We start from the raw sequence: 57,671 nt of genomic DNA on the forward strand, positions 1-57,671 counted from the left end.
TTTTTACAGTAAGGTTCATTCGTTTCGATCCTTTTTTCCCGCCGTACCTCGTCCCGCCCAAGTACCAAGGTATTGAACAAGCGCGTAACAGCTTTTTGCTTTGATTCCAACCTGCTTCGCAGGTGCGAGATGACTTTTTGGTTCCGCTGTGTTTCATCGGACACACTCACGTGGCAGATTTGAATTTAGCATTCTAGCGCCGGCCCATCTGGAAATTGTCGGAAAGTCAGGTCTATTTCTTGGGCCCTGATGACCGCCAATCGCGCCGTGCTTCGTACAGGGATTATGAGTCGACTCTGTTTGACTTGGGGGCGTTATCGCACATCCTGCCTTTCGTTTTATGACAGTCGCGATCCATGGGAATGCGAGGGGCAGTTAGGGAACCCGTGAGCTACGAACCCGACAAGCAAGATTTGTAGATCGGACCTGCCTGCGCAGGCTGACCGCACAAGATGCCGTTCTCGGCAAGCTTCGCCGCCAAATCCGTGCCATCGGACGTGAGGCATTGCACAACGATGGCATCACCAAACTTTGAGGCGACATTGCCGTCGCAAGGCGTCCCCGTGCCGACCGGTTTGCAGGTCAGGGCGAGCCCTTGGTAATCCCGGCGCGCCGCCTCGGTTACCATCGCACGCATAGATCGCGGCTTGGTAAACGCCACGCCGCACAACACAATCTTGCGGCCGCCGACGCGAAGATCATCGACCGCCTGGATGGAAAGCTTGCCATCAAACGGCTCAAGCGCCGCTTGCGGCCTAGGGGGTTGCGAACGAACAGGCGTCCCTTTTTTCACGATGATGGCAAAGAAGCCAATCGCAAACGCCAAGGCAAGGAGTGCCAGCAAGCCTATTTTCTTGAACGACAAAAATTCTCACTCCCGCCGTGGCCAAGCACGCGTCTCTCCGTCAATCGCTCTACCGAGATTCGCCGACCGTGCTGTCGAGATACTGGGTCAGCGCACAGACCAGATGGTAGAAGATGCTTGCCGGTACATCGCTCGCCAGCGAGCGGCCCCGCTCGTCGATGCGGTCTATCCACAGGCCGAGCGGCGCCGGATTGATGTGCCAACGGAACAGGCGACCGACACGTGCTTCGATCTCCGGCTTGAGGTCGGGACCGCCCGAACCGTCCAGTGCAATCGCTGCTTTGATTGCTTCGGCCTGCGGCCAACTGCGCGAGACAAGGTCGAGCGGCAGGCCTTGCCGCGAGACGGCGCCATAGGCGAGGCCGGTGGCGCGATTGAGGCCGTTGGCGATGGCCGAGGCATAGAGCTTTCTGGCAAAGCTGGTTAGTTCGCTCTGGCCGGTGCGCCCTGCGAAGTCGACCAGCAGCGAAGCCCATTCGAAATGGTGGCCGGGTTCCGTCCATCCGCCTTTCTCGCCCTCCGCCGGGCTCCACTCGGCGTCGAAATATTCGCCCAACGTCCAGCTTTCCGGATCGAAGAAATGGCTGCGAAACAGATCGACGATGCGCGCGGCGCGGCGAAGATAGGCGAGATCGCCGGTCGCTTGATGCCAGGCCAGGAAAGCCTCGAGCAGATGCATGTGTGGGTTGGAGCGGCGTTCGCCCGCGCCACTCGACGTTTCGAGAAAGCCGGTCATGCGGTGATCCTCGAGATGCGCGTCGAGAAACGAAAACGTTTCTTCGCCAAGCCGCAATGCATCGGCATTGCCGACCATATGGGCATGCGCCAGCGCAAGGAGCACGCAGGAATGATCGTAGGCATCCTCTGTGGCATCGGCGACCGTGCCATCGACATTAAGCGTGCGCACCCAGCCGCCATTGTCGGTGCGGCCGTTCCTGTTCATGAATTCGATGCCGTGGCTGATCAACCTGTCGGCGGGCCCATCCCAGCCGCGCGCCTTGGCGACAGCGAAGGCGTAGACTTGCCTGGCCATGGTGCGCATGCGCTTAGGCTTCATCAGCGGTGTGGCGTCAAAGCCGAGTGCCTCGTGGAAACCGCCATGGCGCTCGTCGACACCGACCGTGGACCATAGCGGCACCGTCTCTTCAAACAGCCAGTGGTGAACGCGGCGCCGCCAAGCGCCGCTTTCGATCACGCGGTCATCGGCTGGCGTGAACCTGGTTTCCAGCCGACCGCTCTTTTCGAGCTGCTCGACGATCTTCTTGACGTTCTGGCTGCGGCTGACCGGCGCGACGAAGGTGGCATCGGCGGTCGAGACGATGGCAACATCCTTCAGGCCGATGGCCGATAGCAAGCGACTGTCGCTGCGGATGTAGGAGTTCTCGCAGTCGATGGCGACGACATCGCCGACGATGACGTTGCCCTCTTCGTCGGAGGGACCGACATCGAGCAGTGATTGCCAGGAACCGAGATCGTTCCAGCGGAAGCCGGCCGGCACCATGGCGATGTGGCTGGCGCGCTCCATGACCGCATAGTCGATCGACGTCGACGGAATGGCGGCGTAGAGTTCCAGAGGCATATAGAGGCCGGAAAGATCTGACGTCGCCGCCTGGTAGGCGATCTCAGTGGCCTTCCAGATCTCAGGCGCAAAAGCCGTGAAGGCGTCCCGCATGGCGCTGGCGCGAAACAGGAAGATGCCGGTGTTCCAGTAGAAGTTGCCCGCCGCCAGGTAATTCTGCGCGGTCGCGAGGTCCGGTTTCTCTACGAAACGCGAGACATCGCAGATGCCATCGGTCTCGCCAGCGATCTCGATATAGCCGTAACCGGTTTCGGGGTGGCCGGGCTTGATGCCGAACACCACCAGCCGGCCGGCACGCGCAGCGCCGGCGCCGTTTTCCACGCTCCGCCAGAATTGCTGTGCGGTCGTGATCTCATGATCGGACGGCACCACCAGCACCAGGCTGTCGCCATATTCGGACAAGGTGCGCAGGGTCGCCAAAGCAACTGCGGCGGCAGTGTTGCGGCCGGTCGGCTCGAATAAGGGGCCGCCACCCGAAAGGTCGAGGCCGGCGAGGTCGGCATGGACGCGGTCGGCGTGCCGCTCCGAGGCAATCAGGAAAATCGGCGTTTCTCCATCCGGCCGCGCCGTAAGCCGGTGCAAAGTTTTGACCAGCATCGAGCCATCGCCCGAAAAATCGTGGAACTGCTTGGGATTGTCCTCGCGCGACAGCGGCCACAACCGTGAGCCAACGCCGCCACTCATGACAAAACTGACGATCCGCTCGGTCATTGGGCTCTCGCGCTCAAAAGTTCTGGGGCCTCGTAGCACCGCATCGACGCTTTCGAAGCTGTGCCAGCGCTAATCCCCAATACAAGTTCCTGTTTGTCCGATGACGCTAGCTTAAACCTGAGGCGCCGTCCGCAACGATTCCCACACTGTTAACCGTGGTCAATGGGCGACGCTTTTTAAAACGTTCAATCTCAACAATGCAAGGAGTGCTGCGCGTATCTCGCCGGGCCGTTTTATGCGGCCATCTCGTCCGAAGACGAAGCGTGGACGCCGCCCCGATTTCACGGGGGACCGAGGCCGACCGGATCGAGCAGTTGACCCTGGCTATCCGCCGGCATGACACAGGCGGCGAAGCTACACGCTCTTGCAGCAGAAATTTGTTGCCGAGCTGAGACGACCCTCGGCAGGCAGCTTGCTGTCACACAGCGACATCAAACGCGGTGGAGCCAAGGAGTCTGGCTGCTTCCGAAATGCTTGAGATCCAGGTCAGTGAAGGAAAGTGTTGCATTCGCGCAAAGTGAGAAACAGGTCACACGTGAATGCGAGCGAATCAAATGATTACACTGTGCAAGAAGGAGGGCGTCAACCAGTACGTCACGACCTTTGCCGAATGAGCTCCCCGCAACCCCGCCGTCGTAATGGCCGTGAATCGAAGTGCCGTCAACGGAGCGTAGCGCAGGCGAAAATACAACTCGGTCTCCGAACTCGGCGATGTAACGGTCGATAGTACGCTGCTCGTCAGACGCAAGAAAGATGCGTTCCGCTTCACCTGAATGAAGGCAATCTCGCGTCGCGTCAATAAAATGATCGAGGCTGAGAACTCTGCGATTCTCACGACCCGCTGCTGCATCAGTTAGCCGAACATGGACTCCAAGAGTGCGGCCAGGGACGAATTCAGCGTTGACGAAGGTGTCGACCTCAGCTGCGAGTTCCGGCCGTAGTACACAGAAACGTTCAATTGCGCGATGCACAGAAGCGCGAGTGGACAGGCCGTTATACCGATGAAATTCCTGGGCACCGGCCCGGAACGGCAGTGACCAATAAGTCCGTCCAGGGCGGCCGAAAGAAAACCGGCTCTCACGGAAGTAGTATGTCCAAGCGTTCGGTCCGGCGGAAGCGTCAAAGTATAGGGACTTTGGACCCCAAACAACTTCAGCTACAAGATTATGCAACTCCGCGAAGCGGAGGCCATTCAACGCAATGAATAGATCCCCAAAAAAGCCGCACCCTCCTGATTGAATGGCCACGCGCGGGGCGAAAGGCAGGCGCCCAAGAGCCACCAAGCCAGCCCGCTGCAGGGTGTATGCGGTTAGAGAGAGAGACATTTCAGTTGTACCGTCTCAAGGAAGCTCGCACAACAAGGATAAGGCAGGGACATCCTTTCAATACGTTTGCAGCCCCTGTTTGTTTAGGAGGGCTAGAGTCGTTTGGCGCCCTTCGATCACGATAGGAGCATTGATTTCGCCGCATCGAACGGAATGCGTCATTCGTGCATTGTCCTGTTGCCAAGGGTCAATCGCCATTATGACGCACTCGTTTTTGCCGATCACGACTGTGCGTATCAGTGGCTGATGCGCCTTCCATAGGGTTTGGGCAGGCCGGTCGATCAGCAGTCTGCCCCGTGAGATCTTTTCCGAAAGGGCAGAGACTCTCCTCAGCGACCGCACAAATTGAGGAAGTTGTTGATAAGGCAGTTGCATGCCGGTCTTAAGTTGGGGCTCCCAGCCCCAAAGAACGACGCCCTTCGCGCCGCTGAAATAGGGGACTATGGCCATCGCCTCCACCAACCAGGATGGCAGTTCCTTCCCCTCAAGTTTCTCATTGGAGTTATGGAAACGCAGCCAGGTGTAAGCGTAAAGTGGTCTGTCGCCCATGCGCAGGGTGCGGAGGTAGTTCTCCTCGATATTCGCTGCCATGTAGAAGACGGAGTCGGGATTGTCATAGAACACGTAGATGCTGGCAATATAGAAATCGACGTACTGGTCGATATATTTCCACAATCGCCAATCGGACTTGTGCGTGCCGTCGATTTGCTCTGCATTCTTGCCCGCAATGCCCCAGAAGTCCCGTCGGAAGGGCTGCGGGCCATAGAGGCCGACGCGGACGCCCCGATAGCGCTCCTTGGTCCATTGCAATGGTAGCCAGAACCATTCCGCCCATTTCCGAAAATAGGCTTCCTCGAAATCCCCCTGCGACGTAATGCCAGAAGCGCTGCGTACCGCCGGCTTCTGCCATGCGCGCTGTGCGTCCTCCTCGAAGGGGAGTTCGATATCGTGGACGTAGATTCCGTTCGGAGGGGTGAGGTCGATGTTGCGCCTGACGATTCGTTCGAAGAATGGGGGCTTTCCCCACGGATTGTCATAGCCAGCCCCGATGGTGGTGCTGATGTTCTCGCGCTGTCCGCCCGGATAGTCTGCATAGGTGCCTACCAGCGTCACTGGTCCGAAACCCCGTGCCTGGGCATTGCGCGCCGTGTCACCTTTCGAGCCGTCGGCCACGTTCCAGAAGAACCTGAGATCGCCCCCCATGGAAAGGTGGGGAATGTGATTCCAGTCGAGATCCGTAGCCTCCTGCGCCACGCCGCTATCAGAAGCTACCGATATAAAGGCGAGCAGAGACAGGGCCGAGATTAGTCTGTGCATCAATCGGCCCCCGCAACCGACGCGCCGATGTTCGCATCGCTGTTTCCTGGGATGTGCGCAACCGCCAGGGGATCTATACCTGTGCGATCATGGATTGCCTTTGCGACAGGCATGTTCAATTCGCGCGCGCGGTTCTCAATTTCGGATACCTTTGCGTCGACCAGCGTGCGGTACCAGAACCCTTGCAGCACGTGGAAATACCAGCCCGGCAGGCCATCGAGGAAACCAAGGCGAAAGAGATAGCGATAGACGAGATAGAGGAGCGCGCGCAGCCCTCTTGGCACTCGGCCATAGACCTCTTCTTTGAGAAAACGACGGGATGTGGCTTGGGTAGCCAGGTGGCCATCCCAGAGCGCATGCCTAGGCATGAAGTGATGGCGGTCGTTGAGGATTTCAATCGCTTCGCGTGAAGCATACGAATTGTGCTTGGAAGTCCACCAAGTGACCGAATTTAGATTGATGTCGGATATAACAATCCCAGAGTGCTCGACCGTCCCATCGACTTGGACATGCTCATCCATCCAGCGGTCTTCGCAGCGCCCTTTTCCATTTCGCCACAGTCGTAGCTGCCAGTTGGGTTCAATCCCACCCCAGCGAATGCGGCGCCCGAGAAAATAGATCCGTCGCGAGACGACGAACCCGTTCGTGCCTTGGCCTGATCGCGCCGCGTGGTCAGCGAGGGACCGCCGGGGTTCGGGTTCAAGCACTTCGTCGGCGTCGATGCGGAACAACCACCCGCCCCGCGAAACCAGCGCATTTATGCCAAAGTTCACTTGTGCCGCATGCGTTACGAAAGGGTTGACCAGAACCTCAGCCCCAAGCCCCCTCGCGATCTCGACCGTGCGATCAGTCGATCCGCTGTCGATCAACGTGACGCTCGTGCATTGGCCCTGGAGGCTTTGGATACACCGCGCGATGTGCTGTTCCTCGTTGAATGTCAGGATTATGGCATGGACATCGGACATGTCGAGCTACGTCTCGCCTGATTGATTAGCATTCTGGAGACAGCGATCACTAGCCACGTCCACTACCGCTCTCAAACCCAAAGACCCGCTATGCTGGTCTGAGCAAAGAAAGGTGGCAAGCTCTGCGCTATCTGCCAGTACGATAAAAGCGGTGCACAAGGCAATGATTGATCCACTGGAACCACAGCCTGCGTCAGTGCCAGAAACGCTATGGCTCTACTTCCGTCCTCCAACGAAGAAGCTTCGCTGGATTACCTACCATAACGGCCTCCGCATCTACATCCGACATAATCACAGCACGCGCTCCGACAATTGCACGAAGACCGATAGTCACACCTGGTCCAACGAAGGCGTCGGCGCAAACCCAAGAATCCTGTTCAATGACGATGGGCAACTTGATTAATGGCATAGAAGGATCACGGTAGTCGTGCGTCCCAGCGCATAGATGCGCGCCCTGCGAGATCGTGACGCGCTCGGCGATGTTGATAGGCCCGAGACAATAGAGGATCGCACGCGCTCCAATTGCAGATTGTTCACCAACTGTCAGATTCCAAGGGATCGTGACCCGCACGCTTGGATATATATGCACCTCGCGCCCGATACGAGCACCAGACAGACGCAAAAGGAGACGTCGCCAGCCCCATAGTGGCCGTGGGCTGAAGGCAAAGAAGGGGTGCATAAGTGCCCACAGCATACGGCCAGCAAGAGCTTTGCGAGACCATTTCCGGGCCTGGCGGTTGGCCGCAACATCAACCTGCTTCTCGTCAGTCACCAATGTCCCTCAGACCATATGAGACCGGTCTCTACCAATGAAAAATTGTCCGTCGAGAAGGTTCTGGTATTTGAATCCACCTCTTTGGATGCTCTCTTATAGGAGCGACCGAACGAAGGCATATTCTCGGCCGGTGCGGGACGTGTAAAATAGACGGTAGCCAGCGGCGCGGAGAGCATCTACTGCGCCCATGGTTCTTTCCGCTCCGAATCCATCATACATGCCATGGTGAAATTCTATGAGAAGTTGGAGAGGTCGCACCGGTCCGGCCAGGATGTCACTAATCACATCATACTCAAATCCCTCGATGTCCATCTTGAGTATGGTGGGTTCGGGAAGACCAATCTGCGACATAATCGATTCCAGGCGCAAAACCGGAGCCTTTACCGAGGAGCCGTGGCTTCCCTTGCGTTGCGGTGTCACAGAAAAAGAAACATGTCCTTCGACGGGAGGCGGAAAAAATTCAGCTTCACCGTCCTTCGCAGCAATACCTATCGGGTGGAATACAAACTCGTTTGGCAGGTTCTGCATGTCGAGCCATGCTCGACTCTTTGGCGTTGGGTCAAAGCCAAACACACGGCATCCGTATCTTTCGATCACGGCCCGATCAAAACTAATATCCTCGCCAATACCAAACGAATAGATAACGCTACCTTTATCTACGCAGTCACAGAGTAGCGGCCAACCGCCGTATTCATTGCCTAAAAAAATCATCTGGCCACGAAAATCCACTTCATGCATGGGTGGCCATAGAATACTACGCGCGATTCGTTTTACTGCTTTAAACATTATGGCTGCGCTCCAATCGGGACATGATAATCTGAGCTTTTGGAATGCTCATACAGATTGGTGTACACATCAATAAAATGTTCTGCGATGTGCGTCCATCGATAGTTGTGGGAAGCTAGCTGCTGGCCTTTTCTACCCATCGACAGCAAAGCGATATCGTCCAAGGACAAAAAGTGTGAGAGATCTTCCGACATGGCGTCAGGGGCCAAATTCAGACGATGTGCCGCGCCCGCTGCAAACACTTCCGCCAGATTGCATGCATCGGTCATCAAGACTGGCACGCCGAAGGACAACGCCTCAAGTATGGTTACCGGTAGCCCTTCGCTGAGAGAAGGAAGGACAAACGCGCTGGCATTTCGGAACGCGGCCTCCTTAGCCTCAGCGAACAAGGGGCCAAGAAATACAACCTCCCCTTCAAGCCCGAGGTGGGATCGCAAGTTTTGTAGCTCTTGTTCATGTCCTTGTTGGTCCCAACCTGCAATCACGAGCCTCCACTGGCCCCGAGTTTTTCGGGCTCCAACCTTCCACGCCTTCAACAGCGCAGGAAGATTCTTCTTGGGATGTAAGCGCCCTAGAAACAGCATTACCTTTGCAGCCGGGGGAAATTGGCCGCTCCAGGGGGACGGCAAAACTGGGCCGTCATTCGGCATCTCTATGCCGTTCGGAATAATGTGAATCGGATTGCCCAGGCCGAAACTGCGGATCGCGTCCGACTCGGGTTCACACAGAGCGTGGAACGCGGCCGCGCCGTTCAGATGCGCCCGCTCATAAAGAATACCCGCAAGACGTTTCTTCAGGGCAGAATTCCTCACTGCCCAAGGATCGAGCATGCCATGCGGGGATATCAGATAAGGTCTTCTCGTAAGCCGAGCCCATTGCAGCACACTACGGGAAGGGTGCATCCAAATACCGTGAACATGAACAATGTCAGGAGTCCAGTCTATTAGGCTGCGCACCATGTCCGGCGCAAAGCCCAACGGCCGGGGGCCAAAAACACGAAAAGTGGAGAATGGGGCTCCTCTCCAACTATCGTTCTCTCCCGCTAACCAGGCGGCGTCGTCCAGACCGAAAACATGCACGTCCATGCCGTGCCTTTCGACGTTGAACGATAATGCCTCCACTGCTGCCGAGACGCCAGCGCCGTTCCGAGAAAGGCTAGCAGCCACCATGGCCACTTTCATGACGTAACCTGATGGGACGAGTTAGTGAAATGCTTCCCTTCGTTGCGTACTGCTTCCACCATTGCGTAGAAGCGTTCGGACATATCGACCGCGTTGAAGGATTGTGCGGTCGTATCGATAGACGCAGTCGACATTGCATCAAGCCGTGCGGCGTCTGTGAGCAATGAGGCGATGGCCATTCCAAGGGAGTTGACGTCCCTGTCGCGAAAGGTAGTGCCATTTTCATCATTCTTTAGTGCAGCAATCTCCGGCATATGCTCCCGCCAATTGTCGTGGACAATGGCAGGCAGACCATAGGCAAGGCCATGGATTAGACTGAGGCCAACGCCACCCGGGTAGACGAAAGCCTTACAAGAATTCGCAACGTCGGCAATGCGTTTTTCCTCTGTTATGCCACCGTGCCAAACTACACGGTTCGCGATACCCAGCGCAATACAGCGCTGGCGTAGCTGATCTTCACTGTCGCCGGATCCGATCACGTCGAGCTGAATGTTCGCGCACACCGAAAGCGCTAGCGCTTCCAGCAGGAATCCAAGCTCAGCTTTAGGGGTAATACGGCCGATGAACAGAAGGTCGCGTTGGCGCGAGGAAATGGCATACGGCGCACGAAGTCGAACAATTTCTTCCGTTTCAAGGCCATTGTTGATGGCCGAGACAAGCTGGCGGCCAGATGGCTTGGTCGCGAAATATCCTTCGACCTCTTTATCAGTGTAGAAGAGGATCCCGTCTGCCAACTTCATCAAGATCAATCGTATCGATGCGCGCCAAGCGCGGCTGGTCGAGGACCAAAAGTGTCCCCACCAGATCGTTTTCGCCCCCCTCAATCGGGCCTTCAACAGCAAAGCAATATTGGACAGATAGCGGGGGGCGCCCGAGACCACCACAACATCACCCCGCGAAATGGGAATAGACAGCACACCTTGCTGCCATAACAGCCCGGGGAGAAGCTGGCGTGATTTTCCGAGCCGCCTTTCCCACGTGGGAGAAGATGGGCTCTGGCTCAATACGCCCATGTCCCCAATCGAGCCGTAGACGGCAAACTCAGGACCAAACCTTGCCGCGAGACGGCTGAAGAAGCCTACCCGATAAGTCGGAATCGTCGGCTGAACGATAATCGTCTTCAAGTATTTTCTCTATGGTGCTCTATGTTGGCGATGGCCATCGCCAACGGTGCTCAACTCGCTGTTGATCCTGTCGGCGACCGTACCACATGCTGACCACCAGAAATGACGTTATCCAGAAGCCAGAGGCGCCCCAAATCGCGCCGCTTCCGGCAGCACCCACGGCATCCCTGATGAACAGTAAAGCAATAAACACCCCAGCAAACCCCGCTTGTTTTTCACGGAGAAGCCCAATGGCGGCACGCAATGATATCAAGCAGTGCAATGTGAGAGGCACAGTCCCAAGAAGGCCAACTGACATCAACGACTCAAGATAGATATTGTGAGGATAGTACGCCGTTAAAAGTTCGATCGCATACCGACCGAATATGGGATCTGCAAGAAACTGCTCCCATGCTCCCCGAAATGCCATCACACGGCCGGCGGTAGACATGTCTGTATCAGCATCAATTTTGTTAAGTGCCTCCATTACCACTTCGATATATTTTGGATCCGCAAAAGCAACGATCGCGACCGCGATGACTCCCAGACCGACAAATGCCCATACTCTGCGTGTTCCCTTAACTACCAAAACATAGAGGAGGACTGTTAGCCCTGTCGAAATAAGCACTCCTCTTGATCTGGCGAGTGAAACAATTACCAGCATCACAGGCACAAAGAAGATGGCCTGAATTAGTATTTTCTTTGAATATCGAAAAGCAATCATGTAGAATAGTAGAAAGCTACTTGCAACATATGCAAGTGCTATTGGATTGATCTTTTCGAGCTTCATTCTCCACTCGCTCGTTTCAACCAACGCAGCACGGTTCAAAGCCATTCCGAAGATAAACAAAATAGCCAGTACCGAAAGTAGGGCTAACATGTCGTTATCGGATATCTTTCGCTCTGATGACGCGAGCATATAAGCAGGAATGATACTAGACAAAACGAAAATCGATAAAACTAAGAAATTGCCCGGTGAAATCTCCAAGCGAAGAAAAAGCATATTCTCTATTAACCTGGAGCCATATAGGACGATAAAAATTGTCGCTGGGAGAAGAGTAATACTAAATGGCCGTCTCAGCCTTCTGGGAACCGCCAGGAATGCGAAGACGAGAACTGCAAGAGATACTGCTCGGATGACGACGCCTCCCGAGCTTCCCTCGGGCGAAACTACGTTCGCATAGGCGGCAAACGTGTAGTAGCCAATGGTTGGAAACAGAAACAGGAAAGCGGCTGCCGGACTGGTCCAAAGACGGTACATGGAGGCGATCAGGCCACGCTTTCGGCCAGGAGCCGCCACGGTTCCGGACCCACGAATTTCAGTTCCTCGGCGCGGCGTTCGTTCTGTTGAAGAGTAAGACATTCAGATCCTAATCAGTCCAGCGAGGATCCATCCCGCCAAGGACAACGAACTGACGGCTGCGCTTGCTCCCAAAAGCTGCCATCGCAGCCGCCTAACAACTTCCGTGATTCCGAGAGCGTGTGCGTTGCCGAAGAGCACCGTGAGCATGCTCAGAGTAAGTCCAACTATGATTGCAATGACAATCCCATTGGGTACAGCCAGAGGAACTAGCAAAAAAACGCCTAGCAGCACAGAGATCGCAACGACAACATGGCTAGCGAAATTCCAGCGCAATACGCCATATGCTTGCGCAGCGAAATAAAGGGGCACCACAATAATGTTGAGGGTCCACCCGGCAGTCAAAGCCGCATTCATCTGCAGCAATTCCGGCGAAAGTCGCCCGAGGACCAGAAAGCTCATCACCGGCGCCGCAGCAAGGGTGACGATGGCAACGCCGACAGCCGCCCAAGTCGCTACTCGCGTAGATTTCTCCAGCATACTCTGAAATGTTGGACCGTCGGGGTTGGGTCCGGCAGCGAATGCGGGCACAAGAGGAGTCGCGGCAGCGATCACCAACCCCCGAATCTGGAGGACCAGCCGCGATGCCAACTCGTATAGGGCCACGAGTCCGGGGCCGCCGGCATGATTGAAGGCCACTTTTGTCAACGGTTCGAATAGAAGTCCGATGACGCCGATCGTGTTCAGTTTTATGGCATATCCTGTAGTCTCCGCGAACACTTCCCTCTGCCAGCGGTAGGGAAACCATCCCAGGTCTCGGATATGGAAGCGCAACGTTAGCCAACCAATTACAAGCATCGTAGACTGCTGCAGAATGTTGGCCATACCAAAACCTACGACGCCGAAGTAGGGTATGAAGATCCAGTTCGCGCATAGAAATATGAACGCGGAAGTGGCGACGACGATAGCTCGCTGGTCAGCCCGCTGCACACCGTCGATGCCCGACAAAACAGCCGAGGCGAGCGCACTCAGTATCAATGACACGACGACGAAAGGCATCAACATCTGCGCCTCGCCTAGATACTGATGCTGGATGAATAAGGGGAGCGCGCGCGGTGCGCCAACCCACAACATCGCACCAAGAAAGGCGTTGAGGCCAAGGGTAGTTAACATTACGGTATGCACCGTATTGCGAGTGCTTTGCGCCTTGCCGGTGCGTGAACTCGTGGCGACAAACCGCGCCAAGGCACCGCCGCCGCTTATATCGCCGATCCGCGCAACCGCAGCACCAGCCAGAAGCAATGACCAGACTCCAAGCCGTTCGAGGCCAACGTGCGAGATCGCAATCCGATAGGCCAGGAACACACAGAGAGTTACGACGAGGCTCTGGCCGGCAGCGAAAAGCCCGTTACGAAATAGTCGCCTTGTCACAAGTCGACGGAAGAAGGCGTAGAACGCTGCGATTCTGACCTCAGTCGGCCGGCATCCTCGAAGCATGTTCGAGATCATGTGAATAACGGATGCACGGAACGCAACGCCGCGATCGGCGGTCATGGCCTGAAACAGGTGATGTCAACTTGCCCTAGCCTATGGGTTTTGGGACTCCTATACGCCGTAGAGATGTCCCAAACTTCGAAACCAGAATTGAGCAAAAGCAATAGGATATCTTGGACGCTTGACTGGCCATGGTACAATTTTTCAACCCCTGTTTCCACGATCGCCCCATGGCATCTTTCCAAGACATTTGCGCCTCCTCTTAGTACTTGCCCCTCCGCCCCTTGCACATCCACCTTTAGAAAGGGCCTTCTTGATTGTGACAAATATGGAGTTGCGGCTACGTCGAGGCGCTCAGTCTGGACCTGGACTTTCTTGACTACACCCACCTGGGGAAGCGTGGAAACAAGATCGGCAGTCGGATGTAACAGTGAACTGCTGGCATCTGAATGTGTGATCTGGAATTCGGCAACTCCAGCTTCGTCACTGAGGGCCATTGGCGGAGCAACCTCCCAACGTTGCCCGGACAATTTCGCCTCTTCAATTAGCTTTGCGTGTACGTCAGGTAAAGGTTCAAAAGACACAAGTCGCCCAGAAAAACCCGATGCAAAGATCTCTTTGGCGAATTGCCCCCTGTTTGCTCCGACGTCAAAAACAAGATCGATTTCATGCGTCTTCAAGAAATCTACAAGTCGGAGGCCTGGGTTATGTCTTGGACCATATATCGTCACGTCGAGACCAACCGATCGAAAAGCCTTCTGCATCTTGGACTTCAGACGCGGTGATATAGCGCTTAGTACCTCACGCATCTATAGCCTCACTAAACACATTACCTAAACACACAAGACTCGGGTTGAACATCATATATGCCCGCTTAGAAAAATTCATCGCCCAGTTCTCGGTGAACATACCATGAATCGAAGGCTGACACGCTAGGAAGAATCCTTCGGTACCCGAATTTTGAAAATATCTCTTCGTAAGCTCTAATTCTTCCCTTGTCAAAATTATGCTCAACAGTAAAGAACCATATTCGCCTATTCTTTAGAGAAAGTCCGTTTATAACAGACAATTCCGAACCTTCAGTATCTATTGATATATAGTCAATTTCATCTGGAGCTCTATGCTCTTCAAGAAATTCATCGAAATTTATTACGTCCACGTCATATCTTGAATTACTACTATTCTCACGAACCTTACTTTTGCCCACAAGGCCCGACAGCTCACCGATCTTCTCATCTTGCTCAAACAACATCCTTCCGTTTGTTTGACCAATCGCGCGCGCATCGAGGACAGCCGAGCGCAATTTACGAATACTGTCGTGAAACATAGTTGCCGGCTCAGCGAGCACGCCATGCCAACCAAAGTCTCTTTCTAGCATCAATGTATTAGAGTATTTCTCCCCATCACCAACTCCAACCTCAACAAAATACCCGCATCTCTTTTGTCTGTGTACTATAGAACAAACAATGTCTTGCAGTAATTGCCCGTGCGATTTAGGAAACAACTCGACAATAGAGTCATCAATACTTTTGTTTGCCGATGCACATAGTTTTGCTCCCTGAGCAAACCTTATAAACATCTCTGAATTAATATTATTATCTTGCATACGTGATGCATAGCCGCGAAGATACTGCGGGTCGAAATCAATCGAACGGGCAGAACGAGCAGGACTTCCTGCCATACGGCCCAAGATAAATGCCGCGGGAGCTGCCAATAAATTCAATGCCGTTTGTAACTGACCCATTATAATATCCGATCTAGCGAGTTGTGAGCAGGGTGTTTTATTCCAACCAGACCCGCGTTGATTGTCTCGTTGAACTGACGACGCCAGGCGGATACGAGCCCAACCCGTTCGGTTTCGGACAACATCGGATCGAGTTGGTGTCTAGAGGGAAGTTGCTCCAGCAATCCCGCCAGTGCTTCATAGTCGTCGTATTGGACTGAAAAGTGGTTAATTCCCGCCGCCGCCGAGAAGCAAGCGATTACAGAACCTTTCCGAGTGATGGGCGGCACGCCCAACTGAATAGCGCGGCCGAATATGCCGGAAGCTTGATCGTATTCCGGCGCGTAGCATGCCCACACGCTGTCGGCGACGCCATACAGACTTTCCAGTTCTCGGCTCGTCACAAATCGGTCTATGACTAACGCTCCCGAGGACAATAGGGAGGCGGAGAGGGAGGCGGAGGCTGCGGGGACCCGCCCGGCGGCCACGACCAGCACACGCTCAGCGAGCTTTGGAAATCGTTTCAGCGTTTGGGCGAGGAAGTCCATACCCCTCAGTGCACTGAAGGAACTGAGGGAAAAGAGGACACGCCGTCCGGCTGCGCGGGCTAAAACCTCCTCTGCCAGAGCAGTGCTGTGAGGCTGGCGCATAGTCTTACCATCGTGCTGCAGATCCCAGTATTGGGGATCACAAACACCTGCATGGGCCACCTCGGCATACTGGGGAGCGGCGTCAAACGGCGTTATTGTTGCTATCATCAAGCGCGGGATGCGGCGAAGGATCCGGAAGGTAATGCGCTTCCCCCGGTAATACCACCGCCCAGCCTCGAAGCATTTCTGTGCGCGCAGAAAGAGCGCAACGGTGGGGCGCTGGAGCAACCCGCGCATAGCTGCAACGGCACCGAAAGATAACATGTCGTCGTCGAGTGATGCGAAGAGCAGGCGCTCCGCCGCTACCAGGCGACGAAACAATGTAACGGTCATTCGACCTGAGACTGGCTGTAGCCCGAACAGCGGGGCGAGTGTGTCCAGGTAAGATTGACGGTGGCCTTCGGTCGCCACCACATAGACTATGTGTTCGCCGGTCGAAGGCGGTTGACTAGGCCCCGATAGAAGTCCGCCAGCCTCAGCAATCTGATCGGGACTGCCCGTCAGGGACGGCGGTCCACTGGCGTCTTCTCCTGCAGAACTGGGCATAGCATCTAGGCTCAATAGAAGAACTGCCTAATCTTTCGCCCCGGCTTCGCCAACAGTGCATAGTCAAGTCGAGCCACACCAAGGTGTTGCCTTCTCGATTGCAGAGCCTCGAGATTGTGCCGGAGATACGTCCTAATTCCAGAGGTGCTGGCGCCACCATACATCATATCCATCATGGTATGATCGATAAGCGAAATCTTGTTGCCGTAGAGTTCAACGGCTCGCAGCATCCAGTCATAGTCGGAGGCTATTCGGAAGTTCAGATCGAAAGAACCGACCCGGTCGGCCACCTCGCGCCGCACGTAGAAAGTGGGGTGTGCAGGCATCCAGCCGGAGCGAAACCCGCTCGCCGGCCGTGGGCTTGCCATCCACCTGCGTACAATACGCTTCTTGGTGTGGTCCCCCACGAAGTTCAGATGACCATGAACGATGTCCGCGGTTGCCAGCGCATTCGAGATCAGGCCCAACACCGAGACGTCATGATAGGTGTCATCTGAATTCAGCACGCCTACCGCGTCGCCGGTATAGAGATGCAGCCCCTTGTTGAGTGCATCATACATTCCGCTGTCGGGCTCGCTGATCAGCCGGATCTGGTCCGGTGGGTAAGACCGGACAATCGACAACGTATCATCCGACGATCCGCCGTCGACAATCACCAGCTCTTTGTCCTGATGATCCTGGGCAAAAAAGCTATCGATCGTATGCCTGATAGTCGCCGCAGAGTTCCAACAGGCGGTCAAGACCGAGATTTTCATGCCGACCCGGCCCACCGTCGCTTACTGTGCGGCAACGCGAATGCGATCCTCGTCCAGGCGCCGGTGCTCGGATTCCCGCTTTACCATTTCAAGGTCGGACTGAACCATTTCCTGGACCATCGCATCGAGCGAGGTTCTTGCCTTCCACCCGAGAACACGCTCCGCTTTCGAGGGGTCGCCGATCAGAAGCTCTACTTCGGTCGGTCTGAAATAGCGCGGATCCACCTCGACCAGAACGTCACCGGATTTCGCATCGATACCTTTTTCGTCGATACCCGAACCAGCCCATCGGATTTCTATCCCGACCTCGCTGAATGCAAGCTCGACAAAGCGGCGGACCGAATGCTTTACGCCGGTTGCAAGGACGTAGTCGTCCGGCACTTCATGCTGAAGGATTCTCCACATGCCTTCGACGTAATCGCGGGCATGGCCCCAATCCCGTTCAGCCGACAGATTGCCGAGGTAGAGCTTGTCCTGAAGGCCGAGCCTGATTGCAGCAGCGGCGCGCGTGATCTTGCGGGTGACGAACGTCTCGCCGCGCATCGGGCTTTCGTGATTGAACAGGATGCCGTTGGACGCGTGGATATCGTAAGCTTCGCGGTAATTCACGGTGATCCAGTAGGCATAAATCTTTGCCGCCGCATATGGCGACCGAGGATAGAAAGGCGTCGTCTCCCGTTGCGGGATCTCCTGCACCTTGCCGTAGAGCTCGGAAGTCGACGCCTGGTAAAAACGCGTCTTTTTTGTCAGGCCAAGCAGCCGGATGGCTTCGAGGAGACGCAATGTGCCGATCGCGTCGGCATTCGCGGTATATTCCGCGGTCTCGAAGCTCACCTGGACATGCGACTGTGCAGCGAGATTGTAGATCTCGTCTGGCTGCACCTCCTGGACGATGCGGATGAGGTTGGTGGCATCGGTCATGTCGCCATAATGCAGCGACAGCCTTACATCCTTCTCATGCGGATCCTGGTAGAGATTGTCGATGCGACCGGTGTTGAACGACGATGAACGTCGCTTGATGCCGTGGACCTCATAGCCCTTTGCCAGCAGGAGTTCCGCCAGATAGGCGCCATCCTGGCCGGTGATGCCGGTGATGAGTGCGGTCTTCCTAGTCATAGTGCTTCTCCGGGGTCGATACGACGATATTTCCAACGCTAGTCAGCGTAGCTTTAGACATTACAAATACCCATTTCAAAAAGCTGGTGGCTGTCTCCACCTTGTTAGGCTCGAGCGCGGCGGCTTGGCTACACCGGCAACCGATCTTTGCCGCGCTGTCAACGCGCGCCAAAACCTGTCAGCATGGTTTGGATGGTACGAAACACAATCAGCACATCGAGCCATGGTGAGAAATTCTTGATGTAGTAAAAATCATAATGAAGCTTTTCCAGAACATCTGCGACCGCAGCCACATGTCCTTGATTGACTTGCGCCCACCCGGTAATGCCGGGCCGCACGATATGCCGGTATCGATAGAATGGCAGTTCTGCCTCATACCAACTTGACAGAACGAGTGCTTCCGGTCGCGGCCCGATCCAGCTCATCTCGCCGCGCAGGATGTTGAAGGCCTGCGGCAATTCATCGATCCTGGATTTTCTCAAGAACTGCCCAAGGCGCGTAATGCGCGCATCGCCGGCCTTTGTGATGGCCTCTTCCTTTTCATCGCCAACGGGGACGCCGAGTTTCATCGTCCGAAATTTGTAAACTTCGTAGATATTTCCCCTGTAACCCATTCTTTTTTGCCTGAACAAGGCCGGACCAGCTGAGTCAAATTTTATTGCTGCCGCCACGAACAGGAGCAACGGCGAAAAAACCGCTAGAATAAATAGCGCAGAGATCCAATCAACTGCTTGTTTAATCTTTAAATAGGCGTGGTTTGGATTCAGCGACCCCAAGGTATTTTCGGAAAGGTGCTCTATTTCCACCCGTCCTGTGAGCGATTCGCTGATCTGTTTGACATGATAGACCGGCGTCCCGGATAGCGCGCGATCGGCGATATACCGCTCCCATTCATCCGAAAGATCGGCCCGAAGATCGGCCACGACACCGCTGGCGTATTCGATAACCATGTCCGGCGAACTAATCCAGTGCCAGCGTACGCCTGGTATGCTTTTGAGCCTGTCGACATCACCACCAGGAATTATCGCCAATCGGTATGGGTCCAGCCGTCGTGTTGCCAGGCTCAAGCCAAAATACCACAATGTTGATTGAGTGAAGCTGGCGGCGGCTTGGAACCGGCTATAGTCGAACCGAAAAAAGAAAATAGTCACGAAGACAAGACCGTAGGTCAGCGCGAAGGTGGGGAGGATGTAACCAGCCGCTGCCACGCCTGGAAAATTGCCGATCCGCTTATAAAAGAAATAGCCTGTCGTGTGAGCGATGAATGCCGCCACAATCGTGACTTGCATGTTGGAAGAGTAGATCACGCCGAATGCAAACGACATCTGGATAAGCGCAGGAATCAGGATAGCGAAAGTCAATCCGCCCAACAACTGAAAGCGGATCCGAAGCAGAAGGTGCCTTTGATTCGGCAAATTGATGGTGGAGGTGTTCAAATTCGTGAGGTCACAAACCAACTTTTTGATCGCTAGGCAAAGGCTGCCAATAACTCTGCGCACGCGCCCAACGCCTGTGTTGCGATGCCTGCTTTCGAGACGCCGTTACCACGGCAGATGTTTCTAAGATCGACCGTGAGTGGCTAGGCGATGACCGACAGTGCACAAAAAGCTCCAACAATGGCTACCGCACTCCCGGGTGAAACCCGAGAGCCGACTTTGCAGCAGCCTGCATCGCATAACCGAGCGTCAATTATGCGATCGCGACGAGTTCCCTTGAATCCATGTCAACAGGGATCTCGCCATTCATGATGGCAACCAAAACCCGAGCCCTTCCGGCCGGATCGAGCCGGTCAAGGCGACCGATCATCTCCGCGAAAGGACCTGAAAGAATCCGAACCGAAGCGCCCGCAGCGAGGCCTCCGCTGAAATCAAGCAGGCCGTCCTTGCCGGTCAGGGCAATGAACCGCTCCACCAGCCCCGAGGGGACCGGCAATGGCCGCTCGCCCTGCATGATGAGGGAGCGCACACCGAACGTTCCATTGACCGAGCGCCACCGCTGCAGCGCGACATCGAGGGCGATGAACATGTAACCTGGAAAATAGGCCGCCGGTCGCGTCTCGATGCGCCGGGCATGCCGTGTGGTCTTCTCGCAGCGAGGCGTAAACGGGTGAAAACCCTGCATCCGGAGATGCCGTTCGGCGACGTCTTCTTTTCCCGGAAATACGCTGGCGGCATACCAGCGTGCTACGGTGCCGGTTGCGGGCCGTTGCAACGATACAGTCGCCTTAACAGTTGTTTTTTCCGGGCTAGTCACGCATCCCCTCTCGGCGGTTTTCGGCATGGTCGATGTCAAGGGTTACGACAGCGTGAAGATACCAGCAAGCAACTATCTCTCGAGAATCGAGACGGTTCGTCGAAAAAATTCCTGGCAATTGTTCATCAACTTCAGCTGTGCCTAAAAAATTGTCGAGCCGCTTTCTTTCTTAGCTCTCCAAGCAGCGGTATCGAGCAATTGCGTCGATATGTAGCTGCTTGGTTACGCTGGCTCGCGACGAATCGCCGGCTGCTCTGGTCCTTAATCCGTCGATTTGAACATAGTGTGACGGTATCGTTAGCAAATCGTTGCGTAGCAGATGCCGACCAACGGCGGGCCTGCGTTGACGAGAAGTCCCGGCAGGCCGCCGCTGAAACAGGATCATTCCCTTGCAATCACATCCCTGCGGTTGTGGGCCCGATCAGTGCCATGTCGACCAGAGTTCAGGAGCGTTTGAGCAGTGACCAGACGGCTGGCACAAGGCTCGCCGCCAGGGCGACCTTGATCAGGTCGCCGACGATGAAGGGCACAACGCCGAACTGCCATGACTTTTCCGGGCCGATGAGCAGCGCCAGCCAGGCAAAGCCCATCGCCATCATGACGATTTCGGCAACCAGAATCGCGTTGAAGAGCTTGACCGGATGGCGATCCCAACCGCGATCGGCAGCCCAGCCGACGATCGCGGCCATGACCACGAAGCCGGCAAGATAACCGCCGGTCGAGCCGAGCATGTAAGCGATGCCTATGCCCTTTTCCGGCGTGCCCTGGAAGACCGGGAAGCCCATGGCGCCCTCCGCCATGTAAAGAAGCAGCGTAGCAATGCCGAGGCGCATGCCGAATGCTGCGGCGATCAGGAAGACGGCTAAGGTCTGCATCGAGATGTCGACCGGTCCGAGCAAAACCCTCGTCTTGGCCGACAAGGTCAGCACCAGCGTTCCAACGATCGCAAGCAAAAGCTGCGTCATTAGCCGGGTCGCGCCCTTTTCAGGCAAAGCGAGAGAAACAAGCGGACGCATCGTCGTTACAATTGCCATGGTCTTCCCCATTTCGGACTGCCGCAGAGCGCGGCCTTGCGTTTTCCTATATTGGCTTCCGTGTTATGCGGCAATCAGTTTTGCCCTCCCCCCAATAAAGGTCACGACATTCACCATGGCGCTGGAATTCGACACACGCTTCGACCCGTCCTACGGCCACAGTGTGACCGTAGCGCCCGACGTGCTTCGAATTACCGCGGAAAATCCCAGCCCGTTCACCTTTCATGGCACCAACAGCTACATCGTCGGGCGCAAGACCCTGGCGGTGATCGATCCGGGACCGGATGATGACGCGCATCTCAAGACGCTGCTCGAAATTATCGCAAACAGGCCGGTCAGCCACATTTTTGTCAGCCACACGCATCGCGACCATTCTCCGCTGGCAGCGCGGCTGAAGCAGCATACCGGCGCAATTGTCCTGGCCGAAGGCCCGCATCGCCCGGCGAGGCCGCTGCGCATAGGCGAGGTCAATCCGCTCGACGCCAGCGCCGACATCGCCTTTGCTCCCGACATCACACTGCCCGACGATGAAGTCGTCAACGGCGACGGCTGGGCGATCAGAACAGTGCTGACGCCAGGTCATGCCGCCAATCACGCGGCTTTTGCGCTGGAAGGAACCGGTGTCCTGTTCTCGGCCGATCACGTAATGGCCTGGGCGACCACCATCGTTGCGCCGCCGGACGGCGCCATGTCCGACTACATGGCCTCGCTGGATCGGCTGATCGAGCGCGACGATCGCCTGCTGCTGCCCGGTCATGGCGGGCCGGTGACCGCGCCGCGCAGGTTCATGCACGAGTTGAAGACGCATCGCAGGATGCGCGAACAAGCGATCCTCGAACGGATCAGAAGCGGCGACCGGACGATCAAGGACATGGTCAAGGCTATCTATCGCGATACCGATCCGCGCCTTCATGGCGCTGCCGGATTGTCCGTGCTTGCCCATCTGGAGGACCTGGTGGCGCGCGGCCTGGTGAGCACCGACGGCGATCCGGCGATCGACGGCATTTTCGCGCCCGTTGCGTAGGCGCTACTCGGTCGGGGCCGTGCCGACCTGGCCGGCGACCTCCTGATCCAGTTCGGCCAGGAAATCCACGACGCGAACTGCATTGTCGCCAAGGTCGTAGCGGCCGTAACGCGACGCCGAACGCATGTCGACGATGATCGCATCGCCATCGTCGGTCACACGGACAGCGACGTCGGCGGGAAGGCTGAGGATGAAGCTCTTGGCCAGGGCGTTGATCGTCACCTCGCTTTGCCCGATCGCGCGGGGAAACGGCGCCGTAAGCTGCCAATCCCGCCGATCGAGCACGGTTTCGACTGCTTCCAGGACGCGATCGAACGGCAGATTGTAGCTGCGTCCGGTGACAAGCGGATAGGTCTCGGCCTGCAGGCGCTGCTCGCCCGGGGTCGGTGGCGAAAGCGCGTTCATATCCCCGGTCCGGGTGCTGGTGTCGAGCATCGGCGGATCGTCGAAATCCGTCGAGATGTCCCTGAGCGGCGGGTAAGTCGCTGCCCAGTAGGCAGCAATGCCAAAAGGAGCAAGCACCAGCAGTGCCAGCAACGTGCCGACGGTGAGATCGCGACCGCCACGGTCGCCGAAATTCCACAGTCTCGAAAAGGCAAATCCGGCGAACAGCAAGGCAAAAGCAGCAAGCAACGCGACAATGCCAAGCACCCAGAGGAAAGCCGGCGTTTCAACCAGGCCATATCGATGGCCGATAAGAACGGTCAGTAGCAGGACCGCCGAAAAAGCGCCTGTGCGCCGCGACCAGCCGGCGGCCGTCGACGTCTGTCGCTCGGGAGTTTCCATTATCCACACTGCCCCAACCCGAACGGGCGTTTAGAGCCCTTTAGCGGCGGCTTGAAGGCGAAAGATGTCATCTCCGTCAATCCGTCGGCAGGCGATAATCCCTGAATTGCTGGCGCAGGGTGGTCTTCTGGATCTTGCCTGTGGCGGTGTGGGGAATTTCGCCGACGAAGGCGACGTCGTCCGGCATCCACCACTTCGCCACCTTGCCGTTCATGAAAGCGAGAATATCCGTCTTGGTCGGCTCCCGGCCCGGCTTGCGGACGACGACAAGCAAGGGCCGTTCGCCCCATTTCGAATGTTGGATGCCGATCGCGGCCGCCTCCGCCACATCCGGATGACCGACCGCGAGATTCTCGAGCTCGATCGTCGAAATCCATTCACCGCCCGATTTGATGACGTCCTTGGCGCGATCGGTGATCTGCATATAGCCGCCCGGGTCGATATGGGCGACATCACCGGTATCGAACCAGCCTTCTTCATCGTACTGTTCGGATCCGACGCCGCCATAATAGGCGCGCGCGACTGCCGGTCCGCGGACCTTCAAGCGCCCGAATGTCTTGCCGTCCCATGGCTGTTCCTTATTGTCGTCGTCCGTCACTTTCATTTCGACACCGAACGGCGGATAGCCCTGCTTGCTCTGGACGTCGAGCCGGGCTTCGCCCTCGAGCCCGGCACAGCCCGGCTTCATGGTGCACAGGGTGCCGAGCGGCGACATCTCGGTCATGCCCCAGGCATGGATGACCTCAACATCGTAATTGTCCTGGAACTTCGCCGTGATCGCGCGCGGGCAGGACGAGCCGCCGATGACGACCCTCTTCAGATAAGGAAGGTTCTTGCCGGTCTCCTCAAGATGCTGGAGCAGCATCATCCACACTGTCGGCACGGCGGCGCTGAACGTCACCTTTTCGGTGTCGAGCAACTCATAGATCGAGGCGCCGTCCATCCTGCAGCCAGGCATGACCAGTTTGGCGCCGATCATCGGGCCGCTCTGGCCAAGGCCCCAGGCGTTGGCGTGGAACATCGGCACGACCGGCAGTATGGTATCGCGCGACGAGAGGCCCATGGCGTCGGGCATGGCGGCGATCATTGCGTGCAGCACGTTCGAGCGATGGCTGTAAAGGACGCCTTTCGGATCGCCTGTCGTGCCCGAGGTGTAGCACATGCCAGCGGCGGTGTTTTCATCGAACGTCTTCCAGGCGAAGGCGCCATCGGCTTCGTCAAGCCACTCCTCATAGGCAACGACGTTCGGCAGCGCCGTTTGCGGCATGTGCGCCTTGTCGGTCAGCACGATCACCTTCCTCAGCGATTTGACCGCGCCGGCGATCTTTTCAAGCAGCGGCATGAATGTCAGATCGACGAAGATCGCCTTGTCTTCGGCATTGTTCATGATCCAGACGATCTGCTCGGGAAACAGGCGCGGGTTGAGCGTGTGATAGATCGCGCCGACACCCATGATGCCGTACCAGGCTTCGATGTGGCGCCCCGTATTCCAGGCCAATGTGGCGATGCGGTCGCCAAGCCCAAAACCGTCTCGCTCGAGCCGCTGCGCGGCTTTCAAGGCGCGGCGCTGTATTTCGGCGTAAGTGGTCCGGACGATAGGGCCTTCGATCGAACGCGACACGATCTCGCGTTCGCCGTGCTGCCTGGCTGCATTGTCGATGAGCTTGTGGCAAAGCAGCGGCCATTCCTGCATCAGTCCGAGCATTTTTTCCTCCCATTGGTTTTTCGTTCCATTGTGGGGCGAACCAGCTGATTGTCCAGCCATGACCGGGCAGAAGCGATGCATTGATCGAAAAGACAGGAAAACCGCCACAATCCGGCCATCCTCGGCGTTAACTTTGATTAATGGGCAAGGGTGCGATTGGCGAGTGAAAGAGGTTCGCATGGACGCGCAGCTCGACGACATGACTCTCGAAAATACGCTCGCCGAAAGCCTGGCTGATTTGGTGCCGGACGCCAAAACCGTTTCCGAAGACGAATTTGTCGAAGTTGTCGGCGGCGCCCTTGAGGCGGTCGGCGGCACGCTGCTGTTCAAGATGTGCGTTCAGAACGAAGGCGAAGGCCAGCACGTTGCCGCGGCATGCGTCGGCGATGGCGGCAACCGCCAGTTCCTTCTGCTCACCTTGCCGACCGGCGGCGGTGCGCTGAAGGTCGAGACCGCATCAAGAAGCAGCAATCCGGTCGCCGGTATCGCCGCCGCTTATGCCGAGTTGATGGATGCGTTTCAGGCCGCCGCCTGATCGTTTCCAGACCGGTTTAACGGGAGACCAGGCCGAAACCTGAGCCGCACGGCTGGCTGTGCGTCATTCCTAGAGGGCGACCTTGCGCAATTCGCTCGCTCGCCACACCTATTTCGGGGCGCATGCCAGACAAGGAGAACCCCGCCAATGGACCAGATCGCAAACCCCGCACCAGGCTTTCAACGCAATCCCGGCAAGGTCATCACCGTCGAGCCCTATCGCGGCACCGTCACGGTGCGCAGCGGCGAAACCGTGATCGCCTCGTCCACGAAAGCGAAGGTGCTGACCGAGTCCCCCTACCCTTCAGTCTTCTACATTCCGTTTGCAGACATCGATTTCGACCAGCTTCGCAAGACGGATTTCTCGACTCATTGCCCTTACAAGGGTGATGCGAGTTATTGGAGTGTGCTGCCTGCCGCCGAGGCGGGCAAGGACGCGATGTGGGCGTATGATCAGCCTTTCGACGAGATGGTCGAAATCCGCGATCACGGCGCGTTCTATCCCAATAAGGTAACGATCGAAGCCAAGCCGGCCTGAGCACGGACGGCTACCGGCGCTTCGGTTGGGCAAACTGATGTCCGCACCAGAACCGGCCTGACCTCCCACAATGTGCCGGCCGCCTTACGAGAGCGACTACTGCCTTTCTTCCAACACGCTTGTGGTTCTGGATTTGAAAATCCCAAGCGCTAATGCTATCCAAACGACAGCAACTCCAAATCCATCACGCTGGCCCATTCAGGTTTTTCAGATGAAGGACTGACCTTATCTTGTTGCGCGCAGACCCTTATCCAATCGCGGCAAGGATCGCTTTTCTGGTCACGTTGACCGGCATTCTCCTGCTCGCTCTTCTTCCGGTGCGGTTCTTGCCGGATTTCGGCATGGCCGTCACTCATGATGACAAGCTGAACCACGCCATCGCCTTCGTCGTGCTGGCGACCTTGGGAAGCCTCGGCTGGCCGGAACACAAGACAACGCTGATTGTTCTCCTCGCTTTGACGGGCGCGGCGATCGAGGTTCTTCAGGGCGCTCAACTGATAGGGCGCGATTTGGATGTGTTCGACTGGGTTGCCGACTGCGCCGGCATGGCGTTCGGGCTGACAGTCGCCGGCTGGACAAAGGGGCGCGTTGGCGGATTGCCATAGGTCGCAGCGTTTTTGGGACTCTTTTTTCTATCAAGACAAGACCCCCGGGTAAACCAACACAAGACTCTGCTAAACTGACCGCGCCTCTTCCGCGCGCGGGCCGGAACCTTCCAGAACCTCCAGATACGCCATGGATCGCACGTCAGGGTGGTGGTTTGCAAAGTCGGTTGGCCAAGCGAACAGCCTTATCCCCGGGACAGCTATTCGCGCCTGAAAGGCTGCCTGCGCGATTGACGAGATCGCGGTGCTCAGATTGGCATCGTTGATCTCGTCCGGGTTCTCAGCGAGAGTTTAGTTTTAGGGCGGGCCACGTCCTCACAGTGCAAGTCATAGTCTAGTCATGATGGAAGACGAGGCGCTGCAGCTCGATGCGGCGGTAGGGAAGCTCATCCTCCGCTCGGTGCTCCCCGGCATGTTGCTTAGGGCCGCACGCCGCTGCCGCGCCGGGCAACCCGCGCCAGGTCTGGTGCGACCACAACCAGCCACGTCGGCGCTCGCGGTCACAGATCGAGCCGGTTCAGCGCACCGCGTCCTGGTATGCACGGCCGCTTCTTTGCGGACAACATTCAAGAACTAATGATGGCCGCCTTGCGGCTTGTTGTGAGAGCCGTGCTGGCTGTTCGACCACCATGCGCTTTCGGCCGGGTCGCAGATCGAGCTTCAGCAGCAGCCGACTCAAAGACCGCAAGCGTGCTTCTGCTGAGGAGGACTATAAGTCCACATCCTCTCATTCAAATTACAAAAAATGAGGCTGCTGGAAGCGAGAGGCCTGGCGAAAGAGTGGCGAACTGTATCTGAGCCGCGCCGCCGATGCCGTCGCTGTCGAAGGAGAGCGCTCCAGTTGAACTGTTGTAGATGATATGGTCGGAGCTATCATGCGCAGCCGCACCCGCAAAGAAAGCGGCGGATGTGAGCGCGCCCGCGCTCAGCCCGGCAAAGATGGCGTTGTCGATGTGGATCTTGTCCTGGGATTGGTTGAAGTCGGTGACCCTGTCGATATTTCCGCTTCCAAGAGCGGAGTTGAAAACGAAAGCATCATTGCCACCGTTGCCGGTCAAGATGTCGGCACCACGGCTGCCATTGATGACATTGGCGCCGGCATTGCCCTGGATGGTCTGGGCGAACTCGTTGCCGGTGAGGTTGATTGCCGTCGTGCCGGATGGGTTGGTGGTAGCGAGAAGCTCGATCTGCGAGCCGGCCGTAAGGATATGGCTCACCGAAGCGAGCACCCTGTCATTGCCACCGCCTGCCGCCTCAATTACCTTGTCGCCAGCATTGTCGACATAGTAGGTGTCGTTGCCGCCATAGCCGACCATCGTGTCGGCGCCGCCGACGCCATTGATGTAATTGGTGCCGGCATTGCCCTGGATGGTCTGGGCGAACGCGTTGCCGGAGAGGTTGATTGCCGTCGTGCCGGACGGGTTGGTGGTGGCGAGAAGCTCGATCTGCGAGCCGGCTGAAAGGATATGGCTCACCGAAGCGAGCACCCGGTCGGAGCCGCCGCCCGCCGCCTCGACCACTCTGTCGCCAGCATTGTCGACATGGTAAGTGTCGTTGCCGCCAAAGCCGGTCATCGTGTCGGCGCCGCCGAGGCCGTTGATGACATTGGCGCCGGCATTGCCCTGGATAGTTTGGGCGAACGCGTTGCCGGTGAGGTTGATTGCCGTGGTGCCGGCGTCCTTCGTGGTGCCAAGGACTTCAATCGACGAGCCGGCCGAGAGCGCATAGCTCACAGAGGTCCACACCCTGTCTTGACCCTGGCCAGAGGCCTCGATCACCTTATCGCCGACATTGTCGACATAGTAATCATCGTTGCCGCCGTAGCCGGTCATCGTGTGGGCACCGGCTCCCTGAAGTACATCGGCGCCGCTGGTGCCGTAGAGAGTGTCGTCGGTTGGAGGCGGGGTCGTGGTGCTGGTGTTGTGTTGCAGGAAAAAGGATTGCATCGACGGAGTGTTGCCAAGCGAGGTTTCGCCGTTCTGCGAGGCCCATTTATAGGCCATGTCAAAGGCAGGATTGGGAACCAGCCTTTCCCAGTGGTCCATCATGGTCTGCATCTGGGACGTCGTGGGCATGACATATGACCCGCCCGTATTGGTCGCCCAGCCGCCGCCGCCAAACGCCTGATAGACCGGAATGATCGCGCTCTGCGGGATGCCTGCTTCCAACGCCGCAGCAACGGCTCTATCAATGTAGTTGAAGTCCACCGCAGTCGTGCGCACGGGATAAGGGTTTATTCCATAATAATCGATGCCAGTGTTGGCAGGATTGTAGGTATTGGAATAGTCCGAATCTGCGAACGACCCCATGTCCATCAGGGTGATAAAAGTCTTAGCGCCCGGAAAATGGGAATGGATCCAGTCGGATTCCGCCTTCAGGTTGGCAGCGCTCACCTGGGTATGGTATCTGCCGGTGGGATCAGGCTCATCAGTCAGGAAAAATCCAAGAACCTTCGGATTGCCGATGAGAGGCGTTACCTTGTCGATAAAGGACTGGGTTACCCCGTTGCTCTCGCCGAGCCAGATCAGGGCCTTCGAGCCTTCCGGCAACGCGTTGACCGATGACGCGTATTGAAGATCGACCAGGTTGAAGCCAGCGGCTTTGGCCTGGGCCGCTGAGGCGCCCCAGGTGAAGTGCATTGTGGCCATGCGAATATCCCTCGTCTGATTCGGTAGCCCCCGTTCCCTGCCTACTCGACGGCCCATATTAGCGCCTAATCAATTAGCGACACGCCATTGATAGAATCGTTGATGACGGTAATACGTTGGATAGTCTGGAGCTAGTCGGTTCGGATCGCCTGGTTTCCTGAACGCTTCTACCGCCGTTCTCTTATTACTATTGGCGTCGATAAAGGCCGCGCTGAATCGGAGACAGCTGCTTGGCGGTCGGGCTGATACTGTCGCTGTGGCATGCCGTTTGTAGACGAAGGTCGTTGAGCGCGCCCGCCCTCCGAAGGCAGAGGTCACAGATTCGGATTCGGTGCAGCTTCGCGTATGGGTGGATTTGGACATGTAAGTTACGATTTACACCTGAGAATAGCTAACACTTTTCGCCCGAAGAGGTTCTTGAGTGGTCCGAGCCTGAATGTCTCATCATCGAAGCATCCCAAATCATAATCCATGAAGCTAGTCAGCCAGATTAAGTCGTCGACCTCTTTGAGGCCGACTGTCTGCTTGGCGAAGACAAGGCTAGGAGATTCAGCAAACCGCTGTGCTGATTCGACAAAGCAGCGAAACGGCCACCTGGTGGCTTAGTGTGGTGCGCCCCCCGCCAGAAGGTATCGGTAGCCGTTCGATATCATCCACCGCGCACGGGCAAGATGGGTCTCCCAAGACCTGAACGCCCGCTCCGGCTCCTCCTCAGGGTCTATATGGAGAACGATCCTGGCCACCTCGCGCCAGTTTGCATCTTCGGCAGCCGCGTCGAGCAGACGGATATAGGTGAGCAACCGCACTTCGTCGTAGCCGGTCAGGACGGGAGCCGACGGGGCGACATCGGCAACATCGGGATCAAGGAGGGGCTTAAGCAAGTGATCCTCTTCTTGCTAGGGACACCATCACTGCCGCAATTGTCGGCGAATACATATTATAGTTGATAAACTTAAAGTGTGTAAATTGCCAAGTCTGCGCGTATGGATATGCGCAAACTCGTAGGCCGAAACTTCGGTCGCTTGCGTCGGGAGAAGGGCCTGACTCAGGAACAGGTGGAAGCGCGTTCAGGGTTCAGCCAGCAATATCTAAGCGGTCTCGAACGCGGTCGTCGCAATCCAACAGTCATCACGCTCTACGAATTGGCTCAGGCCCTAGATGTGAGCCATGTTGAGCTAGTCGAACCCGACGGCGAGCAAACTTAGATAATGCTTCGAGCAATTCCTGGTTGCGAGGTGTTCCTCATTTGTCGTTGGGCCGACAATATAGGCTGCAAGAAGGCTCTTCCTGCCGAAGCAGTCTCGAACTCGCACAGGTAACTCGAAGTCACTGGGGGGCCGGACGCATAGCGCCACGGCCGTCGCATGCTGCTCAGCGGAACATCGAGCCGCCATCCACGTCGAGCGCCGCGCCATAGACGAAACTTGCGGCGTCGGAGCAGAGGAACAGGATCGCCGCAGCCATGTCGTTGGGCTGCCCCATGCGGCGAATCGGCAGGTTGGCTGCGATGCGATCCTTGAGGGCCTGGTCGATATGGGAGTGCATCGGCGAATCGGTCGGCCCCGGATTGAGGGCGTTGATGCGCACTTTCTTTCCCGCCAGTTCGCGCGCAACGGACTTCACAAGCGACAGCGTTATTCGGCGGCCAGCCAATCACCCACAACTCATCCGTGCCTGCCACGGCTGCATCGGTCGGCGTTCGACCTGAGCACCTGTCGCTTGTCGCGCCCTCAAACACCGCGCTACGTGGTAAGGTAAGGCTGGCTGAATACACTGGCGCTGTCACGCTCATTCACGTCGAACTAGACGGAGGCCAGACTTGCCTCGCCATCCATAACCAAGGGATAGCGCCCGAAATTGGCGCCGAGGTCGGACTGAAGACTGCACCCGAGCACCTGCATTTCTTCGACAACGAAGGACGCACAGTCTGACACGTCATGCTGGCCACTGTGTCGGGTAAACGCATGCGTCAGCCGGCCGAGCGCGGCTGAGCATCCGGGAGCCCTGAGCGGCACCCGGAGGCCGGCTCGGACGGTCGATCACTGCGAATCCAAGTTCAAATCGAGGATACGCAACCACCGACACCGACATTAACTGATCGTGGCGATTCGACAATATTGGCGGGGCCGGAGGGACGTCAAAAAACAAACAGTTAGCGGGTGTTAGCCCAACCATATCTTTCGTATGTTCTCGTATTCGGTGGCGAACCTGGCGGGACCGCCGAAGAGGCAGCGAACTCGAGCAATTCCGGGTTTCAACCCCGGCATCTGTGAGGCGTCTTCTCTCATGGCGCAAAGCGAAGGCTCTCAAGGCGCAAAGCGAGGGCGCGCATCAACTCGCCGCCCCAAAAACGCACATTCCCCTCCACGGTCTCGAACCAAGGCGCATTCAGGACTGAGCGGGTCAGGCCGCCGGGCCGACATATCTGGAAGAGCACTTCGGCATTGGTCGCCTCAAAGCCATCAGCCGACTCGGTCTAACCGGGAACAACCTGTTGAGGCTCCACAACTAGAGCGATTAGGTCCGCGGCCCCACACCGGGATACTGTCCATTGGCGGGCCTTTCTGGCGGAGTACCGCAACGGCACAACGCGGACGCTATTTTGCTGGGTGTGGATAGCCGAAGGCGCCCTCCGACTCGCAAGCAGCGGCCGCTGCCTTCGCTCCATGCCGGAGAGATGCCTCAATGGCGGCTCCCTGGATTGTGGCAGAAAGGAAGCCTGCTGTGAACGCGTCACCGGCCCCCATTGTGTCGACCACCTTGGCCTGAACGATCCCTTGGCGGAAAGTGGATCTGCCGTCACTGAAGACAGCGCCACGTACGCCTTGGGTAACGCACACCATCGGTGCGCCGAGCAAATGGAGTTCCCGTATAAACGCCTCTGTCTCTGGGTCGTTCATGTCCGAGCCGGAGAAAAAAGCAGTCGTCACGAGCGGGCAGATCGCGGCGAAGTAATCCTTATCGCGACCGGTCGAAAAATCGAAAGAAAGGCGCTCCGCATTCGAGCGTATTCGGGGCAACTCTGGCTCAAGATAGCTGAAACACGACGAGTGAACGCTTCCGAGCCGCTTAATCAGGGACAGATCGGGTTCATCCATGCGCAAGGCGAGACGTTTTCGCACGCCACCGTGGTTGGATCCGACGAAGACACGATCGCCGTCCACGAGAGTGACTTTGGCCTTGCCCGTTTCGCCCCTGACGTAACGCACATAATCGTCGGAGAGGCCCTCGGCGGCCAGGCAGGATTGAATGTGCCTGCCTTCCTCGTCGTCCGCCAGAATTCCGAGATAGACCGTATTTGCCAGTCCGAACCTTCGAGCGAGAACGGCCACATTGAGCGCATTTCCACCCGGATAGTAGACGCCCTGGTCGAGATAGTGGTCCACGACATTGTCGCCGATGCCGACCAAACCGCGTTGGCGGGAAGAGTTCGAAATCATTTTGATGCCTACGACGAAGAGAAAGAAAAAGGCGGAACCGCGATCGGTTCCGCCCCCTTTGTTCCTAGTATTCCATCTTCCACATGAAGCGACGAACAGTCAGCGGATGGCCCTTGGCTTCTGACAGCTTGTCTGCGTAAACCCGCAGGACGGGCGAGAAGACCAGAGGTGCAAGGTACTCAGACACTGTTCCAGGCAGCGAGGTAACCCCGAGATCCTTCGCGTCCAAAACAGTCACGCGCTTACTGTATTTCTGCACGAAGGCAAGCGCGCGCTCATCCATCGGACGGGATGGTCCTACACCAAGAAGCTGGATGAATGGCACGTCGAAGTCTGTGATCTCGAACGGCCCGTGGAAATATTCGCCGGCGTGAATCGCCGCTGAGTGGACCCACTGCATTTCTTGCAAAAGGCAAATGGCGAAAGAGTAGGCTGGGCCGAAATTCGGTCCGGAAGCCATCGTGTAAATGATGGCCTCACGTTTGTGGGCCTCAGCAAATTCAGCGATCTTACCAAGATGCTGCGAGATGAGCTTGTCCACCAATGCAGGTAGCGCCGCCAGGCCCTTGTCGAGATCATCGACCTTCGTGTTGCCTTCACGAGCTTTGAGAATGCCAAAAGTCAGCCTCGCCAACACTGCGGCCGCGTGTATCGGCGACATCGTCATAGGCGAAAAGAAATAGGAGACCGTGAATTCGGAAGCTTGATCGAGGGGGCTGCCAAGGTCATGCGTCAGCGAGATCGTGAGCGCACCTGCTGCGCGCGCGATTTTGACGGCTTCCACGGTTTCGGGGGTCGTGCCTGAATGCGAAAGAGTAATGACGATCGAACTCTTGCCCAGCCTTTTGGGCGCCCGCGCCTTGAACTCGGCCGCGTTGAGGGCGTTGCCGATGATGGCCTTTGCCTCGCACTCCACGATATACTGGTTGGGGAGCATCTGAGCATAGGAGCCGCCACAGGCAACGAAGAAGATGTCAGTGACATTTTCCCGAGCAGCCACGGCATTCAACGCATTCGCAATTTGCGTGTCAGTTTGTTCGGCAGTCATATCGAGTCCTTACTTGTTTTGATGAGCTTAAAGGCACGCATTCGCGCTATGTAAACCGCGCTATCTGGGAGCGCGGGATCTGGAAAGCTGACCGATCACGATCAACAGTATCGAAACGGTGACGAGACAGGTGGAGATCGCGGCGATCGTAGGATCGACCTGATCCCGTAGTGAATTGAACATCTTGCGGTTCAGGGTGGCACCCGATCCGGTGGAGATGAACATTGCCACCACTACTTCATCGAACGACGAGAAGAAGGAGAACAGCATCGCCGATACTATTGAGAATCTTATCTGCGGCAGGGTAACGGTAATGAAAGCGTACAGCCGGGTCGCACCAAGGCTGCGGGCCGCTTGCTCCTGATTCATGTCGTAGGAGGCGAACCCCGACGTCATGACAATCATAACGAACGGCAGCGCCATGGCAGTGTGCATGAGAGTCAGACCGAGCGTCGTGTTTACGAGGCCGAGACGCGCAAAGACGAATAGAGAACCGACGGCAAGAAGGATGACGGGGATAGCGATCGGTAGAGCGAACAAGCCCCAGAGAGCGGTCTTGAAGCGTATCCTGCCAATCCAGAGGGCATACGCAGCAGCCGTTCCGATGATCGTGGCGGATAACATGCTGAGGATGGCAACGTTGACCGAAATCAATGTTGCTCGCATCCACGCCGGAGACGTGAAGTAGTTCTCGTACCACCTAAGAGAGAACTGCTTTGGCGGGAACTCCAGAAATTCCGATCCCGAGAACGACATCGGGATAACAATCAAGGTGGGCGCTACAAGAAACGCTATCGCGAAGATGGTGATGATGTACAGCCAGAGGCGCTGCAGATGGGTGACTTGCGTCAGTGACGCAGGTTGAAGCAACCATTTCATCGGAACATCCCCTGTCCGGCTCTTCTGCCGACATAGGTCGCCACGAGGATCAGTAGAATGGTGATCACAAGCAGAACGATTCCGAGCGAACTGGCAGCACCCCAGTTCGTATAGAGGCGTACAGTTGCATCGATGCGCATCGCAGCCATGATCACCCTGCCACCGCCCAGCACCGCTGGAGTGACGTAGAAGCCCAGGCACAGAACGAACACCATCAGGATGCCTGCGAGGAATCCGGGCAACGAAAGCGGGAAGAAGACGTCGCGAAAGGCCCGTGCGGGTGTGGCGCCGAGGTTAGAGGCGGCGGCGATCAAATTTTGGTCTATCGCTTTCATCGAGGAGAAAAGGGGTAGGACCAGAAAGGGCAACATGATCTGCACCATGCCAATAAGGGCACCCGTCACGTTGTGACTTAACTCCAGCGGCTCCTTGGTCAGCCCAAGCCTAATCAGGCCATTGTTTATGAGGCCGTGGTCCTGCAGCAAAACGAGCCACGCGTATGTCCGGACGAGTACGGGGGTCCAGAAGGGCAAGAGGACGAAGAGCAATGCCCAATTCTGCAGACGCTCCGGCAGATGCGCTAAAATGAACGCCAGCGGATAGCCAATCGCAGCCACCATGATTGTGGTGAGAAGCGAGATCCGGAAGGTGATCTTAAAGACCTCGCCATAGACCGGAGTCGTCCAAAGTCTCGCGTAATTTTCGAAGCTGAAGGAGCCGTCCTCCCCAACAAAGGAAAGGTAGAGCATGACTCCAATCGGCAAGAGGATAGCGCATGCGAGGAGAGCAATGCCTGGCAGGAGAAGGGCCTCAAGACTGAGGCGTTCCCGCCTATCGGCCTTTTGAAGCACTTCACGGTTTAAGCTGCTCGACTGCGTGGGGGTGAGGCTCGCAGACATGTCAACGCCCCCTGTCGTCGCTTACGACTCGGCTCTCGCTCTTGTGTAGGCTGAGCACGATCGGACTGCCGACTGCAGGCAGGTCCGAATTGCTTGCTTCGTTGAGGTGGCGTCGAACCGTTATCAACTCTCCCCCAGCGAGACGGACGAAAGCCAGACTGCTTTCGCCCTGGAAAAGGACACGCTCCAACGAGCCGGCAAAGTAATTGCGGTCCGGCCGCCTTTGGTCGGCGTTTCCAACCTCTAGTTTCTCCGGCCTAACGACCAGAAGACCAGGTGCTTGCCCCGTCGTGCTGTCGGCGACATCGAGCAACTGGTCGCGATAGTAGGGCGCACCATCTCGGATCGAGACACTGAGCAAAGTGGACTCGCCGATGAAGTCGGCGATGAATGCGGTTTTCGGGGCATTGTAGAGGGCAGCAGGGGTATCTATCTGCGCGATCTCGCCGTTGCGCAGGACCGCGACGCGGTCAGACATCGTTAGGGCCTCTCGCTGGTCATGGGTGACGAGAACCGTGGTCAAACCCAATCGCTCATGCATACTGCGCAACTCGACCTGCATCGTTTCGCGCAAATTTTTATCGAGCGCCGAAAGTGGCTCGTCCATAAGCAAGATCTGAGGTTTGAAGACGATCGCACGGGCCAGGGCCACGCGTTGCTTCTGTCCGCCTGACAGTTGAGATATCCGTCGCGATTGGTACCCAGAGAGCTGTACTGTAGCGAGAACTTCATCCACCGCGGCCTCGATCCTCGCCTTGGACCATTTCCGAATCTTCAAGGGATAGGCAATGTTGGACGACACACTCATGTGCGGAAACAAAGCGTAGTTCTGGAACATCATCCCGATGCCCCGCTCATGAGGGGCTTTAGCGACGACCTCTTCGTCGCCAAATTTAACCGAGCCGGACTCGGGCCGCACAAATCCTGCCAGCACCATCAGAAGCGTCGTCTTGCCCGAACCCGATGGCCCGAGCAGCGTCATGAACTCCCCACTTTTGATATCAATCTCGATGTCCTTAAGAGCCACGACAGCGCCGTACGATTTGTTCACAGAGCGAATAGTAATAGGTAGCGAATTCGCCGCTGCATTCCCGTTACTTGCTTTTGCTTCCATAATCTCGTTCCAAAGATTCTGACGCGCTGTTAGAGCAGATGAGAAGTGGCCGACGGATCCATAGTCCAGCATCCGCCGGCCACTTCGGGCTGCAGCCATGGGAGGAGGAGGCTGCTGCTGCTTCGTGCGCCGATCAGTTGGACGCGAGCATGTGGTCGAACGCCTCGGATAAGGTCGTGCCGTACTTGCCCCAGAAGTCAAAATCGGTCGTGTACTGTTCTTTGACATTCTGCGGTGATGTCGTCAGACGGTCCAGGGTCGTTTCGTCGTAGCTCGGGTTTGCCTTGAGGTTGGGGCTGCCGTAGGCGATATACTTGGGCAGATCCTTGACATATTCAGCCTTCGAGATTTCCGAGACGAATTTGATCGCATTGTCGACATGCGGAGCGCCCTTAAGGACGGCATAGCAGTCGATATCCAGCAGACCGTCCTTGTAGTTGATCTTGAACGGCGCTCCGGCGTCCATGGCAGCGATGATGCGGCCGTTCCATCCGTATGCCATGTCGACCTCCCCGTCCTTGATGAGCTGGGTGGACTGGGCGCCGCTATCGAACCAGACGGCGTAGGGCTTAAGTTCAGCAATTTTATCGAGGGCCGCCTTGCGACCCTCTTCGGTCGACAGGAACTTGTAGACCTCGGACCGTGGATGACCGAGCGCGAGAGCAGCCGCTTCCATATTGCCGCGCGGACTCTTGAACATCAGCCTCTTGCCGGGAAACTTCTTCAAGTCCCAGAAGTCGGCAAAACTAGTGGGGCCTGCGTCACCGTATTTTGCGGTGCTATAGGCGATGTTCGTCGAAAACACGGTGTTTCCGACGCAGTAGTCGTTGACCGCGCCTGGAACGAAGTCCTTTCGGTCGACAACGTCGGCGGGCAGCTTGGTGAGGATATCGGATTTCACCGCCAGCGGGACCTCGCCCATATTAAGCGAGACGATATCCCAAGTCACGGCGCCGGAATCCACCTGAGCCTTTCCCTCCGTCCAGCTTTGCGAGGTGTCTTCATCGAACTTAAAGCCCAGAGCTTTTGCCGCAGGCTCCCAGACGGCTTTCCGTTCAGCGTCTTGGGTTGCTCCGCCGTTCGCAACGATCACAACGTCGGCGGCCTGCGCAATTGCCATTCCGCCCGACGTCAATGCGGCGCACGACATCATCAATGCCGCTAGATGCCCACTTACCAGCTTCATAGTCCTACTCCCTTTTTTGCTTCCACGAGATGATTGGTATGCACCAAGAATTGGTCGGCCCGAGGCCCTCTGCAACCCTCACTGCGAGTTGAACTTAGGTTGCCGTCCCGCCAGAGTATAAGCGTTGCAGCCTCCCCAGCGCCCGCCTTGCATACGAAGGCCGTCATTGATCCAGATCTACGTGTTTTCCCCATGTTGGTATATACCAATCTACGATCGCGATCATGACGTGTCAACGGTAATTTTTTCAGCGCCTCAGAATCTTGCCTACCGACAGTTCATTGGTCCTAAAGCTCGTGAGGTCCGGGAGGCTGAAAGAGCAAAGATGCTCGGACGGTTGGCCGCCGCTCGTCGCTGTCGACGCTAAGAAAGGCAAACTCACTAATAGGCGCTAGGTCGTCCGTCGAGTAGTTGGGACCACCAGTCAGAGTCTGTTCATAACATCGGTGCTGTGTCGGACTTCCGGTTGCTCATCGATGATGCGCGGGCTGCAGGCTTGTGGAACGCCCTCCCACAATTCGGGGCTCGGGCCGCGCGACGGTGGTCGACAACCAGGCGAGTCACTGCAGAGCGACACAATCCCGTCGAACTTAACTTCCGCGAGGACTCTGTTCCGATTGCTGATGCTCGGCGAATGCTAAGATGGCAGCAAGGGCACCTATATGGGCATCGACGCGCTCGCGCAGATCAACCAGACCGCAATGACAGGCCAGGCCAGGCCACGAGATCAGAAAGTCGGCCGCCTTCGCCGAAAAGGACGGCGCTACTACGCCCAATATCCACCGCCACCTGCGCCTCGGCGCCCTGCAGGACAATGTGCGAAATCTTAAGTGGAACGACGTCCGCTGGATGCTGCGCGGCTACGATCGCCTGTCAATAATCTTGCGTGCCCGGCAAATTCACCGTTGAAACGTCATTGTCACGGCCGCGCATTGGTATATACCAAGATTAGGAAGGCGCCTGACGCGAAATGGTGCGTTTGGCTGCGGAGCAGGCTCCGGGCGGGAGGTGCATTATGCTGATTGATCAACGCGAACCGCCGCACAGGCCAACGCCCTTTGCCTACCTGGACATGCGCCGGCTGCGCCGGAACCTCGCCCGGATGCAGGCGATCGCTGATCGGCATGGGGTAGCGTTGCGCCCACATATCAAGACCCACAAGTCGGTCGAAATCGCACGGCTACAGCTAGCCTTGGGAGCCATCGGAGTAACTGCGTCCAAACCATCGGAGGCCCTTCCATTCATTCAAGCCGGGGCGCCGTCGCTGTTGCTCGCTTTTCCTATCATCGACGCGGAACGCTTGCGCGGTCTGTCTGCGCTGGCGGCTGAGCACGAGACCGCGACTACATTCATCTTAGATAGCGAAGCAGGAGCCGATGCCTTGGCAGACGCTGCCCGACAGGCCGGCCGGATATTTGACGTCCACATCAAAATTGATGTGGGTCTCGGCCGCGTCGGTGTTCTTCCAATGTCGTCCGCACTGACAACTCTTGGTGAAGTTGTTGCGCGGAACCCAAAGCTTCGTCTAACCGGGCTGATATCTCATGCTGGGCACGGATACGGCGCCACAAGCCGTTCCATGCTCGCCCAGATCTCTCGGCAAGAGCGGCTACTGATGCTCGAAACCCGACAGAGGCTTGCCCCGCTAGGCCTCCCTCTGCGGATCACCGTTGGTTCCACGCCGACCGTACTCGCGACAGACGACTTTTCAGGTATCGACGAGATTCGACCGGGCAACTACGCTCTGTTCGATCTCACTGCTGAGCGTCTTGGGCTGGCGACGGAGGACGAAATCGCGCTTGGCGTGGTTACAACCGTGGTTAGTCGAACCTCGCAGCACTACATAGTCGACGCCGGATCGAAGGCGCTTACTAGTGACCTAGGTCCGCATTCGAGTGGCGGGCTCGCAGGTTACGGCCGCATTCTGCTCGCGGACAGTCAGGATGCAGGAACCCGCTTGACTGTCCGCTGCCTCTCAGAGGAGCACGGCTTCGTACCTAGGGAGGATACAGATCTGCCCACTGGTACAAGACTTCTCGTCCTACCCAACCACTCGTGTCCTGTTGTGAACCTCTACGACAGGCTCGTTATCGGCGATAAACCGGCGACCGATCTAGCGGTCTCAGCGCGTGGCGCCCTTAGTTAACAGCGCTCCACTGCCTCACAATACTGGCCAACTAGGTGGGTGATCCAGCAATCAGGCCTTGGCCACGCAGCACCCAGCCGATCGCATTGCTCTGCTTGGGACCTTGTTTCTCTAGCGATGGATTGATCGTGAGGCTCACGCGATCTGGATGATTCAAAGAGCGCAGATACTCGAACGGCTGGCCATCACTGGTGAGCGCCAACCCTTCGAAATTCAGTACGGGAGCGCCAGGTCGTAGGTCGAGGAGTTCGGCCTCGCCCTTCGTTGCGTAGTGTATGCTGATAACCCTGACATCGTTGTTCAGTTCCAACTGATAGTTGTCCCGGAAGAACTTGTAGAGGGATTTATTCTCAAGTACGTCGCTTGCTGACAATCCGGGAACGAGGAGCGCCGGGAAATGGGTAAGCTCGAGGCACACGGGAACCCCGTCAATCGTCCGCAAACGTTCGATGGAGATGACCGGATCGCCTGGCGACAGACCAAGCTTGGACGCGATAAATTCATCTGCTTCCTTACGCTCGAAGAAAAGCAGTTTTGAACCCGGAGTGTGCCCAGCCTTCTCCACAACATCAGAGAGACTATAGAAGGTGTGATCGCTCAACGGCCTGTCGAATAGTCGGTCCGGGACATATGTCCCGCTGGTCCCTCGTCGTTCGAGAGCTCCCGCTTCGACGAGATGGTCGACGGCTTTGCGCATCGTCATGCGGCTAGCACCAAACCGGACCGAAAGCTCCCGCTCCGAGGGGAAGCGCCCGCCCCGCGCAACCTCTCCGTCATGAATGAGCTTGAGCAGATCTTTCTGGACCCTCACGTATATCGGAACGTTGTCGACGGCGTTGTCCTTGGCTGCCATGAGCCTTCCTTCCTCAAGCGTCGCGGATATCGCGAAACGTCAATAGTTGCCCGGTTGTTGAAGGATCCGAATTAGTCGGATTTCACGAACCATTGTGTGTGCCATGCAGTCGCAAAGCACTTGACAATTTGGTATATACCAATCACCATCCAAATGCCCATTCGATTGCGCTGGTGCCGTTCGCAGGAGGTGCCGCTGCTCCGGTGATGCTCAACGACCAACCCCCAACGATCCCCATCTGGGCTACTATGCCCGGAACAGGGATCTCAACGTTAAAGGTGATCTTTCATGAAATTGGAAGGCAAAACTGCCGTCATCACTGGCGCTGGCCGCGGTATCGGGCGTGCTACCGCCCATGCCCTGGCCAGGGAAGGCGCTAACATCGTTCTCGCGGCGCCAGAAGTAGACCAGATCGAAGCAGTCGCAGCCGAGATCCGTGCGATCGGTCGCGAGGCGCTGGCCGTCGAGACCGACATCCAGCATAAATCTCAGGTCATGGCATTGGCCCAGGCCGCATTCGAGCGCTTCGGTGCGGTGGACATCCTCGTAAACAACGCCGGTGTGGCGATTCACAACGCCATTCCCAATATCAAGGAAGAAGACTGGGATTGGATGATGGCGATCAATCTCAAGGGCACATTCCTTTGTACCCAGGCCTTCTTCCAGCATATGTGCGAGAGAAAAAGCGGCCACATCGTCAATATTGTTTCGCGCGCTGGCAAGGTGGCATCGGCTAAGTTCGGCGCCTACGGGGCGTCAAAGTTTGGCATGCTTGGCTTCACCCAGACAACCGATGCTGAGGGAGTTGAGTTCGGCGTCAAGGCCACCGCACTTTGCCCAGGTGCCGTCGACACCCAGCAGCGTGCCGAAAACCACATCGATGATCATTCGAAGCTGCTCCTTCCCGAGGACGTGGCAGACTGCGTAGCCTTCATCGTCACACGCCCAGCCCGAGTTTATATTGGCGAGGCGTCTCCGGTGCCGCAGTTTATGAAACCGATGCCAAATACAAACAACCTCAAGCCAGGAGTTTAACTTATGCACTACTCTATAGCCAGCGAAAGTGGGCGGCCTCGGCCGCCCATCGAACCGTCTAGCGGCCGGATACGCTTCTCATCAACAGGGTTAACGATGAAAACAGCTTAATTAATGAGCAGTGTCTGACTAAGTCGCCGGCCAGCGCAAAGTACAAGCATCACTGGGGTGCGATGACCGGTGTCGTTTCCTGCGACAACAATTACGAGGAATTCGCCGGCAAGATCGCTTGGGCGTAGCCGACTACGGTTGCCGCACCCGCCTCGCAGGGATGACAAACAGTAGCTATGAGAGAAACTGCACTTTGGCGCAGCCGTCTTGAAGATACGCTTGAATTTCTGTGTAGAATTCGGCGGAGTTCAACCCAACAAGAAATATGTCGGCACCTGCTTTGTTACGCCGAACAATTTGGCGCTACGAATTTGCTGGCAGGACCAATACCCCCGCCTCGTGCCTTAAGGCGCGAGCAGCTTTCACATGTCCTGCTCGACGCCTGGCCAGAACAATGGTCCGAGCGCTATTTTTCAAAGAGCTACCTTTATCGTGATCCAACCATTCAGCTTGTAAATCGTGGTAGCAGCCCCTTCCGCTGGAGCGAAATGGATGAAATGTGTAGGGTCTGCCCTGTCGGCCGGCGGATCATGGACGAGGCAACCGAGTTCAAGTTGTGCGAAGGTTTCACAATACCGTTCGCGACATTAGAACGACAGGCGGTCGGCTTTTCCGTCGCCGGCGAAAAGCTCGATCCCGACCCTCACGACCGCCTCGCATTTCAGTTCGTCGCCGCTTACGCTTTCGGTTGCGCAGCTGTTCTCGCGGACAGAAAGCGGAACACGAGGCCAGCGCGTCTGTCTCCGAGACAGCAGGACGTTCTGCGCTGGGCTTCCGAAGGCCTCACAGTGGATGAAATCGCCGATCACCTCAACATCAGCCGCAATACGGCAGATACCCACTTGCGATTGGTACGAGAGAGGCTCGGTGTAACAAGCACCATACATGCTGTCGCGGAAGCTTTCCGCCGGGGTTTGATCGCCTAAACTCACGCAAGTACGTGATGCCGCCTGCTTCCGAGAAGGACCATTGGTTGACTTCGAAACTGGAGGACAACCAAGATGCTTCTTATGGTTACGGCGCAGAATGCGGAAGAATATCAAGCGGAGTTGGATCAGGCGTTCCGTCTTCGCCACAAGGTGTTTGTCGAAGAAAAGGGTTGGGCGGACCTGCGGCGCGAGGACGGTCGTGAGGTCGACCGCTTCGACGACGAGCACGCAGTCCACATGCTCTTTACCTCTGAGAACCGCGTTGTCGGCTACCAACGCATGCTGCCTTCGACGCGCGCCCATCTGCTGTCGGAGGTTCTATCGGACCTTTGCGATGGCGAACGGCCGGTCGGAGAAAACATTTGGGAATGGACGCGCTACTGCGTCGAGCCGCAATATCGCGAACGGGGACGAATGCTGGGCCCGGTGGCGAATGCGCTTTTGTCCGGCATCGTCGAGTGGGGCTTGGACAGAAGCATCGACACGATCATCATCGAAATGAACCCGCTCTGGCTGCTGCGCCTGGTGCAGTTGCACTTCAGGGTTAAGCCGCTCGGCCTGCCGCGGATGATCGGCGGCGAGGAAACGGTGGCGGTGACAGCTGGCTTCGACGAGCGGACGCTCGCCAGGCTCTATGAAACCCGGAAGGCGAGCCCGCGGACTGGTGCAATCGAGAACTGAACTCGCGCCCGACCCGTGCGCGCTTTGACCAGATACTTCAACGGGGCAGATAGGCGGGCGACTCGACAGTTCGCGTGCGTGAGCGGGTGGGCCACAAACATTTCCAGGAGGAGGAAGCGCCATGCGGCGACGCGTCCAACTCATCACGCTCGAATGCGCACTTATCGTCTCGGAGGAAGGCAGTTTCCTCGGCGCCTCCCGACGCATGGGAATGCACCATTCTGCACTGAGCCGTCGTATCCGCAGCCTTGAGCACGCGGTGGGAACAATTCTGTTCGAACGCCACGCAGGCGGGGTGCGACCGACCCTGGCCGGCGCACGACTCCTGCGCAACCTTCGCCGCGTTCTGACGGATCTCGACGGCACACTCATCATGGAGGAAACGGTCCGAAGAGAACAGGTCGGCAGCCCGCCGAGCGCCTTCGACATGTCGCTGCATGCAACCGAGTTTCTCGATGCGGTTGCCGACTTCATTCGCAGCAGACCGGATGTCACCCTTCGTTTTGTGGAAACGAAACGCGCCTCGACCCGGTCACCCTGACTTCGTGTCGCGCCGGGCGCGGCCGAATGCGCGGTCCGTCGCCATGAACCGCACCAGCATCGGCGCAATCAGCTTTACTGGATCGGCGACAGTCTGGCCGGTCTCGCGGCCGAGCAGCTCGGCATAGGCTAGAAGATCGCGATGAACGGCGGCGGGCAGCTCGACCGTGATCTTGACAGGCCGATCATCGGGAATGGCAGACAGTTTCAGTTTGGTCATGATGGATCCTTTGGTGCGTACGGCGCCAGCACAAGGTCGCGGTTGACTATTACGCGAACCGGGAAACCGGGCCGGACGGTGAGTGTCGGCTGGACATTAAGCTGATTGCGCACGATCTGCTGACCGATATTGGAGGCTGAGTCCTGGGCACTTTCTCGGATGGCCTTGGCGATATCGCTTTCGTCGTCGCTGGAACCAAGCGATGTCCCCACCCCGAGCAGGGTCGACAGCGCTGCGGCCCGGAACAGCTGGCCCCAGTGGTAGTCGACCTCGTCCTCCAGCCCCGAAAACCCTAGGGCATCCGCGCTTTGCTGGCGCTCCAGCACGATCGAGGTCCCGTCCGGCACGATGAGCCGGTTCCAAACCAGGAGTACGCGAGACTGACCGAAGGCGACCTGGCTGTCATACTGGCCAATCAACTTCGTACCCTGGGGAACCAGTAGATACGATCCTGATGGACTGTCGTAGACGTTCTCCGTGACCTGAGCGGTGACCTGACCGGGAAGATCGGAGCGGATGCCGGTGATCAGAGCAGCGGGAATGACCGTGCCTGCCTGGACGACATATGGCGAGGCCTTTGCCGCGAGACGATCGGGACTGACGATGCGGCGATCCTGTTTGGCATTGACGAAGGCGAGCTTGCGGTCCTGCATATTTTGCGAGGAGCCTGGGTCAGGCGCCGGCGGTTCTGCCGGCGCTGTCAATCCGGACTTGGTGTCCGCGATGGAAGTTCCAGCCCCGGCACCCAGTCGCGACGGAATCGCCTGCGCGTTGGTTTCCGTGAACAGCTTTGCGACACGCGCGGCCTCGATCTCGGCGAGGCGGCGCTGTTCTTCCGGATCGCCGCTAGGCGTGCTGATGTCGGGCGTAATGACCGGCCTGCCCTGCTCTTGTGCACGCAGGATCGGCCGGCCGAGATCGCCCGGCAGCGCGGGGCCGAGTTTTGGAACGCCGGCATAGTCCTTCGGCAGCGTCTGCAGCCCATCGGCGGTCGAGCGGTTTTCCGTGGTGAAGAGTTCGGACGATGGTTCGTTGCCACGCCGTCTGGTGTCGAGCGCCCAGATCAGCGCGCCGAGGATCGCGATGCTGGCGACCCCACCAAGACCGATCAGCACCTTGCGCGAAAGGCGTGTCACCCTGGCAGGTTCGTGCCGCAGACGCAGTTCAGCTCGGATGTCCCGGTTCAAGCCATTCGTAGGGTCGCTCATCTGAACAATCCTGCGCGATGCTGCGGCCGGCTACCGTCGGTGCGCACAATGCGGACGCGCCTCTCGCTAGTCTTGTCGCCGAGCCGCAGTTCAGCAGCGGCAAAGAGGCGATCGACAATGTAGTAATTCTGGTGGGCGCGGTAGTTGACCAGTTCGGAGCCACCCGACGGCCCGATGACGAACAGTGGCGGCATCTCCCCCTGGCCAATGCCCGACGGGAATTCGATATAGACCTTTGCGCCATCGTCGAAGGCTCGGAGCGGCCTCCACGGTGCTGTGTCGCCCTCGATGCGATATCGGAAATTGAGTTTCTGGATGTCGACGCCGGCGGCAACCGGCCGGGCTGCGGAAGCCTCGGCGTTCTGGCGCCGCAGCGCGATCAGCTGGTCCTGCGGATACTGCCAGGACACGGAAGCCATGTAGGTCTTTTCAGTCGATCGAAGCTCAAGATGATAGGTGCGGCGGTCGCTGTTGATCACAAGATTGGTCTGGAGATCCGGTCTTGTCGGCTTCACGAGAATATGGACCTGCTGGCGCTCCCCTGCCCCACTCTGGGTGTCGCCAATGATCCAGCGTACCGTGTCGCCGGCGGCCACAGGCCCAGAGCCGACAAGCTGTTCGCCGGGCTCCAGCGCGATGTCTGTGACCTGACCAGGCGCGGCATAGATCTGATAAAGCGCGCCTTCGCTCCAGGGATAGAGCTGAATCGCGTTGACGAACCCATCACGGACAGGCTGCCTTCTTGCCGTCTCATTGGCCTGACTGATCCGCTGCTTGGGGTCGGCTGGCTCCGTTTTCACCTTCGCGGTTTGGACCGGCTTCAACTGGCCGGGAAGCGGAAGGGGTTTCGGCAGTTCCACCACTTTCACCGGACCCGGCGGATCGACCTTCTGCACGGCAGGCACCGCGTCGTCATATTGGATCTCGGGCGGAATGTATTTCTTCGAGGCGCAGCCGGCGAGCGCTGTCGCCGACACTAGTGCCACTGCAAGCACACGCGCCCTGGTCATATTGCGCGCGGTCTGTTTCGTTCTTTTGCGTGTTTGTACCGCACACATCATGAAAGCTCCTTCGACCAGTTGATGGCGTTGACGTAGACGCCGAGCGGATTGGCCTTCAGCCGGTCGGCGTTGTGGGGTTGTTGAATCACGATCGTGAGGATGGCAGTCCAACGCTCAGTGCTGGCGAGACTGCCGTTCTCGTAGCGGCGTTCCACCCAGGCGACACGAAACGAGCCCGGCGAAGCACGAATGACGCTGGAGACCTCGACCGCGATCTGGATTTTGCCCACCTTGGCAAATGGGTCGTTCAAGCGGGCGTAGTCATTCAGGGAAACCGCGCCGCGGTCGGTCGTGTAGTCGTAGGCGCGCAACCAGTTTTGGCGGACAATGACCGGATCGTCCGCAATGCTTCTCACCTGTTCGATAAACCGGGCGAGATACCATGCGATCTGCGGGTCGGTTGGTCGATAGTCGGCAACAGCCGGAGCGACCGCCTGTGCCTCGCCAAGCTTGCCAACCTGGACGACCCAGGGAACCACAGCGCCGCGTGTCGACTGCCAGACCAAGGCGGCAGCGAAGCCGCCGGCCAGCACCAGTGATCCCAAGGCCATCAGCCGCCAGTTCTTCGCCTGGACGCGGGCCGAGCCGATGCGGTCGTCCCAGAGCTGGGTGGCACGCTGATAGGGCGTTTCTGGCTGTGGCGTCTTGCCATAGCGAACGGAAGGTCGTTTGAAGAGGTTCATCGGCGGTCGTCCTGATTGAGAGAGACATTCATCGATCCGCCGCCATGATCGCCGGAGCGGACGGAATGGGCGGCCATGCTGGCGCCATGGCTCATGGCCTGGCCGCGCTTCATGCGAGCGGCCCATGCCGGCGGCGATCCGGCACTGGCTTCGGCGGTCGCCGTACGACCTGAAGAGGCGGTTCCTGATGGGTGCTGTCCGCCGGTCGCGGTCCATGCGGTCGAGCGGCCTGCCTGATGGCTGGAGGACAGAGCTGAAGCCGTGCGCGACATTGCCTGCTTCACTGGCTGAGCGGCAGCGCCGGCGCCAGCCTTGGCGACACCCGCCATGCCGGCGGCGATTGAGCCTGCACCGGACAGTCCGGATGTGGCTGTGGCAAGTCCCCAGGCGGTCGAGGCGCTGCCGGCGAGATGCGCGCCGCCACGCGCTGCGGCCGCAGACATCCGCCCCCCGGCATTGAGCGTGCCTGCTGCGCCGCTCAATCCGGCGCGAGCACCCATGTAGCCGGCAGCCCCTAAACCAACGGCAGTGAGGCCAGTGCCGACAGCAGCACCTGCCCCGAGCTGCGGCGCGCCGGAAACAAGCCCTGTCGCGATACCCGGACCGAAGATCGACAGCCCCATCAGCGACAAGGCGCCCAGCACAAGCGAGAGCGCATCGGTGATCGTCGGCTGCTCCGCGCCAAAACCTTGGGTGAACTCGCCGAAGAGTCCCGAGCCAATGCCGACGATGACGGCGAGCACAAGGATCTTCACGCCTGAGGCGACGATGTTGCCGAGCACTTTTTCGGCGAGGAATGCGGTCCTGTTGAATAGCGCAAACGGGATTAGCACGAAACCGGCAAGCGTCGTCAGCTTGAACTCGATAAGCGTGACGAAGATCTGTACGGCGAGAATGAAGAAGGCGATGAGCACGATCGCCCAGGCGATCATAAGCACAGCGATCTGGACAAAGTTCTCAAAGAAGGCGACGTAGCCCATCAACTGGCTGGCGGCTTCAAGGATCGGATTGCCGGCGTCGATGCCGACCTGCGCGACGCGCCCTGGCTGCAGCAGTGCCGATCCCGAAAGTGCCGATCCTCCGGCCTTCAGACCGAGCCCGGAAAAACTCTCAAAGACGATGCCGGCAAGACGATTGAAATTGCCGATAATGAAGGCGAAGAAGCCGATATAGAGCGTCTTCTTCACCAGCCGATGCAGCACGTCCTCATCAGCGCCCCAGGCCCAGAACAGGCCGGCAAGCGTGATGTCAATGACGATCAGGGTGGAGGCAAGGAACGCCACCTCGCCGCCGAGCAGGCCAAACCCGGAATCGATGTAGCGGGTGAAAGTCTCGAGGAAACGGTCAATGACGCCGGTGTCGTTCATGGCGCCACCAACTTCGGGCGGAGTTCATCTTCCGCACCGGTCGCCGTCGACGGCGATAGCGGTGGTATCCGGCTCAGGTCCTTCTCGATCGATGGTGCCGCGTATGGTGCCACGGGCCGGGATGGCCGCAGGAAACGCCGACGGTTCTCAACCCAGGCTTTCCTGCAGGCCTCGTCAGCAATTGCGGCCATGCCGATTCCCCGGCATCGCTCGAGTTCGACGCTTGCCGGCTCGCCGCCCGGATGCGCGGAACGCGGGGAGGACGCGTCCTGCAAGCCGTTGCCGCGCAGCGCCATGAAGGCGGCGGTCATGGCGGCGCCAAGGGCAAGAACGACTATCATCCGGGCGGCGATCTTGAGATCCATGACCTGCCTCAGTCGTGGAACATTTTTACGGATGACGGGCTGTAGCTGCTGCCCGTCATGAAGCGGCTGAACTGTTCTCGTGCTTGCTCCTGCGCTGCCGCCTGCCTGGCCTTCTCCAACGCTTCCGCGCGCCCCTGCGCTGCGAGCATCGCCGTAAGATCGGCGACCTGCTTTGCTTGCACGGCAAGCAGCTGATTGCCGGCTTGCGTCGCCTGCAGCACGCCGACGGCCGACTGGCTGGCGTCAACCAGTGCGCTGGTCTGCTGCTGCGTCCCGTCGGTGTTGTCGACGGCGACGGCACCGGCTTTCAAGGAATGCTCGAAGGCCGACACCGAGGTCTGCCAGCGCTCGCGTGCACCATCGACAAGTTGTTGGCTCGAGAGGACAGAGCCAAAATTCTCATAAGCGGACGTAAACTGGCTATCGATGTCCTGAACGCTGTAGGCGAGTTTGTTGGCCTCTCCGAGCAGGGTCTTCATCTCGGAGAAATTGCCTTCGATCTGGTCAAGCATCGAGGTCGGCAGCGAGGTGAGGTTCTTCGCCTGGTTAATCAGCATCTGCGCCTCGTTCTGAAGCGAGGTGATCTGATTCTGGATCTGCTCGAGGGCTCGCGATGCCGAAAGCAGGTTCTCGGCGTAATTCCTGGGATCAAAAACGATGAACGCCGATGCCGGTGCCACCGACAGCGCAACAGTGGCAACAAGTGCACCGGCGGCAGCCATGCGGCGGATGCGGTGACGTGCAAGAACGGTCTTCATGAGGAAACCTCCTTTGCGGATTGGTCGATGACATTGGGGAGATCGGGAACGAGGTCGGCCGCCCAGGCGAGACCCCGATCGGCAAGCCAGGCCTTGAAGAAATGTTGTTGGCCGCCCTCTGCGATGATCCGATCGATCGCGGCTTGGTCAGACTTCGAGGACGCAGCGCAGAGCGCCAGGGCTATCGGGCCGAGGCCGAGTTCGAACAGCCGGTTGCCGCGCCGCGACTGGCAGTAATAGTCGCGCTTCGGCGTCGCCCTGGCGACGATTTCGATCTGGCGATCGTTGAGGCCGAAGCGTCGGTAGATCTCGGCAATCTGTGGCTCGATGGCGCGATCGTTGGGCAGGAACAACCGCGTTGGGCAGCTTTCGACGATGGCCGGTGCGATCCTGCTGCCGTCGATGTCGGAGAGCGATTGCGTGGCGAAGATGACGGAGGCGTTCTTCTTGCGAAGAGTCTTCAACCATTCGCGAAGCTGATCGGCGAACCCGCCATCGTCGAGTGCCAGCCATCCCTCGTCGATGATCAGCAGCGTCGGTCGACCGTCCATCCGCTGCTCGATGCGGTGGAATAGATAGGCAAGCACAGCCGGGGCCGCCCCTGTGCCGATCAGACCTTCGGTCTCGAAGGCCTGGACCGAGGCCTCACCAAGACGCTCATGCTCGGCGTCGAGCAGCCGGCCATAGGGACCGCCGATGCAATAGGGCCGCAGCGCCTGTTTGAGCGGCGAGGACTGCAGCAGCACCGTCAGCCCGGTCAGCGTTCGTTCCTGAGCCGGCGCGGAGGCTAGCGACGTCAGTGCCGACCAGAGATATTCTCTGACCTCCGGCGTGATGGGAACGCCCTCTCGCAGAAAAATGTCGCCCAGCCATCCGGCTGCCCAGGCCCGCTCCGGCGTGTGATGGATACGGCCAAGCGGCTGCAGCGAGACGGGTTCGACGTCATCCGACAGATCGGCCAAGGAGAGCAGCGCAAGCGGGTCATTCTGCCCCTGCTCGCTCGATGCACTGCTGCCGAGATTGTGCCAGTCGCCGCCCATGGCGAGCATTGCGGCGCGGATCGAGCCGCCGAAGTCGAAGGCAAAGATCTGGTTGTTCTCGTAGCGTCGGAACTGCAGCGCCATCATCGCCAACAGCACCGACTTGCCGGCACCCGTCGGGCCGACGATGAGAGTATGGCCGACATCGCCGACATGAAGCGAGAACCGGAACGGCGTAGCCCCTTCTGTCCTGGCAAAGAACAGCGGCGGAGCGCCAAAATGCTCGTCTGTTTCGAGGCCTGCCCAGACAGCCGAAAGCGGCATCATATGGGCGAGGTTCAGGGTCGACAGCGGCGGTTGGCGGACATTCGCGTAAACATGGCCGGGAATACCGCCGAGCCATGCCTCGATGGCATTGACGCCTTCGACGATGCAGGTGAAATCCCGCCCTTGAATGACTTTTTCCACCAGCCGAAGTTTCTCGTCGGCGATCGACTGATCGGCATCCCAGACAGCTACGGTGGTGGTGACGTAAGCTTCGCCGATCTGGTCGGAGCCGAGGTCCTGAAGGGCCGCGTCCGCATCGGCTGCCTTGTTGGCGGCGTCCGTGTCGACGAGGACCGATGCCTCATTGGTCATCACCTCCTTGAGGATCGCGACAACCGACTTCCTCTTGGCGAACCACTGGCGGCGGATTTTCGTCAGCAGCCTGGTCGCGTCCGTCTTGTCGAGCATGATCGCCCGCGTCGACCAGCGGTAGGCAAAGGCAAGCCGGTTGAGGTCGTCGAGGATCCCCGGAAAAGTTGCTGTTGGGAAACCGGTGATGGTGAGCGTGCGCAGATGAAACTCGCCTAGCCGAGGTTCCAATCCGCCGGCGAGCAGTTGATCGACCAGAAGCGCGTCGAGATGCATTGGCACCTCGGGAACACGTACACGATGGCGCTTGGTTGAGATGGTGGAGTGCAGATAGGTCAGCGTCTCGCCGTCATCGAGCCAGGCAGCTTCCGGAACGAGACCTTCGACCAGGTTCAGCACGCGGTCGGTGCGATCGACGAAACTTTTGAGGAACTCCCACGGATCGTTGCCGGTCTTTTCCCGACCTTCGTAAAGCCAGCTCTCCGTCCGCGACGCATCCTCGGTCGGCGGCAGCCAGACGAAGGTGAGGAAATAGCTGTTCTCGAACAGCACACCGGAGTCCTCGAATTGCTCGCGCCGTTCGATCTCAAGAAGTGCCGATGCGGAATCCGGGAACTGGCTGTTGGGATAGTCGGTGGCGGGATTGCGCTGAGCCTCAACGAAAATCGCCCAGCCGGAGCCGAGACGGCGCAGCGCGCTGTTCAGCCGCGCCGTCGTCCCGACCAATTCCGCTGGCGTGGCAGAATCCAGATCGGGACCGCGGAAGCGCGCCGTCCTTTGAAAGCTGCCATCCTTGTTGAGCACCACGCCCGGTGCGACCAGGGCCGCCCACGGCAGATAATCGGCAAGGTTCGTGCGCTTCTTGCGGTACTCGGCAAGGTTCATCATTGGGGGAAACCTCTCTCAGCAGCCGAAATATGCGGGATAGCGCAGGTGCCGGCGGACCACGTCGACGAACTGCGCATCGCGCTTGGCGGCCCAGACAGCCGCGAAATGGCCGATCGCCCAGATAACGAGACCGACGATCCACAGGCGAAGCCCCAGTCCGACCGCGCCGGCCAGCGTGCCGTTGGCGATGGCCACCGCGCGCGGCGCGCCACCGAGGAGGATCGGTTCGGTCAGCGCGCGATGGATCGGCGCGAAAAAGCCACTGACATCCTCCTCCATCAGATCAGCGCCCCGCCGCCGAAGGAGAAGAAGGACAGGAAGAACGAGCTGGCCGCGAAGGCGATCGACAGGCCGAACACGATCTGGATCAAGCGACGGAATCCGCCTGACGTGTCGCCGAAGGCCAGCGACAGGCCGGTGACGATAATGATGATCACCGCCACGATCTTGGCGACCGGTCCCTCGATCGATTCCAGGATTTGTTGAAGCGGCTCTTCCCAAGGCATGGAGGAGCCGGCCGCATGAGCAGGCGCGATCATCATGGCCGTGACCGCAGCAGTCGCAGCGACAAGCGGGAGCATCGAACCAAGCCTAGGGATAGACGATGAAGTGAAGCGGATCGGACTCATTCTGAGGCTCCATGGGTGAGTGGGGATTCGAATTTGGTTCGGTCTCGAGCTTGGCTTCGAGCGTCCGGTAGTCGCCAGTGGCAGGATCGAGGCCGTCGACGAGCGCGATCTCAACCAGGCGTCGGGCCGAGCCGCGGCCGGAGAGAACGGCAACAACGTCGATCGTTTCGGCAATGAGCGCGCGCGGGACGGCGACGACAGCTTCCTGAACGAGCTGCTCGAGACGGCGTAGCGCTCCAAGCACCGAACTGGCATGGATGGTGCCGATGCCGCCCGGGTGGCCGGTGCCCCATGCCTTTAAAAGATCGAGGGCCTCGGCGCCGCGCACCTCGCCGATGGGAATGCGATCGGGGCGAAGCCGCAACGACGACTTCACCAGATCGGAGAGTGAGGCGACACCATCCTTGGTGCGCAAGGCGACGAGGTTCGGCGCGGCACACTGGAGCTCGCGCGTGTCCTCAATCAGCACGATGCGGTCAGCGGTCTTCGCCACTTCGGCCAGCAGCGCATTGACCAGCGTGGTCTTGCCGGTCGATGTGCCGCCGGCGACAAGCAAATTCTTGCGCTTCTCGACGGCGAGCCGCAGGACGTCGACTTGGGCTTCCGTCATGATACCGGCGGCGACGTAATCTTCGAGGGTGAACACGGCGACGGCGGGCTTGCGAATGGCGAAAGCGGGTGCTGTCACAACAGGCGGCAGCAGGCCCTCGAAGCGCTCGCCCGTTTCCGGCAGTTCGGCCGCAACGCGAGGGCTACCGGGATGCACCTCGGCACCGACATGGTGCGCGACGAGGCGCACGATTCGCTCGCCATCGGCCGGGACAAGAACATGGCCGGTGGCGACAAGTCCTTCCTGCAACCGATCGACCCAGAGCCGACCATCCGGGTTGAGCATCACCTCGACGATTGCGGGATCTTCCAGGAAGCGCGCTATAGCGGACCCAAGCGCCGTGCGCAGCATGCGCGCGCCGCGCGACACCGCTTCACTGGCGAGATGATGATTGGTTGCCACGATGATCCCCGTTTGGTGCAGCGAGCTGCTTCGTGCCGCGCTCGGGGATGATTAGAAGAGGCAGGAATAGCGGCCTTGCAACAAGCAAAATCGGCGATCTTGATGCGACGTGTAGAGACTTGCGAAATGCGGCGCGGCCTGGTCAGCTTGCCCCCCATCTATCTCGCCGGCAAGTAACCTACCCGCCGGAGAACATCCGATGTAATGCGGTCTGGGTGACGGCCGACAAAGCCTGACGCGGCTGGACGATCGTCCCGCTAAGGGTGGCGTTCAAGTCCTGGTCGATGCGATACGACGGGGTTCACGATACGGAGTCTGTGATCACAAGCGAAGCTTCGCCGCGCAGCGATGTTTGTTTTGCAAGCGCGCAGTTTCGTGAGCGGCGTGCAATGGTGCTCTATCGAAGCGGCATCGCTACCGGCCTGATCGGCGTTCCCGTGTCAGTCGGCGGCCAAATCATCCGGCAGGAAAGGGCCGATGTTGTAACCTTCGAGTTTGGCGCTCGTCGCTTCGGCGGAAGCGAAGCTGAGGAGGGTCGCCGTTCCCGGAGTCACAGGAACGGCGTTTCCCGGTGGCAGATCGAGAAACTCGTGGCACGCAGCGCGCACCACGCCTTCATGAACCACGGCGAGCACGTCTCCTGCCGCCCATGCCAGCCAGTCTCTCAATCCCGCCGCCACGCGTGCCCTGAACGCGCTCCAGGTCTCGCCCTTGATCGGCGTATAGGCTCCTGCCCGCCACGCGAGATATTCGCAGGTGTGGTCGGCGAGCAATTCCGATCTGGTGCGTCCGGTCCACACGCCCATATCGATTTCACGCAACCTCCTGTCCGAAGGGGCCGTAGCGCAACCGATCAATGCGGCAGTGTGCCGGGCCTGACCGAGATCCGAGGAGACCACTGCCACCGGCATGAGCGCCCTCGCATATGGCGCGAAGTTGAGGGCCTGCTGGACGCCGTGTTCGGAGAGATCGGAGTTGTCATGCCCCTGAAGGCGCTGCTCGGCGTTCCACAGCGTTTCACCGTGACGCAATAATATCAGCCGCACCGGTCGACACCCTTCGCGGTCACGCCGCCAGCCATAGGGCGGATGCGGGCTGCAATCCGACGTCGGCCGCGGTGCCCGTTTCAAGCAACGACGCGCCGGAATGGAACGGCTGGTCGACCAGCACCTCCGATGAGCCAATTTTGACGCCGTAGCGGACCGTGGCCCCGAGAAACTCTCGATGCACGATGGCCCCAGGCAAGTGGGCCGCGCCGTCGGCGGCTTTGCCGAGCGTCGCATATTGCGGTCGGAAAACCAGCTTGCCATTTGCGGGAACGCCCACGCCTTCCGGTATCGGCACGACGCCACCACCCTCCACCTCGAACGTCTTCGCGGCGCCGGAGCCGCCGACTTTTCCATTCAGGATGTTGGCTGTCCCGAGAAAATTGGCGACGAACAGATTGGTCGGCTTTTCATACAGTTCCATGGGTGTTCCGACCTGCTGTATCTGACCGTCGTTGAACACCGCTATGCGGTCGCAGATTGTGTTGGCCTCTTCCTGGTCGTGAGTGACAAAAATCGTGGTCAGGTGAAGCCGCTGTTGGAGATCGCGCAATTCGCGGCGTACCTGGACCCTCATCTTGGCATCCAGGTTGGAAAGAGGTTCGTCGAGAAGCAGGACTTTCGGCTCGATTGCGATGGTGCGTGCAACGGCGACGCGCTGCTGCTGGCCGCCGGAAAGCTGCGCAGGCCGGCGATCGGCGAGATGCCGCAACCCGACGAGGTCGAGCGCCGCGTTAACATTGCGGTCGATCTCGGCGCGCGGCAGCCGCCGCTCCTCAAGGCCGAACGCAACATTTTTCCTGACAGTGAGATGCGGCCACAAAGCATAGGACTGAAACACCATGCCGATATCGCGTTTCCAGGGCGGCGTGCCGAGTACGTCCTTTCCCGCGATCACCACTTGGCCGTTGCGGGCCGTGTTGAAGCCGGCAATCAGCCTCAGCAGCGTGGTCTTGCCGCAACCCGATGGACCGAGAAAGGCGAAGAATTCACCTGGCCGGATGTCGAGGTTGACGTTCTTCAGCACGTGAATATCGCCGTAAAACAGATCGACGTCGCGGATGTTGATTTCCTTGGCCGAGCCGGCAAGGCCGGTTTCAGTGACCGTTGCATCCATTGTTTTCTCCTTTGGCTCACTTGGCCATTCCGTTTGCCTTCTGGCGCCGTTCGATCAGGTAGTGGGACAGAAGGGTGCAGAGCGCCACCATGACGACGGCGGTGACACCGAGCGCGGCACCAGGGCCGCGGCCGGCAGGCGATTGCATGAAGACGTAAAGCCCGTAGGCGATCGGCGCGTCCGAATTGCTTTGGATCAGCATCAGCGTCGCCGACAATTCCACCGCCGCGGTGGAGAAGCTGGTAACGAAACCAGCGAGCAGGCCCCCCATCATCAGCGGCAGCACGACCCGTTTGACGGTGCGCAATTTAGTGGCGCCGAGATTTTCCGCGGCCTCCTCGAGCGATTCCGAAACCTGCTGGAGAGCCGCGTAACAGGCGCGTAGCGCATAAGGCAGGCGGCGGATCGCAAGCGCGAGGACGACCATGACCCAGAGCGTCGCCAGCGGCGTGCCATCAGGCAACGTGACGCCGTAGAAGGTGCGGAGATACCCGATGCCAAGCACGACGCCGGGGATGGCGAGTGCCGAGGTTGCGGCCCAGTCGAGCCAACGGCGACCGACGATCCTGGTCCGAAGCACGAGATAGGCGATGGCACCGCCGACGACCACGTCGATCAGGCCAGCGAGCGATGCATAGATCAGCGTGTTCTTGATGTAGAGCGAACTCTCCCCGAAGACGCGGCCGTAATGCGCCACGGTGAATGCATCCGGCAATGGGCTGAACGACCAGACCGTCGCGAGGGAGAGAAGCAGTAGGCCGATATGCGGCGACAGCACCAGAAGCAGGATAAGCATGACGACGCCATAGGCAACGACGCTTTCTCCAGTTCCGAGCTGGCGTCGCGACAGGCCGCCACCGCCGCGCTGAACGGTCGAATAGTCTTTGCCGCGCATGGTGATCGCCGACACCCACATGGCAAAGATCGACACCGCGATCAGAATGACCGAAATGACATAACCCATCGGATCGGTGAGGCCGACCGAGGTGACACGCAGATAGGCTTGCGGCGCCAGCATGTCCTTGACGTTAAGCAGCAGCGGCGTGGCGAGATCATCGAAGACTTTCACGAAGACCAGCGAGGCTCCGGCAAGATAGCCAGGCATGGCGAGCGGAAAGACGATGCGCCTGAACAGGCGAAATCCGGACGCGCCAAGATTCTGGGCGGCCTCTTCCATCGCACGGTCGATATTGCGCAGGCTGGTCGACAGATTGATCAGGATGAATGGGAAATAGTGCAGCGATTGCACGAAGATGACGCCGTTCGGGCCGTCCATGAAAGGCAGCTTGAAGCCGCACCAGTCGTTGAGCAGCAGGTTCACCGTTCCGTTGCGGCCGAACAGCAACTGCATCGCCACCGCACCGACGAAGGGCGGCATGATCAACGGCACGAAACCCAGCGTCTGTATAACGATGGCGCCGCGAAATTCGAAACGTGTGGTGAGTACCGCAAGCGGCAGCGCGAGCACCGTCGCCCAGATCACAGACATGCCTGAAACGTACACCGAGTTCCAGAACGAGCG

At 58.3% G+C, this 57,671-nt stretch carries 52 protein-coding genes and 3 pseudogenes (2 of these 55 running past the window's edge); 10 read left to right on the forward strand and 45 right to left on the reverse strand.

Translation table 11 applies throughout. The features are described from left to right. The 18 genes and pseudogenes from EN885_RS01330 to EN885_RS01420 form a co-directional block, all read right to left on the reverse strand. Positions 1-19 carry the beginning of a hypothetical protein gene (locus tag EN885_RS01330; protein WP_128244061.1) on the reverse strand. Its footprint begins 488 nt before the window's first position, so 19 of the gene's 507 nt are visible here — the first part of the coding sequence; its start codon is at positions 17-19; its stop codon lies beyond the left edge, outside the window. A 372-nt stretch (positions 20-391) separates the two neighbouring features. Beyond that, positions 392-865: a hypothetical protein gene (locus EN885_RS01335; RefSeq protein ID WP_128244060.1), complete on the reverse strand. Its 474-nt coding sequence runs from the start codon at positions 863-865 to the stop codon at positions 392-394. A 49-nt stretch (positions 866-914) separates the two neighbouring features. Next, positions 915-3,155, reverse strand: coding sequence for an AGE family epimerase/isomerase (locus EN885_RS01340; RefSeq protein ID WP_128244059.1), 2,241 nt, complete (start codon positions 3,153-3,155; stop codon positions 915-917). A 1,382-nt stretch (positions 3,156-4,537) separates the two neighbouring features. Then, positions 4,538-5,797, reverse strand: a complete 1,260-nt coding sequence (locus EN885_RS01345) for a hypothetical protein (RefSeq protein WP_128244058.1) — start codon at positions 5,795-5,797, stop codon at positions 4,538-4,540. After that, a complete protein-coding gene (locus EN885_RS01350) occupies positions 5,797-6,762 on the reverse strand; it encodes a glycosyltransferase family 2 protein (protein ID WP_128244057.1) in 966 nt (321 codons plus the stop codon). Before EN885_RS01350 ends, EN885_RS01345 begins: the two co-directional genes overlap by 1 nt. An 868-nt stretch (positions 6,763-7,630) precedes the next feature. Further along, complete coding sequence (locus EN885_RS01360; RefSeq protein WP_128244056.1) at positions 7,631-8,323, reverse strand: FkbM family methyltransferase; 693 nt, start codon at positions 8,321-8,323, stop codon at positions 7,631-7,633. After that, positions 8,323-9,504 carry a glycosyltransferase gene (locus tag EN885_RS01365; RefSeq protein ID WP_128244055.1) on the reverse strand — a complete coding sequence of 394 codons (1,182 nt, stop codon included), beginning with the start codon at positions 9,502-9,504 and terminating at the stop codon, positions 8,323-8,325. Before EN885_RS01365 ends, EN885_RS01360 begins: the two co-directional genes overlap by 1 nt. Further along, complete coding sequence (locus EN885_RS01370; protein ID WP_128244054.1) at positions 9,501-10,628, reverse strand: glycosyltransferase family 4 protein; 1,128 nt, start codon at positions 10,626-10,628, stop codon at positions 9,501-9,503. The genes EN885_RS01365 and EN885_RS01370 overlap by 4 nt, the downstream gene beginning before the upstream one ends. Before the next feature lie 19 nt (positions 10,629-10,647). Further along, positions 10,648-11,970, reverse strand: coding sequence for an O-antigen ligase family protein (locus EN885_RS01375; RefSeq protein WP_128244053.1), 1,323 nt, complete (start codon positions 11,968-11,970; stop codon positions 10,648-10,650). Further along, on the reverse strand, positions 11,971-13,461 hold the full coding sequence (locus EN885_RS01380; protein WP_128244052.1) for a polysaccharide biosynthesis C-terminal domain-containing protein: 1,491 nt from the start codon (positions 13,459-13,461) through the stop codon (positions 11,971-11,973). It abuts the gene before it with no gap. Continuing rightward, positions 13,458-14,165: an FkbM family methyltransferase gene (locus EN885_RS01385; RefSeq protein WP_206616791.1), complete on the reverse strand. Its 708-nt coding sequence runs from the start codon at positions 14,163-14,165 to the stop codon at positions 13,458-13,460. The genes EN885_RS01380 and EN885_RS01385 overlap by 4 nt, the downstream gene beginning before the upstream one ends. A gap of 110 nt (positions 14,166-14,275) precedes the next feature. Next, complete coding sequence (locus EN885_RS01390; protein ID WP_128244050.1) at positions 14,276-15,145, reverse strand: FkbM family methyltransferase; 870 nt, start codon at positions 15,143-15,145, stop codon at positions 14,276-14,278. Further along, positions 15,145-16,107 carry a hypothetical protein gene (locus EN885_RS01395; RefSeq protein WP_128244049.1) on the reverse strand — a complete coding sequence of 321 codons (963 nt, stop codon included), beginning with the start codon at positions 16,105-16,107 and terminating at the stop codon, positions 15,145-15,147. Before EN885_RS01395 ends, EN885_RS01390 begins: the two co-directional genes overlap by 1 nt. A gap of 224 nt (positions 16,108-16,331) precedes the next feature. Further along, positions 16,332-17,075 carry a glycosyltransferase family 2 protein gene (locus EN885_RS01400; protein WP_128244048.1) on the reverse strand — a complete coding sequence of 248 codons (744 nt, stop codon included), beginning with the start codon at positions 17,073-17,075 and terminating at the stop codon, positions 16,332-16,334. Beyond that, positions 17,072-18,191, reverse strand: a pseudogene (gene gmd, locus EN885_RS01405) (GDP-mannose 4,6-dehydratase). Before gmd ends, EN885_RS01400 begins: the two are co-directional and overlap by 4 nt. Positions 18,192-18,349: 158 nt before the next feature. Then, the gene (locus EN885_RS01410) at positions 18,350-19,690 is read right to left on the reverse strand and encodes a sugar transferase (RefSeq protein WP_245492959.1); all 1,341 of its coding nucleotides are present in this window, start codon (positions 19,688-19,690) and stop codon (positions 18,350-18,352) included. Between the two features lie 190 nt (positions 19,691-19,880). Beyond that, positions 19,881-20,471 (reverse strand): transcription termination/antitermination NusG family protein, encoded by a 591-nt coding sequence (locus tag EN885_RS01415; RefSeq protein ID WP_128244046.1) that lies wholly within the window; start codon positions 20,469-20,471, stop codon positions 19,881-19,883. Positions 20,472-20,887: 416 nt separating this feature from the next. Continuing rightward, on the reverse strand, positions 20,888-21,478 hold the full coding sequence (locus EN885_RS01420; RefSeq protein WP_128244045.1) for a biotin transporter BioY: 591 nt from the start codon (positions 21,476-21,478) through the stop codon (positions 20,888-20,890). Positions 21,479-21,593: 115 nt separating this feature from the next. On the opposite strand from EN885_RS01420, the gene EN885_RS01425 reads away from it, so the two are divergent. Then, complete coding sequence (locus EN885_RS01425) at positions 21,594-22,502, forward strand: MBL fold metallo-hydrolase (protein WP_128244044.1); 909 nt, start codon at positions 21,594-21,596, stop codon at positions 22,500-22,502. A 3-nt stretch (positions 22,503-22,505) separates the two neighbouring features. Here EN885_RS01425 and EN885_RS01430 read toward each other — a convergent pair whose 3' ends face one another. Together EN885_RS01430 and EN885_RS01435 are read right to left on the reverse strand one after the other, a co-directional pair. Continuing rightward, positions 22,506-23,288, reverse strand: coding sequence for a DUF1499 domain-containing protein (locus EN885_RS01430; RefSeq protein WP_164897751.1), 783 nt, complete (start codon positions 23,286-23,288; stop codon positions 22,506-22,508). A gap of 76 nt (positions 23,289-23,364) precedes the next feature. Next, the gene (locus EN885_RS01435; protein WP_128244043.1) at positions 23,365-24,993 is read right to left on the reverse strand and encodes a fatty-acid--CoA ligase; all 1,629 of its coding nucleotides are present in this window, start codon (positions 24,991-24,993) and stop codon (positions 23,365-23,367) included. A gap of 178 nt (positions 24,994-25,171) precedes the next feature. Here EN885_RS01435 and EN885_RS01440 point away from each other — a divergent pair, with 178 nt between their 5' ends. The 3 genes from EN885_RS01440 to EN885_RS01450 all read left to right on the forward strand — a co-directional run bounded on the left by EN885_RS01440 (position 25,172) and on the right by EN885_RS01450 (position 26,670). Beyond that, positions 25,172-25,528: a hypothetical protein gene (locus tag EN885_RS01440; protein ID WP_128244073.1), complete on the forward strand. Its 357-nt coding sequence runs from the start codon at positions 25,172-25,174 to the stop codon at positions 25,526-25,528. A 147-nt stretch (positions 25,529-25,675) separates the two neighbouring features. Continuing rightward, positions 25,676-26,065 carry a DUF427 domain-containing protein gene (locus EN885_RS01445; RefSeq protein WP_128244042.1) on the forward strand — a complete coding sequence of 130 codons (390 nt, stop codon included), beginning with the start codon at positions 25,676-25,678 and terminating at the stop codon, positions 26,063-26,065. A 317-nt stretch (positions 26,066-26,382) separates the two neighbouring features. After that, positions 26,383-26,670 carry a hypothetical protein gene (locus EN885_RS01450; protein ID WP_245492989.1) on the forward strand — a complete coding sequence of 96 codons (288 nt, stop codon included), beginning with the start codon at positions 26,383-26,385 and terminating at the stop codon, positions 26,668-26,670. A gap of 731 nt (positions 26,671-27,401) precedes the next feature. On the opposite strand, the gene EN885_RS01455 is transcribed toward EN885_RS01450, so the two are convergent. The 3 genes and pseudogenes from EN885_RS01455 to EN885_RS01460 form a co-directional block, all read right to left on the reverse strand. Further along, positions 27,402-29,318, reverse strand: a complete 1,917-nt coding sequence (locus EN885_RS01455) for a calcium-binding protein (protein WP_206616792.1) — start codon at positions 29,316-29,318, stop codon at positions 27,402-27,404. A 368-nt stretch (positions 29,319-29,686) separates the two neighbouring features. Further along, a pseudogene (locus EN885_RS34045) lies at positions 29,687-29,866 on the reverse strand (integrase); the annotation flags it as partial. A gap of 54 nt (positions 29,867-29,920) precedes the next feature. Further along, complete coding sequence (locus tag EN885_RS01460; protein ID WP_128244391.1) at positions 29,921-30,199, reverse strand: DUF2285 domain-containing protein; 279 nt, start codon at positions 30,197-30,199, stop codon at positions 29,921-29,923. Between the two features lie 102 nt (positions 30,200-30,301). On the opposite strand from EN885_RS01460, the gene EN885_RS01465 reads away from it, so the two are divergent. Beyond that, positions 30,302-30,523: a helix-turn-helix transcriptional regulator gene (locus EN885_RS01465; RefSeq protein ID WP_128244392.1), complete on the forward strand. Its 222-nt coding sequence runs from the start codon at positions 30,302-30,304 to the stop codon at positions 30,521-30,523. 166 nt (positions 30,524-30,689) lie between these two features. On the opposite strand, the pseudogene EN885_RS01470 reads toward EN885_RS01465, so the two are convergent. From EN885_RS01470 to EN885_RS01505, 7 genes and pseudogenes are all read right to left on the reverse strand, one after another. After that, positions 30,690-30,953, reverse strand: a pseudogene (locus tag EN885_RS01470) (SDR family oxidoreductase); the annotation flags it as partial. 962 nt (positions 30,954-31,915) lie between these two features. Further along, positions 31,916-32,857: a PfkB family carbohydrate kinase gene (locus tag EN885_RS01480; protein ID WP_281035109.1), complete on the reverse strand. Its 942-nt coding sequence runs from the start codon at positions 32,855-32,857 to the stop codon at positions 31,916-31,918. Further along, complete coding sequence (locus EN885_RS01485) at positions 32,823-33,806, reverse strand: SIS domain-containing protein (protein ID WP_128242376.1); 984 nt, start codon at positions 33,804-33,806, stop codon at positions 32,823-32,825. Before EN885_RS01485 ends, EN885_RS01480 begins: the two co-directional genes overlap by 35 nt. 60 nt (positions 33,807-33,866) lie before the next feature. Continuing rightward, a complete protein-coding gene (locus EN885_RS01490; protein ID WP_128242377.1) occupies positions 33,867-34,685 on the reverse strand; it encodes an ABC transporter permease in 819 nt (272 codons plus the stop codon). Beyond that, complete coding sequence (locus EN885_RS01495) at positions 34,682-35,434, reverse strand: ABC transporter permease (RefSeq protein ID WP_245492962.1); 753 nt, start codon at positions 35,432-35,434, stop codon at positions 34,682-34,684. The genes EN885_RS01490 and EN885_RS01495 overlap by 4 nt, the downstream gene beginning before the upstream one ends. Positions 35,435-35,585: 151 nt before the next feature. Next, complete coding sequence (locus EN885_RS01500) at positions 35,586-36,770, reverse strand: ABC transporter ATP-binding protein (RefSeq protein ID WP_245492963.1); 1,185 nt, start codon at positions 36,768-36,770, stop codon at positions 35,586-35,588. A gap of 61 nt (positions 36,771-36,831) precedes the next feature. Beyond that, on the reverse strand, positions 36,832-37,884 hold the full coding sequence (locus EN885_RS01505; RefSeq protein WP_128242380.1) for an ABC transporter substrate-binding protein: 1,053 nt from the start codon (positions 37,882-37,884) through the stop codon (positions 36,832-36,834). Positions 37,885-38,899: 1,015 nt separating this feature from the next. On the opposite strand from EN885_RS01505, the gene EN885_RS01510 reads away from it, so the two are divergent. Then, entirely contained in the window at positions 38,900-40,030 is a 1,131-nt protein-coding gene (locus tag EN885_RS01510) for an alanine racemase (protein WP_128242381.1), read from the forward strand. Between the two features lie 31 nt (positions 40,031-40,061). Here EN885_RS01510 and EN885_RS01515 read toward each other — a convergent pair whose 3' ends face one another. Further along, positions 40,062-40,883, reverse strand: coding sequence for a GntR family transcriptional regulator (locus tag EN885_RS01515; RefSeq protein ID WP_128242382.1), 822 nt, complete (start codon positions 40,881-40,883; stop codon positions 40,062-40,064). A gap of 288 nt (positions 40,884-41,171) precedes the next feature. Here EN885_RS01515 and EN885_RS01520 point away from each other — a divergent pair, with 288 nt between their 5' ends. The 4 genes from EN885_RS01520 (at position 41,172) to EN885_RS01535 (ending at position 44,180) form a co-directional block, all read left to right on the forward strand. Then, positions 41,172-41,918, forward strand: a complete 747-nt coding sequence (locus tag EN885_RS01520) for an SDR family oxidoreductase (protein WP_128242383.1) — start codon at positions 41,172-41,174, stop codon at positions 41,916-41,918. 287 nt (positions 41,919-42,205) lie between these two features. Next, on the forward strand, positions 42,206-42,955 hold the full coding sequence (locus EN885_RS01525; protein ID WP_128242384.1) for a LuxR family transcriptional regulator: 750 nt from the start codon (positions 42,206-42,208) through the stop codon (positions 42,953-42,955). A gap of 75 nt (positions 42,956-43,030) precedes the next feature. Then, positions 43,031-43,639, forward strand: a complete 609-nt coding sequence (locus EN885_RS01530; RefSeq protein WP_128242385.1) for an acyl-homoserine-lactone synthase — start codon at positions 43,031-43,033, stop codon at positions 43,637-43,639. 121 nt (positions 43,640-43,760) lie between these two features. Then, a complete protein-coding gene (locus EN885_RS01535; RefSeq protein WP_128242386.1) occupies positions 43,761-44,180 on the forward strand; it encodes a LysR family transcriptional regulator in 420 nt (139 codons plus the stop codon). Here the strand turns inward: EN885_RS01535 and EN885_RS01540 are convergent. The 14 genes from EN885_RS01540 to EN885_RS01605 form a co-directional block, all read right to left on the reverse strand. Further along, a complete protein-coding gene (locus EN885_RS01540; RefSeq protein WP_128242387.1) occupies positions 44,172-44,399 on the reverse strand; it encodes a DUF2274 domain-containing protein in 228 nt (75 codons plus the stop codon). The two genes, EN885_RS01535 and EN885_RS01540, sit on opposite strands and share 9 nt — an antisense overlap. Beyond that, the gene (locus tag EN885_RS01545; RefSeq protein WP_128242388.1) at positions 44,396-45,607 is read right to left on the reverse strand and encodes a TrbI/VirB10 family protein; all 1,212 of its coding nucleotides are present in this window, start codon (positions 45,605-45,607) and stop codon (positions 44,396-44,398) included. The genes EN885_RS01540 and EN885_RS01545 overlap by 4 nt, the downstream gene beginning before the upstream one ends. Then, positions 45,604-46,617 (reverse strand): P-type conjugative transfer protein TrbG, encoded by a 1,014-nt coding sequence (trbG, locus tag EN885_RS01550; RefSeq protein ID WP_245492964.1) that lies wholly within the window; start codon positions 46,615-46,617, stop codon positions 45,604-45,606. Before trbG ends, EN885_RS01545 begins: the two co-directional genes overlap by 4 nt. Before the next feature lie 47 nt (positions 46,618-46,664). Continuing rightward, complete coding sequence (gene trbF / locus EN885_RS01555; protein ID WP_128242390.1) at positions 46,665-47,351, reverse strand: conjugal transfer protein TrbF; 687 nt, start codon at positions 47,349-47,351, stop codon at positions 46,665-46,667. Next, positions 47,348-48,718, reverse strand: a complete 1,371-nt coding sequence (trbL, locus tag EN885_RS01560; RefSeq protein ID WP_128242391.1) for a P-type conjugative transfer protein TrbL — start codon at positions 48,716-48,718, stop codon at positions 47,348-47,350. The genes trbF and trbL overlap by 4 nt, the downstream gene beginning before the upstream one ends. Beyond that, the gene (gene trbK-alt / locus EN885_RS01565; RefSeq protein ID WP_128242392.1) at positions 48,715-49,083 is read right to left on the reverse strand and encodes a putative entry exclusion protein TrbK-alt; all 369 of its coding nucleotides are present in this window, start codon (positions 49,081-49,083) and stop codon (positions 48,715-48,717) included. The genes trbL and trbK-alt overlap by 4 nt, the downstream gene beginning before the upstream one ends. A gap of 8 nt (positions 49,084-49,091) precedes the next feature. After that, positions 49,092-49,841, reverse strand: a complete 750-nt coding sequence (trbJ, locus tag EN885_RS01570; RefSeq protein ID WP_128242393.1) for a P-type conjugative transfer protein TrbJ — start codon at positions 49,839-49,841, stop codon at positions 49,092-49,094. After that, the gene (gene trbE / locus EN885_RS01575; RefSeq protein WP_128242394.1) at positions 49,838-52,345 is read right to left on the reverse strand and encodes a conjugal transfer protein TrbE; all 2,508 of its coding nucleotides are present in this window, start codon (positions 52,343-52,345) and stop codon (positions 49,838-49,840) included. The genes trbJ and trbE overlap by 4 nt, the downstream gene beginning before the upstream one ends. A gap of 15 nt (positions 52,346-52,360) precedes the next feature. Next, positions 52,361-52,624: a VirB3 family type IV secretion system protein gene (locus tag EN885_RS01580; RefSeq protein WP_128242395.1), complete on the reverse strand. Its 264-nt coding sequence runs from the start codon at positions 52,622-52,624 to the stop codon at positions 52,361-52,363. Next, entirely contained in the window at positions 52,624-52,926 is a 303-nt protein-coding gene (locus tag EN885_RS01585) for a TrbC/VirB2 family protein (protein WP_128242396.1), read from the reverse strand. Before EN885_RS01585 ends, EN885_RS01580 begins: the two co-directional genes overlap by 1 nt. A 10-nt stretch (positions 52,927-52,936) precedes the next feature. After that, positions 52,937-53,935, reverse strand: a complete 999-nt coding sequence (trbB, locus tag EN885_RS01590) for a P-type conjugative transfer ATPase TrbB (protein ID WP_128242486.1) — start codon at positions 53,933-53,935, stop codon at positions 52,937-52,939. Positions 53,936-54,426: 491 nt separating this feature from the next. Then, the gene (locus EN885_RS01595) at positions 54,427-55,032 is read right to left on the reverse strand and encodes a histidine phosphatase family protein (protein WP_128242397.1); all 606 of its coding nucleotides are present in this window, start codon (positions 55,030-55,032) and stop codon (positions 54,427-54,429) included. A gap of 19 nt (positions 55,033-55,051) precedes the next feature. Further along, a complete protein-coding gene (locus EN885_RS01600) occupies positions 55,052-56,149 on the reverse strand; it encodes an ABC transporter ATP-binding protein (protein WP_128242398.1) in 1,098 nt (365 codons plus the stop codon). Between the two features lie 16 nt (positions 56,150-56,165). Then, on the reverse strand, positions 56,166-57,671 hold the 3' portion of the coding sequence (locus EN885_RS01605) for an iron ABC transporter permease (protein ID WP_128242399.1). 204 nt of this gene lie beyond the right edge of the window; the window shows 1,506 of its 1,710 coding nt (coding positions 205-1,710); its start codon lies beyond the right edge, outside the window — the gene reads right to left on this strand; its stop codon occupies positions 56,166-56,168.

Source organism: Mesorhizobium sp. M6A.T.Cr.TU.014.01.1.1, assembly GCF_004022765.1.
GTDB classification, from domain to species: domain Bacteria; phylum Pseudomonadota; class Alphaproteobacteria; order Rhizobiales; family Rhizobiaceae; genus Mesorhizobium; species Mesorhizobium mediterraneum.

What these genes read in the sequence shown, in the direction of transcription:
- EN885_RS01340 (WP_128244059.1), bottom strand. Translation starts at nt 3,155, where the DNA reads ATGACCGAGCGGATCGTCAGTTTTGTCATGAGTGGCGGCGTTGGCTCA.
- EN885_RS01345 (WP_128244058.1), bottom strand. Translation starts at nt 5,797, where the DNA reads ATGCACAGACTAATCTCGGCCCTGTCTCTGCTCGCCTTTATATCGGTA.
- EN885_RS01350 (WP_128244057.1), bottom strand. Translation starts at nt 6,762, where the DNA reads ATGTCCGATGTCCATGCCATAATCCTGACATTCAACGAGGAACAGCAC.
- EN885_RS01360 (WP_128244056.1), bottom strand. Translation starts at nt 8,323, where the DNA reads ATGTTTAAAGCAGTAAAACGAATCGCGCGTAGTATTCTATGGCCACCC.
- EN885_RS01365 (WP_128244055.1), bottom strand. Translation starts at nt 9,504, where the DNA reads ATGAAAGTGGCCATGGTGGCTGCTAGCCTTTCTCGGAACGGCGCTGGC.
- EN885_RS01375 (WP_128244053.1), bottom strand. Translation starts at nt 11,970, where the DNA reads ATGTCTTACTCTTCAACAGAACGAACGCCGCGCCGAGGAACTGAAATT.
- EN885_RS01380 (WP_128244052.1), bottom strand. Translation starts at nt 13,461, where the DNA reads ATGACCGCCGATCGCGGCGTTGCGTTCCGTGCATCCGTTATTCACATG.
- EN885_RS01385 (WP_206616791.1), bottom strand. Translation starts at nt 14,165, where the DNA reads ATGCAGAAGGCTTTTCGATCGGTTGGTCTCGACGTGACGATATATGGT.
- EN885_RS01390 (WP_128244050.1), bottom strand. Translation starts at nt 15,145, where the DNA reads ATGGGTCAGTTACAAACGGCATTGAATTTATTGGCAGCTCCCGCGGCA.
- EN885_RS01395 (WP_128244049.1), bottom strand. Translation starts at nt 16,107, where the DNA reads ATGACCGTTACATTGTTTCGTCGCCTGGTAGCGGCGGAGCGCCTGCTC.
- EN885_RS01400 (WP_128244048.1), bottom strand. Translation starts at nt 17,075, where the DNA reads ATGAAAATCTCGGTCTTGACCGCCTGTTGGAACTCTGCGGCGACTATC.
- EN885_RS01415 (WP_128244046.1), bottom strand. Translation starts at nt 20,471, where the DNA reads ATGCCGAAAACCGCCGAGAGGGGATGCGTGACTAGCCCGGAAAAAACA.
- EN885_RS01420 (WP_128244045.1), bottom strand. Translation starts at nt 21,478, where the DNA reads ATGGCAATTGTAACGACGATGCGTCCGCTTGTTTCTCTCGCTTTGCCT.
- EN885_RS01425 (WP_128244044.1), top strand. Translation starts at nt 21,594, where the DNA reads ATGGCGCTGGAATTCGACACACGCTTCGACCCGTCCTACGGCCACAGT.
- EN885_RS01430 (WP_164897751.1), bottom strand. Translation starts at nt 23,288, where the DNA reads ATGGAAACTCCCGAGCGACAGACGTCGACGGCCGCCGGCTGGTCGCGG.
- EN885_RS01435 (WP_128244043.1), bottom strand. Translation starts at nt 24,993, where the DNA reads ATGCTCGGACTGATGCAGGAATGGCCGCTGCTTTGCCACAAGCTCATC.
- EN885_RS01440 (WP_128244073.1), top strand. Translation starts at nt 25,172, where the DNA reads ATGGACGCGCAGCTCGACGACATGACTCTCGAAAATACGCTCGCCGAA.
- EN885_RS01445 (WP_128244042.1), top strand. Translation starts at nt 25,676, where the DNA reads ATGGACCAGATCGCAAACCCCGCACCAGGCTTTCAACGCAATCCCGGC.
- EN885_RS01455 (WP_206616792.1), bottom strand. Translation starts at nt 29,318, where the DNA reads ATGGCCACAATGCACTTCACCTGGGGCGCCTCAGCGGCCCAGGCCAAA.
- EN885_RS01465 (WP_128244392.1), top strand. Translation starts at nt 30,302, where the DNA reads ATGGATATGCGCAAACTCGTAGGCCGAAACTTCGGTCGCTTGCGTCGG.
- EN885_RS01485 (WP_128242376.1), bottom strand. Translation starts at nt 33,806, where the DNA reads ATGACTGCCGAACAAACTGACACGCAAATTGCGAATGCGTTGAATGCC.
- EN885_RS01490 (WP_128242377.1), bottom strand. Translation starts at nt 34,685, where the DNA reads ATGAAATGGTTGCTTCAACCTGCGTCACTGACGCAAGTCACCCATCTG.
- EN885_RS01495 (WP_245492962.1), bottom strand. Translation starts at nt 35,434, where the DNA reads ATGCTCTACCTTTCCTTTGTTGGGGAGGACGGCTCCTTCAGCTTCGAA.
- EN885_RS01500 (WP_245492963.1), bottom strand. Translation starts at nt 36,770, where the DNA reads ATGCTGGACTATGGATCCGTCGGCCACTTCTCATCTGCTCTAACAGCG.
- EN885_RS01505 (WP_128242380.1), bottom strand. Translation starts at nt 37,884, where the DNA reads ATGAAGCTGGTAAGTGGGCATCTAGCGGCATTGATGATGTCGTGCGCC.
- EN885_RS01510 (WP_128242381.1), top strand. Translation starts at nt 38,900, where the DNA reads ATGCTGATTGATCAACGCGAACCGCCGCACAGGCCAACGCCCTTTGCC.
- EN885_RS01515 (WP_128242382.1), bottom strand. Translation starts at nt 40,883, where the DNA reads ATGGCAGCCAAGGACAACGCCGTCGACAACGTTCCGATATACGTGAGG.
- EN885_RS01520 (WP_128242383.1), top strand. Translation starts at nt 41,172, where the DNA reads ATGAAATTGGAAGGCAAAACTGCCGTCATCACTGGCGCTGGCCGCGGT.
- EN885_RS01525 (WP_128242384.1), top strand. Translation starts at nt 42,206, where the DNA reads ATGAGAGAAACTGCACTTTGGCGCAGCCGTCTTGAAGATACGCTTGAA.
- EN885_RS01530 (WP_128242385.1), top strand. Translation starts at nt 43,031, where the DNA reads ATGCTTCTTATGGTTACGGCGCAGAATGCGGAAGAATATCAAGCGGAG.
- EN885_RS01535 (WP_128242386.1), top strand. Translation starts at nt 43,761, where the DNA reads ATGCGGCGACGCGTCCAACTCATCACGCTCGAATGCGCACTTATCGTC.
- EN885_RS01540 (WP_128242387.1), bottom strand. Translation starts at nt 44,399, where the DNA reads ATGACCAAACTGAAACTGTCTGCCATTCCCGATGATCGGCCTGTCAAG.
- EN885_RS01545 (WP_128242388.1), bottom strand. Translation starts at nt 45,607, where the DNA reads ATGAGCGACCCTACGAATGGCTTGAACCGGGACATCCGAGCTGAACTG.
- trbG (WP_245492964.1), bottom strand. Translation starts at nt 46,617, where the DNA reads ATGACCAGGGCGCGTGTGCTTGCAGTGGCACTAGTGTCGGCGACAGCG.
- trbF (WP_128242390.1), bottom strand. Translation starts at nt 47,351, where the DNA reads ATGAACCTCTTCAAACGACCTTCCGTTCGCTATGGCAAGACGCCACAG.
- trbL (WP_128242391.1), bottom strand. Translation starts at nt 48,718, where the DNA reads ATGAACGACACCGGCGTCATTGACCGTTTCCTCGAGACTTTCACCCGC.
- trbK-alt (WP_128242392.1), bottom strand. Translation starts at nt 49,083, where the DNA reads ATGGATCTCAAGATCGCCGCCCGGATGATAGTCGTTCTTGCCCTTGGC.
- trbJ (WP_128242393.1), bottom strand. Translation starts at nt 49,841, where the DNA reads ATGAAGACCGTTCTTGCACGTCACCGCATCCGCCGCATGGCTGCCGCC.
- trbE (WP_128242394.1), bottom strand. Translation starts at nt 52,345, where the DNA reads ATGATGAACCTTGCCGAGTACCGCAAGAAGCGCACGAACCTTGCCGAT.
- EN885_RS01580 (WP_128242395.1), bottom strand. Translation starts at nt 52,624, where the DNA reads ATGGAGGAGGATGTCAGTGGCTTTTTCGCGCCGATCCATCGCGCGCTG.
- EN885_RS01585 (WP_128242396.1), bottom strand. Translation starts at nt 52,926, where the DNA reads ATGCTCCCGCTTGTCGCTGCGACTGCTGCGGTCACGGCCATGATGATC.
- trbB (WP_128242486.1), bottom strand. Translation starts at nt 53,935, where the DNA reads ATGCTGCGCACGGCGCTTGGGTCCGCTATAGCGCGCTTCCTGGAAGAT.
- EN885_RS01600 (WP_128242398.1), bottom strand. Translation starts at nt 56,149, where the DNA reads ATGGATGCAACGGTCACTGAAACCGGCCTTGCCGGCTCGGCCAAGGAA.